48 protein-coding genes and 18 pseudogenes (2 of these 66 cut by a window edge) are annotated in these 56285 nt (G+C 75.0%); 41 read left to right on the forward strand and 25 right to left on the reverse strand.

Going from position 1 to position 56285, the window contains the following annotated elements; all coding sequences use genetic code 11:
• From REH70_RS10755 to REH70_RS10765, 3 genes and pseudogenes are all read left to right on the forward strand, one after another.
• Nucleotides 1-475, forward strand: a pseudogene (locus tag REH70_RS10755) (DNA ligase) (its annotated part extends 26 nt beyond the left edge of the window); the annotation flags it as partial.
• 98 nt (nt 476-573) lie between these two features.
• Nucleotides 574-909, forward strand: coding sequence for a hypothetical protein (locus REH70_RS10760; RefSeq protein WP_310747162.1), 336 nt, complete (start codon nt 574-576; stop codon nt 907-909).
• A gap of 125 nt (nt 910-1034) precedes the next feature.
• Nucleotides 1035-1807: pseudogene (locus tag REH70_RS10765) on the forward strand (ATP-dependent DNA ligase).
• Nucleotides 1808-1849: 42 nt separating this feature from the next.
• Here REH70_RS10765 and REH70_RS10770 read toward each other — a convergent pair.
• Nucleotides 1850-2251: an STAS domain-containing protein gene (locus REH70_RS10770; protein WP_310747164.1), complete on the reverse strand. Its 402-nt coding sequence runs from the start codon at nt 2249-2251 to the stop codon at nt 1850-1852.
• Nucleotides 2241-3452, reverse strand: a complete 1212-nt coding sequence (locus REH70_RS10775; RefSeq protein ID WP_310747166.1) for a zinc-dependent alcohol dehydrogenase — start codon at nt 3450-3452, stop codon at nt 2241-2243. Before REH70_RS10775 ends, REH70_RS10770 begins: the two co-directional genes overlap by 11 nt.
• Before the next feature lie 129 nt (nt 3453-3581).
• On the opposite strand from REH70_RS10775, the gene REH70_RS10780 reads away from it, so the two are divergent.
• Together REH70_RS10780 and REH70_RS10785 are read left to right on the forward strand one after the other, a co-directional pair.
• Nucleotides 3582-4115 carry a DUF6328 family protein gene (locus REH70_RS10780; RefSeq protein ID WP_310747167.1) on the forward strand — a complete coding sequence of 178 codons (534 nt, stop codon included), beginning with the start codon at nt 3582-3584 and terminating at the stop codon, nt 4113-4115.
• Nucleotides 4116-4306: 191 nt separating this feature from the next.
• A complete protein-coding gene (locus tag REH70_RS10785; protein ID WP_310747168.1) occupies nt 4307-5083 on the forward strand; it encodes a DUF2231 domain-containing protein in 777 nt (258 codons plus the stop codon).
• Here REH70_RS10785 and REH70_RS10790 read toward each other — a convergent pair.
• The 5 genes and pseudogenes from REH70_RS10790 to REH70_RS10810 form a co-directional block, all read right to left on the reverse strand.
• Nucleotides 4971-5851: pseudogene (locus tag REH70_RS10790) on the reverse strand (manganese catalase family protein). The gene REH70_RS10785 and the pseudogene REH70_RS10790 overlap by 113 nt on opposite strands.
• Nucleotides 5852-6014: 163 nt before the next feature.
• Nucleotides 6015-6779, reverse strand: coding sequence for an alpha/beta fold hydrolase (locus REH70_RS10795; protein ID WP_310747169.1), 765 nt, complete (start codon nt 6777-6779; stop codon nt 6015-6017).
• Nucleotides 6773-7513 carry an alpha/beta fold hydrolase gene (locus REH70_RS10800; protein ID WP_310747170.1) on the reverse strand — a complete coding sequence of 247 codons (741 nt, stop codon included), beginning with the start codon at nt 7511-7513 and terminating at the stop codon, nt 6773-6775. Before REH70_RS10800 ends, REH70_RS10795 begins: the two co-directional genes overlap by 7 nt.
• Nucleotides 7510-7941: an SRPBCC family protein gene (locus REH70_RS10805; protein ID WP_310747172.1), complete on the reverse strand. Its 432-nt coding sequence runs from the start codon at nt 7939-7941 to the stop codon at nt 7510-7512. Before REH70_RS10805 ends, REH70_RS10800 begins: the two co-directional genes overlap by 4 nt.
• Nucleotides 7942-8110: 169 nt before the next feature.
• Nucleotides 8111-8563 (reverse strand): DUF4383 domain-containing protein, encoded by a 453-nt coding sequence (locus tag REH70_RS10810; protein ID WP_310747173.1) that lies wholly within the window; start codon nt 8561-8563, stop codon nt 8111-8113.
• Nucleotides 8564-8749: 186 nt separating this feature from the next.
• On the opposite strand from REH70_RS10810, the gene REH70_RS10815 reads away from it, so the two are divergent.
• The gene (locus REH70_RS10815; protein ID WP_310747174.1) at nt 8750-9121 is read left to right on the forward strand and encodes a hypothetical protein; all 372 of its coding nucleotides are present in this window, start codon (nt 8750-8752) and stop codon (nt 9119-9121) included.
• Nucleotides 9122-9153: 32 nt separating this feature from the next.
• Nucleotides 9154-10746 (forward strand): PQQ-binding-like beta-propeller repeat protein, encoded by a 1593-nt coding sequence (locus tag REH70_RS10820; protein ID WP_310747175.1) that lies wholly within the window; start codon nt 9154-9156, stop codon nt 10744-10746.
• Between the two features lie 10 nt (nt 10747-10756).
• Here REH70_RS10820 and REH70_RS10825 read toward each other — a convergent pair whose 3' ends face one another.
• Nucleotides 10757-11998, reverse strand: a complete 1242-nt coding sequence (locus tag REH70_RS10825; protein ID WP_310747176.1) for an amidohydrolase — start codon at nt 11996-11998, stop codon at nt 10757-10759.
• A gap of 73 nt (nt 11999-12071) precedes the next feature.
• On the opposite strand from REH70_RS10825, the pseudogene REH70_RS10830 reads away from it, so the two are divergent.
• Nucleotides 12072-12406: pseudogene (locus tag REH70_RS10830) on the forward strand (RNA-binding S4 domain-containing protein).
• 49 nt (nt 12407-12455) lie between these two features.
• Here the strand turns inward: REH70_RS10830 and REH70_RS10835 are convergent.
• A complete protein-coding gene (locus tag REH70_RS10835) occupies nt 12456-13637 on the reverse strand; it encodes a DUF3553 domain-containing protein (RefSeq protein ID WP_310747177.1) in 1182 nt (393 codons plus the stop codon).
• Nucleotides 13592-14065 (reverse strand): annotated as a pseudogene (locus REH70_RS10840) (DEAD/DEAH box helicase); the annotation flags it as partial. The pseudogene REH70_RS10840 and the gene REH70_RS10835, both read right to left, overlap by 46 nt.
• A gap of 228 nt (nt 14066-14293) precedes the next feature.
• Between REH70_RS10840 and REH70_RS10845 the strand changes: the two are divergent.
• The 3 genes from REH70_RS10845 (at nt 14294) to REH70_RS10855 (ending at nt 16979) form a co-directional block, all read left to right on the forward strand.
• Complete coding sequence (locus tag REH70_RS10845; RefSeq protein WP_310747179.1) at nt 14294-15133, forward strand: SDR family oxidoreductase; 840 nt, start codon at nt 14294-14296, stop codon at nt 15131-15133.
• An 86-nt stretch (nt 15134-15219) separates the two neighbouring features.
• Nucleotides 15220-16005: a hypothetical protein gene (locus REH70_RS10850; protein WP_310747181.1), complete on the forward strand. Its 786-nt coding sequence runs from the start codon at nt 15220-15222 to the stop codon at nt 16003-16005.
• A 143-nt stretch (nt 16006-16148) separates the two neighbouring features.
• Nucleotides 16149-16979, forward strand: a complete 831-nt coding sequence (locus REH70_RS10855) for a GNAT family N-acetyltransferase (RefSeq protein ID WP_310747182.1) — start codon at nt 16149-16151, stop codon at nt 16977-16979.
• Between the two features lie 13 nt (nt 16980-16992).
• Here the strand turns inward: REH70_RS10855 and REH70_RS10860 are convergent, their stop codons facing one another.
• The 3 genes from REH70_RS10860 to REH70_RS10870 all read right to left on the reverse strand — a co-directional run bounded on the left by REH70_RS10860 (nt 16993) and on the right by REH70_RS10870 (nt 18657).
• Entirely contained in the window at nt 16993-17625 is a 633-nt protein-coding gene (locus REH70_RS10860) for a formate/nitrite transporter family protein (RefSeq protein ID WP_310747184.1), read from the reverse strand.
• Nucleotides 17547-17852: a hypothetical protein gene (locus REH70_RS10865; RefSeq protein ID WP_310747186.1), complete on the reverse strand. Its 306-nt coding sequence runs from the start codon at nt 17850-17852 to the stop codon at nt 17547-17549. The genes REH70_RS10860 and REH70_RS10865 overlap by 79 nt, the downstream gene beginning before the upstream one ends.
• Nucleotides 17853-17925: 73 nt before the next feature.
• Complete coding sequence (locus REH70_RS10870) at nt 17926-18657, reverse strand: AIM24 family protein (protein WP_310747187.1); 732 nt, start codon at nt 18655-18657, stop codon at nt 17926-17928.
• Nucleotides 18658-18797: 140 nt separating this feature from the next.
• Between REH70_RS10870 and REH70_RS10875 the strand changes: the two genes are divergently transcribed.
• From REH70_RS10875 to REH70_RS10930, 13 genes and pseudogenes are all read left to right on the forward strand, one after another.
• The gene (locus REH70_RS10875) at nt 18798-19586 is read left to right on the forward strand and encodes a DUF1206 domain-containing protein (protein ID WP_310747188.1); all 789 of its coding nucleotides are present in this window, start codon (nt 18798-18800) and stop codon (nt 19584-19586) included.
• A 199-nt stretch (nt 19587-19785) separates the two neighbouring features.
• Nucleotides 19786-20541 (forward strand): toxic anion resistance protein, encoded by a 756-nt coding sequence (locus REH70_RS10880; RefSeq protein ID WP_310747190.1) that lies wholly within the window; start codon nt 19786-19788, stop codon nt 20539-20541.
• Nucleotides 20514-20903: pseudogene (locus tag REH70_RS20655) on the forward strand (toxic anion resistance protein); the annotation flags it as partial. The gene REH70_RS10880 and the pseudogene REH70_RS20655, both read left to right, overlap by 28 nt.
• 109 nt (nt 20904-21012) lie before the next feature.
• Nucleotides 21013-21795: a hypothetical protein gene (locus tag REH70_RS10890; RefSeq protein ID WP_310747193.1), complete on the forward strand. Its 783-nt coding sequence runs from the start codon at nt 21013-21015 to the stop codon at nt 21793-21795.
• A 157-nt stretch (nt 21796-21952) separates the two neighbouring features.
• Nucleotides 21953-22381 (forward strand): annotated as a pseudogene (locus REH70_RS10895) (thioredoxin domain-containing protein); the annotation flags it as partial.
• A gap of 107 nt (nt 22382-22488) precedes the next feature.
• The gene (locus REH70_RS10900; protein WP_310747195.1) at nt 22489-24198 is read left to right on the forward strand and encodes an N-acylglucosamine 2-epimerase; all 1710 of its coding nucleotides are present in this window, start codon (nt 22489-22491) and stop codon (nt 24196-24198) included.
• A gap of 40 nt (nt 24199-24238) precedes the next feature.
• On the forward strand, nt 24239-24391 hold the full coding sequence (locus tag REH70_RS10905; RefSeq protein WP_310747197.1) for a hypothetical protein: 153 nt from the start codon (nt 24239-24241) through the stop codon (nt 24389-24391).
• A complete protein-coding gene (locus tag REH70_RS10910) occupies nt 24388-24555 on the forward strand; it encodes a hypothetical protein (protein ID WP_310747199.1) in 168 nt (55 codons plus the stop codon). The genes REH70_RS10905 and REH70_RS10910 overlap by 4 nt, the downstream gene beginning before the upstream one ends.
• 285 nt (nt 24556-24840) lie before the next feature.
• Nucleotides 24841-26237: pseudogene (locus REH70_RS10915) on the forward strand (MFS transporter).
• 244 nt (nt 26238-26481) lie between these two features.
• Nucleotides 26482-27171: pseudogene (locus tag REH70_RS10920) on the forward strand (D-hexose-6-phosphate mutarotase); the annotation flags it as partial.
• 65 nt (nt 27172-27236) lie between these two features.
• Entirely contained in the window at nt 27237-27371 is a 135-nt protein-coding gene (locus REH70_RS20660) for a hypothetical protein (protein ID WP_396134512.1), read from the forward strand.
• Between the two features lie 110 nt (nt 27372-27481).
• On the forward strand, nt 27482-28234 hold the full coding sequence (locus REH70_RS10925; RefSeq protein WP_310747202.1) for an MBL fold metallo-hydrolase: 753 nt from the start codon (nt 27482-27484) through the stop codon (nt 28232-28234).
• Nucleotides 28235-28466: 232 nt separating this feature from the next.
• Nucleotides 28467-29072, forward strand: a pseudogene (locus tag REH70_RS10930) (GAF and ANTAR domain-containing protein); the annotation flags it as partial.
• 153 nt (nt 29073-29225) lie between these two features.
• On the opposite strand, the gene REH70_RS10935 reads toward REH70_RS10930, so the two are convergent.
• A complete protein-coding gene (locus REH70_RS10935) occupies nt 29226-29747 on the reverse strand; it encodes an MOSC domain-containing protein (protein WP_310754235.1) in 522 nt (173 codons plus the stop codon).
• Between the two features lie 518 nt (nt 29748-30265).
• Nucleotides 30266-31291: a sigma-70 family RNA polymerase sigma factor gene (locus REH70_RS10940; protein WP_310747204.1), complete on the reverse strand. Its 1026-nt coding sequence runs from the start codon at nt 31289-31291 to the stop codon at nt 30266-30268.
• 218 nt (nt 31292-31509) lie between these two features.
• Here REH70_RS10940 and REH70_RS10945 point away from each other — a divergent pair, with 218 nt between their 5' ends.
• Nucleotides 31510-31788 (forward strand): hypothetical protein, encoded by a 279-nt coding sequence (locus tag REH70_RS10945; protein ID WP_310747206.1) that lies wholly within the window; start codon nt 31510-31512, stop codon nt 31786-31788.
• Nucleotides 31789-31830: 42 nt separating this feature from the next.
• Here REH70_RS10945 and REH70_RS10950 read toward each other — a convergent pair whose 3' ends face one another.
• Nucleotides 31831-32340 (reverse strand): mycothiol transferase, encoded by a 510-nt coding sequence (locus REH70_RS10950; RefSeq protein WP_310747208.1) that lies wholly within the window; start codon nt 32338-32340, stop codon nt 31831-31833.
• Nucleotides 32341-32577: 237 nt separating this feature from the next.
• On the opposite strand from REH70_RS10950, the pseudogene REH70_RS10955 reads away from it, so the two are divergent.
• Nucleotides 32578-33416 (forward strand): annotated as a pseudogene (locus REH70_RS10955) (LLM class flavin-dependent oxidoreductase).
• A gap of 226 nt (nt 33417-33642) precedes the next feature.
• Nucleotides 33643-35370 (forward strand): thiamine pyrophosphate-requiring protein, encoded by a 1728-nt coding sequence (locus REH70_RS10960; RefSeq protein ID WP_310747210.1) that lies wholly within the window; start codon nt 33643-33645, stop codon nt 35368-35370.
• Between the two features lie 19 nt (nt 35371-35389).
• Here REH70_RS10960 and REH70_RS10965 read toward each other — a convergent pair whose 3' ends face one another.
• Both REH70_RS10965 and REH70_RS10970 read right to left on the reverse strand, forming a co-directional pair.
• Nucleotides 35390-35899 carry a DUF1697 domain-containing protein gene (locus REH70_RS10965; protein ID WP_310747212.1) on the reverse strand — a complete coding sequence of 170 codons (510 nt, stop codon included), beginning with the start codon at nt 35897-35899 and terminating at the stop codon, nt 35390-35392.
• Nucleotides 35883-36398, reverse strand: a complete 516-nt coding sequence (locus REH70_RS10970) for a DUF5997 family protein (protein ID WP_310747214.1) — start codon at nt 36396-36398, stop codon at nt 35883-35885. Before REH70_RS10970 ends, REH70_RS10965 begins: the two co-directional genes overlap by 17 nt.
• Before the next feature lie 66 nt (nt 36399-36464).
• Here REH70_RS10970 and REH70_RS10975 point away from each other — a divergent pair.
• Nucleotides 36465-37013, forward strand: a pseudogene (locus REH70_RS10975) (LysR family transcriptional regulator substrate-binding protein); the annotation flags it as partial.
• A gap of 288 nt (nt 37014-37301) precedes the next feature.
• Here REH70_RS10975 and REH70_RS10980 read toward each other — a convergent pair.
• Complete coding sequence (locus tag REH70_RS10980; protein ID WP_310747215.1) at nt 37302-38627, reverse strand: DUF2254 domain-containing protein; 1326 nt, start codon at nt 38625-38627, stop codon at nt 37302-37304.
• Nucleotides 38624-39811, reverse strand: coding sequence for a TerC family protein (locus REH70_RS10985; protein ID WP_310747217.1), 1188 nt, complete (start codon nt 39809-39811; stop codon nt 38624-38626). The genes REH70_RS10980 and REH70_RS10985 overlap by 4 nt, the downstream gene beginning before the upstream one ends.
• A 341-nt stretch (nt 39812-40152) precedes the next feature.
• Here REH70_RS10985 and REH70_RS10990 point away from each other — a divergent pair, with 341 nt between their 5' ends.
• From REH70_RS10990 to REH70_RS11000, 4 genes and pseudogenes are all read left to right on the forward strand, one after another.
• The gene (locus REH70_RS10990; RefSeq protein WP_310747218.1) at nt 40153-40368 is read left to right on the forward strand and encodes a hypothetical protein; all 216 of its coding nucleotides are present in this window, start codon (nt 40153-40155) and stop codon (nt 40366-40368) included.
• A 36-nt stretch (nt 40369-40404) separates the two neighbouring features.
• Nucleotides 40405-40665 (forward strand): annotated as a pseudogene (locus REH70_RS20665) (erythromycin esterase family protein); the annotation flags it as partial.
• 274 nt (nt 40666-40939) lie between these two features.
• The gene (locus tag REH70_RS10995) at nt 40940-41365 is read left to right on the forward strand and encodes a ChaB family protein (protein WP_310747219.1); all 426 of its coding nucleotides are present in this window, start codon (nt 40940-40942) and stop codon (nt 41363-41365) included.
• Between the two features lie 157 nt (nt 41366-41522).
• Nucleotides 41523-42998 (forward strand): alanine/glycine:cation symporter family protein, encoded by a 1476-nt coding sequence (locus tag REH70_RS11000; RefSeq protein WP_310747221.1) that lies wholly within the window; start codon nt 41523-41525, stop codon nt 42996-42998.
• 4 nt (nt 42999-43002) lie between these two features.
• Here REH70_RS11000 and REH70_RS11005 read toward each other — a convergent pair whose 3' ends face one another.
• On the reverse strand, nt 43003-43839 hold the full coding sequence (locus REH70_RS11005) for a UbiA family prenyltransferase (RefSeq protein ID WP_310747222.1): 837 nt from the start codon (nt 43837-43839) through the stop codon (nt 43003-43005).
• Between the two features lie 170 nt (nt 43840-44009).
• Here REH70_RS11005 and REH70_RS11010 point away from each other — a divergent pair, with 170 nt between their 5' ends.
• The 9 genes and pseudogenes from REH70_RS11010 (at nt 44010) to REH70_RS11050 (ending at nt 54456) form a co-directional block, all read left to right on the forward strand.
• Complete coding sequence (locus tag REH70_RS11010) at nt 44010-45089, forward strand: 3-oxoacyl-[acyl-carrier-protein] synthase III C-terminal domain-containing protein (protein ID WP_310747223.1); 1080 nt, start codon at nt 44010-44012, stop codon at nt 45087-45089.
• A gap of 6 nt (nt 45090-45095) precedes the next feature.
• Nucleotides 45096-45602: pseudogene (locus REH70_RS11015) on the forward strand (isoprenylcysteine carboxyl methyltransferase family protein); the annotation flags it as partial.
• A gap of 16 nt (nt 45603-45618) precedes the next feature.
• The gene (locus REH70_RS11020; RefSeq protein WP_310747224.1) at nt 45619-46650 is read left to right on the forward strand and encodes an FAD-dependent monooxygenase; all 1032 of its coding nucleotides are present in this window, start codon (nt 45619-45621) and stop codon (nt 46648-46650) included.
• 127 nt (nt 46651-46777) lie between these two features.
• Complete coding sequence (locus REH70_RS11025) at nt 46778-47272, forward strand: metallophosphoesterase (RefSeq protein ID WP_310754236.1); 495 nt, start codon at nt 46778-46780, stop codon at nt 47270-47272.
• Between the two features lie 117 nt (nt 47273-47389).
• Nucleotides 47390-49605: pseudogene (gene glgX / locus REH70_RS11030) on the forward strand (glycogen debranching protein GlgX).
• Complete coding sequence (locus REH70_RS11035; protein WP_310747225.1) at nt 49602-50672, forward strand: alpha-amylase family glycosyl hydrolase; 1071 nt, start codon at nt 49602-49604, stop codon at nt 50670-50672. The pseudogene glgX and the gene REH70_RS11035 overlap by 4 nt, the downstream one beginning before the upstream one ends.
• Nucleotides 50673-51399: 727 nt before the next feature.
• A complete protein-coding gene (locus REH70_RS11040) occupies nt 51400-52134 on the forward strand; it encodes a hypothetical protein (RefSeq protein ID WP_310747227.1) in 735 nt (244 codons plus the stop codon).
• Nucleotides 52134-53792, forward strand: a pseudogene (gene treZ, locus REH70_RS11045) (malto-oligosyltrehalose trehalohydrolase); the annotation flags it as partial. The gene REH70_RS11040 and the pseudogene treZ, both read left to right, overlap by 1 nt.
• Before the next feature lie 265 nt (nt 53793-54057).
• Nucleotides 54058-54456, forward strand: a complete 399-nt coding sequence (locus REH70_RS11050; protein WP_310754237.1) for a GNAT family N-acetyltransferase — start codon at nt 54058-54060, stop codon at nt 54454-54456.
• Between the two features lie 3 nt (nt 54457-54459).
• Here REH70_RS11050 and REH70_RS20670 read toward each other — a convergent pair whose 3' ends face one another.
• The 4 genes and pseudogenes from REH70_RS20670 to REH70_RS20680 form a co-directional block, all read right to left on the reverse strand.
• Nucleotides 54460-55701, reverse strand: a complete 1242-nt coding sequence (locus REH70_RS20670; protein ID WP_396134513.1) for an FAD-dependent oxidoreductase — start codon at nt 55699-55701, stop codon at nt 54460-54462.
• 45 nt (nt 55702-55746) lie between these two features.
• The gene (locus REH70_RS20675; RefSeq protein WP_396134744.1) at nt 55747-56106 is read right to left on the reverse strand and encodes a DivIVA domain-containing protein; all 360 of its coding nucleotides are present in this window, start codon (nt 56104-56106) and stop codon (nt 55747-55749) included.
• A pseudogene (locus REH70_RS11070) lies at nt 56107-56199 on the reverse strand (DivIVA domain-containing protein); the annotation flags it as partial.
• Nucleotides 56196-56285: pseudogene (locus REH70_RS20680) on the reverse strand (DivIVA domain-containing protein); its annotated part runs 39 nt beyond the window's last position; the annotation flags it as partial. The pseudogenes REH70_RS20680 and REH70_RS11070, both read right to left, overlap by 4 nt.

Consider the following 56285-nt stretch of genomic DNA (forward strand, 5'->3'; position numbering starts at 1 on the left):
GGATGACCTGCCGCGCGGTGCCGACTGGGCGTACGAGGTGAAGTGGGACGGTGTCCGACTGCTCGCCGACACGACGTCCGGGCGCCTGCGGCTCCTCAGCCGCACCGGCCGGGACGTCACCGTCGCCTACCCCGAGCTCGCCGGCCTGGCCGGGGTGGGTGGGCCCGACGGCGCCGTGCTCGACGGCGAGGTGGTCGCGATGCACGGCGGGATCCCGTCCTTCGAGTCGCTCGCCGAGCGCATGCACGTGCGCGACGCCGCCCGGGCGCAGGCCCTGGCCGCGCGGGCCCCGGTGACCCTGCTCGTCTTCGACGTCCTCACCCTCGGCGGGGCGGACCTCACCCGGCGACCCTTCGACGACCGCCGGGCCGCGCTCGAGTCGCTCGACCTGCCCGATCACGTGCAGCTCTCCCCCGTCTACCCCGACGCGGACGAGCTGTGGGCGGTGACGCTCGAGCACGGGCTGGAGGGCGTGCTCGCCAAGCGGCGGTCCTCGCTCTACCACCCGGGCCGGCGCTCGGCGGACTGGGTCAAGGCCGCGCACCGGACGACGCGCACCGCGCTCGTAGGCGGGTGGCGGGTGGAGACCACGGCGCGGGACCGGATCGGGTCGCTCCTGCTCGGAGCACCGGATGCCGACGGCCGGCTGCGGTTCCTCGGCCGGGCGGGCAGCGGCCTCGGGGTGCGCTCGCGGTCCGGCTCGCGCCCCTGCTCGCCCCGCTCGAGCGGGCGACCAGCCCGTTCGACGAGCCGGTCCCGGCGGTGGACGCGCGCGGTGCGCACTGGTGCGAGCCGACCCTGCAGGTCGACATCACCTACCTGACCCGCATGCGCAGCGGCCGGATGCGCCAGCCCGTCGTCCGCGGGGTGCGGGACGACGCGGCGGTCGATCCCTGGGAGGACCTGTGAGCCCGACGCCGGCCGGCGACGCCCGGCCGATGGAGGTCGGCGGCCGGACGCTGCGGATCGGGCACCTGGACCGCGTCGTCTACCCCTCGACCGGCATGACCAAGGCGGAGGTCCTGCACTACTACATGCAGGTGGCGCCGGCGATCCTGCCCCAGCTGAAGGACCGCCCGGTGACCCGGATCCGGTACCCCGAGGGCGTGGCCGGGGAGAAGTTCTTCGAGAAGAACACCCCGCGCGGCGCTCCGGAGTGGCTGCGGCGGCAGACCATCCCGGCGTCGCCCGGCACCGGTGACTCCGACACGGTGCTCGACTTCCCGTTCCTCGACGACCTCGCGGCGCTCGTGTGGACCGCGAACGGAGGCGCGCTCGAGCTGCACACCCCGCAGTGGACGGTCGGCCCGCGCGGCGGGGTCCGCAACCCCGACCGGCTCGTCGTGGATCTCGACCCGGGGGCGCCGGCGGGCCTGGTCGAGTGCGCGCACGTGGCACTGCTGGTCGCGGACCGGCTGCGTGACGACGGCCTCGAGCCGTACCCGGTGACGTCCGGCAGCAAGGGCTGCAGCTGTACGCGCCGCTGGACGGCCGACGGACCGCGGTCGCCGTCCGGGAGTACGCGCGGACGCTCGCGCACGAGCTCGCCGCGGCGCACCCGGAGCAGGTCGTCGCCGTCATGCGCAAGGACCTGCGCGGCGGCAAGGTCCTGCTCGACTGGTCGCAGAACCACCCGGCGAAGACGACGATCACGCCGTACTCGCTGCGCGGGCGGGAGCGTCCGGCCGTCGCAGCCCCGCGCACGTGGGACGAGCTGGACGACCCGGACCTGCGCCACCTGACGCCCGACGAGGTGCTCGCGCGCCTGGACGACCAGGGCGACCTCCTGGCCGGCCGAGCCGGCTGAGCCAGCTGAGCCAGTTGAGCCGGCCGGCGACGAGCGCGGAGATCAGCCTTCGACCGGCACGCCCACGACGCCCAGCTCGGTCATCCACGCGTCGACTCCTGTCGTCCGCAGCAGCTGCAGGACCATGTCCGGCGCCCCGAGGAACGTCATGGGGCGCCCGTCCGCGGCGCCGTCGCGCACGAGGCGGACGAGCACGGACAGGCCGGTGGAGTCCATGAACTCCACGTCACGGCAGTCGATCGTCATCGGGGACGGGTCGCCCCGCAGCTCCCCCAGCGTCGCTGTGCCGGACGCCCGCACCGCGAGGTCGACCGATCCCCAGAGCCGCACGTGCGTCCCGGCATCGCCACGGCGGACCTCGACGCCGCCGTGCGGCGCACCGCGGCCGCCCGCGTCGACGACGAACGAGGCGGACGGCGGCTCCGCCCGGGTGTCAGCTGCCATCGCTGCTCGGCGCGAAGGGGTCGAGCACCACCTTGATGCACCCGTCCTCCTTCTTCTGGAACATCTCGTAGGCACCCGGGGCCTGCTCGAGGGGCACGCGGTGGGTCCGCAGGTCGAGCACGGACAGCGGGTCGGACGGGTCCGTGAGCAGCGGCAGGATCGTGTCGGTCCAGCGCTTCACGTGCGCCTGGCCCATGCGCAGGGTGAGCCCCTTGTCGAACATCTGCATCATCGGCATCGGGTCCGTCGCGCCGCCGTACACCCCGACGATCGACACGGTGCCACCGCGGCGCACCGCGGAGATCGCGGCCTCGAGCGCGGCGAGCCGGTCGACGGCGACCTTCTCGATCGCCTTGCGGGCCAGGGCGTCCGGCAGCAGGCCGGCGGCCTTCTGGGCGAGCTCGAAGCCGGGCGACCCGTGCGCCTCCATGCCCACCGCCTCGATCGTCGCGTCGGCACCGCGGCCGTCGGTCAGGTCCTGGACGGCCGCGGCGACGTCGTCCACCTCGCGCAGGTCGATGACGTCGACGCCGTGGCGGCGCGCCAGCTCGAGGCGCTCGGGGACGAGGTCGACCCCGATGACCTTGGAGGCGCCCTGGTGCGCGGCGATGCGGGCGGCCATCTGCCCGATCGGGCCGAGGCCGATGACGGCGACGGAGCCGCCGCGCGGGATGTCCGCGAACTCGACGGCCTGCCAGGCCGTCGGCAGGACGTCGGAGAGGTAGAGGTAGCGCTCGTCGGGCTGGCCGTCGTCGGGCACGACGACGGGACCGAAGTGGGCCTGCGGGACGCGCAGGTACTGCGCCTGCCCGCCGGGGACCTGGCCGTAGAGCTTGGTGTACCCGAACAGCGCCGCACCCTTGCTCTGCTCACGGACCTGCGTGGTCTCGCACTGCCCGTACAGCCCTCGGGTGCACATGAAGCACGAGCCGCACGCGATCCCGAACGGGATGACGACCCGGTCGCCGGCCTTGAGGTGGGTGACGCCCGGGCCGACCTCCTCGACGACACCCATCGACTCGTGGCCGAGCACGTCGCCCTTGTCGAGGAACATGCCGAGGGTCGAGTACAGGTGCAGGTCCGAGCCGCAGATGGCGGTCGACGTGACCCGGATGACGGCATCCGTCGGTTCCTGGATCCGCGGGTCCGGGACGTCCTCCACGGTGACCTTCTCGGTTCCCTGCCAGGTCAGTGCCCTCATCGCGCGTCCTCACGTCGTCATGTCCGCATGTTCGGTCGCGTCCCACGCTCGCACCCGGACGCACCGTCCGCATCCGCACGCGGGCGCGCGCGGGCCGCACGCGCGGCCAAGGCGCGACAGCATGGGGGCATGACCCACGGTGGACCGGTGCACGGCGACCGGCACGAGACCCCGACGGAGCGGCTGGACCGGAACTGGAACGAGCTGCTCCAGGAGCTGCGGGTCACGCAGACCGGCGTCCAGATCCTCACCGGCTTCCTGCTGACCCTGGCGTTCCAGGCCCGGTTCACCGACCTGGACGACTACCAGCAGGCGCTGTACCTGGTGCTCGTCGTGCTCGCCGTGGTCACCACCGGCCTCATCGTGGCGCCCGTGAGCCTGCACCGGATCATGTTCCGCAAGCACCTCAAGCGGGAGCTGGTGGACGCCGCCGACCGCCTCGCCCGGGCGGGGCTCGCGTTCCTCGCGCTGACCATCGCGGGCGCCGCGATGCTCGTGTTCGACGTCGTCCTGGACCGCACCGCCGGGCGGGTCGTCGGCGGCGCGGCGATCGCGGTCCTCGCCGTGCTGTGGGTCGCCGTCCCCCTGCGGCTGACGCGCACGGCGCGCGCGGACGCCGGGGACGGCGCGGACGGCGGGGACGCCGGCAACCCGGACGCCTGACCGCGTCCGTCGGGGTGGGCGTGCGGCCCCCGACGGGACGCTCCATGCTGGACCGACCGACGCCGCCCCCCGTCGCCCGGGGCCGGTCGACCCGCCCATCCCCTGGAGGACCGCATGGCTGTGCACGGCACCACGAACCCCCCACGTCCCGCCGCGGCGCCGAGCCCACACCCGTCCTGGTGGACGCCGCGATGCGCCTCGAGCATGCCGAGTCGCTCGACCCCTGGGTCGACCGGCTGGCCCCCGCGGCGGCCGCCCTCATCAAGGACCGGAAGGTCGCCGACCTGCTGCACGGCAAGGCCATGGGTCACGCGTTGCACCCGCTGCTCACCGACGTGCCGATCGGGACGTGGTCCAGCGCGTTCGTGCTCGACCTCGTCGGCGGCAAGCGGAGCCGCCCGGCCGCGCAGCGGCTCATCGCCACCGGCATCCTCGCCTCGCTGCCGACGATCGCCACCGGCATGGCCGAGTGGGCGGCGAGCGGTGACCAGCCCGCGCGCCGCGTCGGCGTCGTCCACGCGGCGGCCAACTCCGTGGGCCTGGGCCTGTACGTGATGTCCTACCGAGCCCGCCGCCGCGGTCGCCACGGTGTCGGCGTGCTCACGAGCTTCGCCGCGCTCTCCGTCGTGGGCGTGAGCGGGTTCCTCGGCGCGCACCTGTCGATCGCCCGGAAGGTCGGGACGCGCGACGAGACCTTCGTCGCCCAGGTGCCGCTCGGCGGCGACGGCGCCGCGAAGCCCGACGACTTCCGGGTGCCCGGCTCGGGCTCGGCCCCGGTCCTGACGCCTGACACCCTGGTGACACGCACGCGGGGCCGGCACGTCGCTCGACGTGCCGGCCCCGACGTGTGTCGTCCTACTCCCGGTGCAGCTTGTCCTGCAGCTTCCCGGACATCTTCTCCACCGTGTTCGGCAGGTCCGTCGTGCCGTAGAACCGCGCGTCGGGACGGGTGGGCGGCGGCATCGTGACGCCGGCCGGCGGCTCGGCGAGGTACGTGAACTCCCCCTTGCCGTCCGGCGTGGGGCCCGAGGCCCAGCTGCCCTCGGACGCGTGCTGGCCGTCGGAGAAGTTGATGTACTGGTAGGAGACGCTGCGGTCCTCCTTGTCCAGCGGGAAGTTGCTCGGCACCGGCAGCTCCTCCAGGCCCTCCTCGCGCAGCTCGGCGGCAGCGGCGATCCACTGGTTCTGGTGCATGGTGTCGCGGGCGAGGAGGAACCCGAGCAGGTCCCGCACCCCGGCGTCGTCGGTCATGTGGTAGAGCCGGGCGACCTGGACGCGGCCCTGCATCTCGGCGTTGGCGTTGGCCGTGAAGTCAGCCAGCAGGTTGCCGCTCGCGGTGATGTAGCTGCCGCTCCACGGGTTCCCCATGGAGTCGACCGGGCGGGCGCCGGCGCCCGCCACGATCGCGTGCTGCAGGTCGGTGCCGCCGATGACGGCGGCGACCGTCGGGTCGTTCTGGATGGCGTCCTCGGTGATGCCGAGGGGGCCTTCTCGAGGAGCTGGGCGATCATCGTCGCGAGCATCTCGACGTGGCCCATCTCCTCCGCGCCGATGCCGAAGAGCAGGTCGCGGTACTTGCCCGGGATGTGGGCGTTCCACGACTGGAACCCGTACTGCATGGCGACGGTGATCTCGCCGTACTGGCCGCCGAGCACCTCCTGCAGCTTGCGGGCGTAGACGGCGTCGGGCTTGTCCGGGCTGGCACGGTGCTGCAGCTCCTGGCGGTGGAAGAACATCGAGGGCCCCCGTCCGGGGCGCGGGGCCCCACGGTCGTCCGACGCGGCGGACTGCCGCATCGCTTCGCGTCAGAAGTACCTCAGGGCCAAGGGGGCGGCAACCGGGCGAGCGCGCGACCACGCGGGCCCGGATACCCGCTTCCGGGCGCGCTGATGCGCGGGTTCAGGCATCCTGGGACGCCGACCGCGGCGACCGCGAGGAACCGGCAGCACGACGCGCGTCGGCGAGCACACCGAGGATCGTCGGTTCGAGCTCGGGGTCGGCGAGGATGCGGAAGTGGCCGGGCGTACGCAGGTGCACGTTCGTCGCCCCCTCGAGGTCGCTGCCGCCCGGGATGTGCGGGTCCCACGGCCCCGAGATCGACGTGATCCGCGCGTTGGCGACCAGGTCGGCGGTGAGGGCGGCCAGGACGGCGTCGGTCGGCATGAAGGCCCGCAGGGTCGGGACAGGCATCCACCGCGCGTACGGCGACCCGCCGAACGGCGTGTTGATCGTCGCCATCGCGAGCACCCGGGTGCCCGGGTCGTGGTGGAGCATGACGTACTTGCCGATGAGGCCGCCCTTGCTGTGCCCGACCAGGACGACGTCGCGCAGGTCCCGCTCCTCGAGCAGGTCGGCGACCAGTCGCGCCATGTCCGGCACCGAGCCGCGGTTGTAGCCGAGCGCCGGCACGACGTGCACGGGATGACCGTGCCGGTGCAGCCGGGCGGCGAGCGGGCGCATGAACTGCCACGGCTCGTAGACGCCGGGGATGACCACGACGGCCGGCTCGCGCGGGTCCGGCGGGTCGGTGAAGTGGTCCGCGCCGCCGCGGCGCACCATGCCGGCGACCTGCCCCACCGTGACGTAGGCGTAGTCCTTCGCCCACCACACCGCCCGGCGCGCGAGGAGCGGCAGCCGGGCCAGCCGGTCCGCGATCCTCAGCACGTCACACCGTGGCACAGGCCGCTCACGGCCTCCGGGTGGCTGTACATCGCCACGTGACCGGCGTCGGGGACCTCGGTCGCGGTGCCGCGTGGGGCGGAGTCGGCCAGGCGCCGCACCCACGACGACGGCGCGATGGGGTCGTTCGCTCCGCGCACCACGAGCACGGGGTCGGTGACCTGCGCGATGCGCTCGTGGATGCGGTAGCCGAGCATGTGCGGCAGCGTCGCGAGGTACCGGCGGGGTCCGGCGCGCAGGTAGTCGGCGGTGATGAGCGCGTTGACGCGCATCGGCTCGTGCCGGGCGTCGCGCAGCAGCCGCAGCCCCTGCCGGACGGCGCTGCGGGCGTCGTCGTCGACGACGGGTCCGATGAGGACTCCGCCCGTCGCCACCCCGGGGTGCGCGGCGAGGACCTCGGTCACCACCTGGCATCCCATGGAGTGCCCGACGAGCACCGGGGCGGGGACGCCGTCGGCCGCCAGCCGGTCCAGGAGCGCCGCGACGACGTCGGCGAGGGCGGGCACGTCGAGCGCGGGTCCCGGCCGCCCGCTCGCGCCGAACCCGGGGAGGTCCACGGCGAGCACGTGGCTGCCCCTCGCCAGGACGTCCACCAGCGGGCGGAAGTACCGTCCGGACATCCCGATGCCGTGGACGAGCACGAACGGTGGCGCGCCGGGGTCACCGGCCCGGGTGACGGCGAGGTCGTAGCCGCCCGCCGGGACCGTCGACGTCCTCACGGGTGCGACGAGCCGGTGGCGTCCCCGCGGCCCTCCGCGAGGAGCGCGAGCCGGTCGAGCGTCTCGCGGTTGCGCGGGATGAGCAGCAGCTGACGCAGCGCCTGGGGGACGAGCGTCCCCGGCCCGCGGACGGCGTCCTCGGCCATCGACACCGTGCAGCCGTCGGCGTCGGGGACGACCTCGATCCGGATGCGCGCCTCACCGAGCGGCCAGCCCCGCGCCTGCAGCTCCAGCCGGCTCTCGCCGTCCCAGCGCCGCGAGACCGTCTTGTCGTTGATCACGAGCGGCCACGCGCCGGCCGAGTGGTGGATCGTCGAGCCGGCGGCCGGCCACGCCGGGTCGACCGAGCGGATCCGGGACGCCCCGACCACCCAGGCGGCGTACGACCACCCGTCCTCGAGGATCGCGAGGACGGACTCGGGGGACACCGCACGTGCTTGGAGACCACTGCCATGCGGAGCAAACTACGCGTCCACCACCGGGCGGCAACCGGGCGGCAACCGGAAGGCGTCGGCCCCGCGCCGGACGCACGACCGCCCGGGACCCGTGGACGGGTCCCGGGCGGTACGACCGCTCCGGCGCCTGCGGCGCGGGTCGTCAGCGCGTGGTGCGCGTGCGGTCCTTGCGCGGCCACAGCGCGATCGCGAGGCCGGCGAGGGCGCTGACGATGTGCAGGCCGTTGTCGGCGCCGTTGATGTTGAGGATGTTCGCGTCCGGGTCGTTGGCCACGATCAGGCCGTAGACGAACGTGGCGCCGTACACGACGAAGAGGATCCAGCCGAAGGTCCGGGCGCTGCCGTCCCTCTTCCACATGACCAGGCCGAGGATCCCGATGAGGATGTGCACGATGTTGTGCAGCGGGTTGACGGCGAACCCGAGCAGCGTCTGGTCGTGGTTGTGCTCGGTGAACCCGTCGAAGCCCGTGACGAGGAATCCGGCGAGCCCGACGAGCAGGTAGACGGCGCCGATGATGAGGGCGAGCCACTGGTGCGTGTTGCGGCCGCGGTCCGCGGTGCCGGCACCCGTGCCGACGTTGGTGGGGTGGGTCATGGTGTCCTCCGACGTGTGTGGGCGAGGCGCGGGTGGCGTCCTGCCCGTGCAGACGCGTGCACCCGGCCGCTCGTTGTCGCGGACAACGTTTCCGCAGGTCGGGTCGCGCCGCATCCCGAGACGCTGCCGCCCGGCGGCCGTCGTCGACGGGTCGCGCCGGGGCGTGCTGCGGCGTTGACTGTCCCCATGAACAGCACCCGACGCCTTCTCGCCGTGACCGCCGGTGCCCTGGCCGCCGGTCTCGTCGCCGGCTGCAGCCAGCCGTCCTTCGCCTTCCGCCAGGACGACCCCATCGGTTACACGGCCTGCCGTGACGCCGTCGCCGCGCAGGCGATGGACGACGGGGACGAGTTCGAGGAGCTGATGGGCACCATCGCCGCCGCCGCGGCCGCCTCGGAGACCGGCGACATCCGCGACACGGTCAGCCCGCCGGTCGACCCCGAGGAGCTCGAGCGCGTCGGCGCCGAGGACGACCAGGTGTACACCGTCGACGTCGACGAGCTCCTCGAGGCGTGCGAGGGCGTCGGCTTCGCGGCCGACGACGTCGAGGTCGAGTAGCCGGACCCGCGGCGACGCGCTGAGGAGAGGCCGTGCCCAGCCCGCGAGCGCGGATGCAGGACGTCGTCCTCGAGGAGGCCGGCGACGACGTCCCGGGCGCCCCCGCGGACGGCAACCCGGGGCCGGGCGGTCCGGCGACCCGCGGGTCGCGGGGAGGTCGGCGGCGCTGGTGGGTGGCGGTGGCGGTCCTCGCCGTCGTGGCCGTGGCGGGCACGGCCCAGGGTGACGAACCGGTCCCCGCCCTCCCGCCGGGGGTCGAAGGTGCGCTCGCGCCGGTGGACCGCCCTCTCACCGAGCTGTGGCGGATGCCCGCCCGGTCGGTCTCCGGCCTGGCCGTGGTCGACGGCCTGCTGGTGGGGGCGCTGGTCGACGCCGAGGGCTCCGCGGACGTGGTCGGCCTCGACCCCGTCTCCGGCGCCGAGGCGTGGCGCACCCGCGTGCTCGACGGCGGCCCGCTCACCGGCCGGGTGCGCTGCGTCACCCCCGGCGCCCCGGCCGACGACCCTGCCGGGCCGGACGCCGGGGACGGCGTCCCGGCCCCGCGGGTGACCGCGTGCGTCGTCGTCGACGAGCTGCGCCCGCTGGACGGCTTCACGCGCCCCGGGGAGCAGCGGCCGGCGAGCGTCCGGCTCGTGATCGTCGACGCCGCGGACGGGTCCGTCCTGCACGACGCCGCCGCGCCCCCGACGACGACCGTCGCCGCACTCGGCCCGGACCTCGTGCGCAGCGACGTGGACGACGAGGGGCTGCTGCGGGTCAGCCGCACCGACGCCACGGCACGCACCGTGCGGTGGTCGTTCACCGGGCCGGAGCCGCTCCCCGAGACGCGCTACGGCATGCGCGCGTGGGTGACGACCCGGGACGACCTGGTGCTCGCCGGCGGCGACACCGGGTGGGTCCTGACCGCCGATGGCGCCGTGGTGCACACCTGGCGGCCACGCACCGACGGGGCCGGGTGGGCCGAGGTGGTCGCTGACGGCCTGCTGGCCCAACCCGCACCGGCGCAGCGCGTCGGCCCGGGCGGGGACCAGGACGGCGACGAGGGTGGTGACCGGCGCGACGACCGGCGCGACGCGCAGCGCGTCGACCGGCCGGCCGGCGACCCGGACGCCGACCCCGAGTCCGCGGTCGTCGAGATCGTGGAGCTCGCGACCGGGCGCACGTCCGGCGTCCAGGGGCTGCCGGTGCTCACCTCGGTCGACGACGGCAGCACCCCCGGCCTCGTCCTGGTCCGGCAGCGTGGCGAGTCCGTGGCCGGCTACGACGGGACGACCGGCCGGGAGTCCTGGAGGATCCCCGACGAGGCCACCAGCGCCGCGCTCGTGGTCGACGGGCGGGTCGTCCTCGCGGGCGAGGACTCGCTGACGGCGCTCGACGCGGTCACCGGCGAGCGTCTGTGGTCCACCCCGGTCCGCCGGGTCTCCCGCGTGGGGCCGGTCACCGACGGGCGGCTCGTGCTCACCGGCCGCCCGCACCCGACCGACGGCATGGTGCTCGGCGCGTACGGGATCGACGACGGCCGGCTCCGGTGGGACACCGACGTGCCCAACGACGTCAACCGCCTGCGGGTCGCCGACGGGCGGCTGTTCGCGCTCACGCCGTACGAGCTCGTCGCCCTCGGCTGACGCGGGCGCGTCAGCCCGCGAACCGCTCCGCGCGCTCGACCACGCGACCGGCCGACGCGGCCGCGTCCCAGGAGTAGACCGGGACGCCGTCGATCAGCACGAGCTCGGCGCGCGAGTGGACGTCCAACGGGTCGCCGGACCACACGACGACGTCGCCGTCGCGGCCGGGCTGCAGCGAGCCCACGCGCTCGTCCAGGCCGAGGAAGGTCGCGGGGTTGACCGTCAACGCCTCGAGCGCGGTCTGCCGCGGCAGCCCCTCCTTGACCGCGAGCGTCGCCTGGTGGACGAGGAAGTTGATCGGCACGACCGGGTGGTCGGTCGTGATGGCGACCCGCACGCCGGCGGCGGCGAGGGTGGCGAGGTGACCGATGGCGCGGTCGCGCAGCTCGACCTTGGACCGGCTGGTGAACATGGGCCCGAAGATCACCGGGATGTCGCGCTCGGCGAGGACGTCGGCGATCTTGTGCGCCTCCGTGCCGTGGTTGATGACCAGCCGGTAGCCGAACTCGTCGGCGAGGCGCACCGCGGTCGCGATGTCGTCGTGCCGGTGCGTGTGCTGGTCCCACACGAGCTCGCCGTCCAGGACGCGGGCGAGGACCTCCATCGTGAGGTCGGGTGCGAAGGGCTCACCCTTGCGGATCCCGGCCGCTCGGGCCTCGCGGTAGTGCTGGGCCTTGGTGAACGCCTCGCGGATGATCAGCGCCGTCCCGAGGCGCGTGGACGGCAGCTGCTTCTTCTCGGCGTAGACGCGCTTGGGGTTCTCGCCGAGCGCCGACTTCACGCTCACCGCGTCGCTGATCACCTGCTCGTCGATGGTGCGCCCGCCCCACGACTTGATCGCCACGCTCTGACCGCCGATCGGGTTGCCCGAGCCCGGCTTGACCACGATGGACGTGACCCCGCCCTCGAGGGCGTCGCGGAAGCCCTCGTCGTCGATGTTGATCGCGTCGATCGCTCGCACCGCGGCGGTGTTCGGCGAGGTCATCTCGTTGGTGTCGTTGCCGGCGACGCCCTCGCCCTCCTCGTGGATGCCGACGTGGCCGTGCGCCTCGACGAAGCCGGGGAGGACCCAGCGTCCGGTCGCGTCCACGACCGTGGCGCCGTCGGGCACGGCGACGTCGGCGCCGACGGCGGTGATGCGGCCGTCGGTGATGAGCACGGTGCCGCCCTCGATGGCGGCGGAGGTGACGGGGACGACGTAGCCGCCGGTGATCGCGACGACGGGCGGGGCAGTGGTAGGGCGACGAGTCATCGGGCAACCGTACGACCGCCGTAGGGTCGAGGCGTGACGACCGAACCCCGCCTCGACGCGGGTCGACCGCTGGGTGTGGGCAGCGCGCCTGACCCGGACCCGCGCCCTCGCGGCGGCGGCCTGCCGTGCCGGCCACGTCCGGGTCAACGGTGACCGCGCGAAGGCCGCGACGCCGGTGCGGGTCGGCGACGAGGTGCGCGTCCGCGTCGAGGGCGTCGAGCGCATCGTCGAGGTGACGCGGGTGATCGAGAAGCGGGTCGGGGCGGCGGTCGCGGCCGAGTGCCTCGTGGACCGCACACCGCCGCCGCCACCGCCCGCGGAGGTCCCGGGGGCGCCGTCCGGGACCGCGGTGCCGGACGGCCGACCAAGCGCGAGCGCCGCGAGATCGTGCGGCTGCGCGGGCACTGACCGGTGTCCGGCGGAGCGGGACCCGAGGTCGGGAGGGCCGACGTCGGCCTCACTCCTCGACCGGCACCAGCAGCTCCGCGTCCAGCGCGATGGTGGTGTCGAGCGTGACGTAGCCGCGCTCGTCGAACAGCACGGTCACCCGCTCGGCCTCGACCACGGACACCGTCCCGGCACCCCATTCCCGGTGCTCGACCGCCTGCCCCGCCCGCAGCGGTGCCTCGTCCACGTCGACGCTCGTGCCGGCGTCGCACGCGTCGCACCGCCCGCACCGCTGCGGGTGGTCCTCACCGAGGAGCTCGAGCAGCATCCGCCGCCGGCAGTCGCTCGTGTCGGCGTAGGAGCGCACGAGCTCGACGCGGGACCGGTCCATCGCCTGCGCGTGCTCACGCTCCGCGGCGACGGCCTTCACCACCGCCTCGACCGACGGCGGGCGTCCGTCCGTCCTGGTCGGCGCCAGCACGCCGTCGTGCTCCTCGACCGCGCCCACCGCGACGAGCGCCCCCAGCGCGCGCGAGAGCGACCGCGCGGAGACCCCGGACCGCTCGGCGAGGTCCTCGCGCGTCCCGGGGCTCTTCCGGACGGCGGTCAGCACGGCGCGCAGGGTCGCGGGGCGCGATCCGCCACCGGACCGCAGATAGTGGTTCAGGCCGAAGTCGTCCGGCCGGTAGAACAGGACCGCGAGCGCGTCGTCCCCGTCCCGCCCGGCACGGCCCACCTCCTGGTAGAGGGCGTCGAGCGACGTCGGCGGTCCGGCGTGCAGCACGAACCGCACGTCGGGGCGGTCGACGCCCATGCCGAACGCGCTGGTCGCGACGACGAGGTCGGCGTCCCCGCGCAGGAAGCGGTCCTGGGCGTCCTCGCGCACCCGCCTCGCCAGACCGGCGTGGTAGACCAGCGGCGGCCGGCCGGCGTCGGTGAGCGCGTCCGCGAGCGCCTCGGCGTGCCGGTGGGTGCGCGCGTACACGATGCCCGCTCCCCGGTCGCGACCGCGGCCTCGACGACGGCGGCGTCGCGCTCGTCCTCGCCCGCCGAGGCCCGCGCGCCCAGCCAGATGTTGGGGCGGTCGGCGTCGTGCACGAGCACGCGGGCGTCGCGCATGGCGAGGCGCTCGACGACCTCCCGGCGCACCTGCGCGGACGCCGTCGCGGTGACGGCGAGCACGCGGGGTCCGCCCAGGCGCTCGACGGCGGCGCCGAGGTGCAGGTAGTCGGGCCGGAAGTCGTGCCCCCACTCGCTGACGCAGTGCGCCTCGTCGACGACGACGAGGCCCACGCGCGCCTGCGCGAGCGTCTCCACGACCGCGGGTCGCACGAGCTGCTCGGGACCGAGCAGGAGCACGTCCAGCCGGCCCTCGACCGCGTCCTCGAGCGCCTGCCGCTGCCGGCGCGGGGTCAGCGCCGAGCTCACCGCACCGGCCCGCAGACCGGCGTGCCCGAGGGCGTCGACCTGGTCGCGCTGGAGGGCGAGCAGCGGCGACACCACGACGGTCAGCCGGTCCGACATGAGGGTCGCGACCGCGTACACCGCCGTCTTCCCCGCCCCGGAGCGCGCGACCAGGAGCGTGTCGGCGTCGGCCAGGCCGCGCAGCGCGTCCGCCTGGGCCTCACGCAGCGTGTGCCCGTCCCCCAGGACGGTCCGGACGGCGTCGTCGAGCGTCATCGGCCGGCGGGCCGGGGCGGTCACCGCGCGTCCGGACGGTGGTCGGGTCCTGCCTGCGTCACTGCTCCTCCTGGGGTCACGCCGGCGGCGGGCACCGGCCGGCGGATCACGGTGCAACGCGACCTGCACCCCTGCAACCGCAGCCGCCGAGGTGGGACCGCCGCGGTCCGGTTGCGTGTGCGGGACGGCCGCCGCACGGTGAGACACATCACCGAGCAGGAGGACGCCGTGACCGACAGCACCGCCACCCCGGACCCCACCGAGCCGCCCGCAGCGCGCGAGCCGCGCCGCGTCGTGGTGACCGGCGCCGACTCCGGCATCGGCCGGGCGTGCGCCGTCGCCCTGGCCGCGCCGGGACGGCACATCGGCCTGACGTGGCACACCGACGAGGCCGGCGCCCAGGCGACCGCGCAGGAGGTCCGGGGCCGGGGCGCCGAGGCGCACGTCGCCCACCTGAACCTCACCGACCCGCCGTCGGGCAGCCGGGTGGTGGACGAGCTCGCCGGGGCGATGGGAGGCCTGGACACCCTCGTGATGTCGTCCGGCACGGGCTCGTCGACGCTCCTGCTGGACATGACGTACGAGCAGTGGCGTGAGGTCGTGTCCGTCGACCTCGACGGCGCGTTCTGCTGCCTGCAGGCCGCCGCCCGCCACATGGTCGACGGCGGCGGGGGGCGCGTGGTGGCGATCACGAGCGTCCACGAGCACGCGCCGCGCGTCGGCGCCGGACCGTACTGCGCCGCGAAGGGCGGGCTCGGCCTGCTGGTGAAGACCGCTGCGCTCGAGCTCGCCGAGCACGGCATCACCGTGAACGCCGTCGCGCCCGGGGAGATCGCGACGCCGATGACCGGTCAGACCGACGAGGGCGTGCTGTCCGGCAAGGACCGGCCCGGCATCCCCGTCGCCCGGCCCGGTGACGCCCGCGAGATCGCCGCGGTGGTGGAGTTCCTGTGCTCGGGCGCCGCGGGCTACGTGACCGGGGCGTCCTGGCCGGTCGACGGCGGGATGCTGACGATGGGTCCGATGGCGGGGTCGCACCTGCAGTCCCACGACTGGCGGCGCCCGTGACCCGAGCCGCGTGGCTCCACGGTGCGGTGGGCACGGCCGGTCCGGCCGGCGTGGCGCGGGGCGTCGACCCGGCCCGAGGGGGCGGCGTGGCCCGGGGCGTCGGCCTGGTCGCAGCGGGCGGCGTCGGCGTGGCGCTCGGTGCGGCCATCGGGATGGTCGCGGCGCTGCGGCGGGACCGGCCGATGCACGCCGTCGGGCGCACCCACCACGCCGTCGTCCACCGCACCGCGGACGCCGAGTCGTCCGGCGTCGCCTGGCTGGACCGGCCGGGCGAGCGGACGGGCCTCGTGCGCTTCTCCCGGGGCGCCGGCCTGCCGCCGTGGGCGCCGGACGTGCAGGGACTGGCCCTGCGGCTGGCCGAGCCGGACGGCGGCCACACCGACGTGCTGCTCAGCTCGACCGGGCTGACCGGGCTCGCTCGGTACACGCTGCTCCCCCGCCGGTCGCCGCTCGGCGGTCCGGCGAGCACGCTCATGCCGTTCCGCGGGCCGCACGGCCCGGTGGTGCTCGCGGCTCGGCCGCTGGCCCCGGACGACACCTCGCGCGCGGCCCGTCGCACCGCCCGTCGAGCCATCCGTCGCAGCGTCCGCCGGGACGCCGCACCTGCCCTCGCCGGCACCCGGTGGACGCTCCTGTGGTCGGGGGCCAGCGGCCCGTGGCGTCCGTTCGCGGTGCTCACCGTGGGCGCCGACGCCGGCCCCGGGGCCGACCACCGCACGCGGTTCGACCCGATCGGCGCGACCCCACCCGGGCTGCCGCCGTACCGGTGGGCCGCCGCGCTGCGCGACCCCGCCTACCGTGCCGCCCGGCACCTCGGTCGGCCGGGTCGGTCCCGGGGCCGACCCGGGGAGTCCCGCACCGGGCTCGGGTAGGTCGTCGGTCCGGCACCCCGGGCATCCCCCGGTGCTCCCCGTGGCCACGCGTCGGCGGGGGCGGGGCGCGGGCGGGTGCCCTAGCGTGACCGGTGCCGCGCGGGGACGGTCCCCGCAGCGACCTGCACCCTGCGGAGGTCCGCGTGCTGCCGTCGTCCGACGTCCGCGAGCTGGTCGACGACGCCCTGTGGTCGGCGCACCGGGACACCGCAGCCGAGGTCCTGCGTGACGACGAGCGGGCCCGATCGGCCATGACCGGTGTCGCCGACCCGGAGTGGAACGGCGTGCTGCGCGCCGTCCCGGACCCGGACGGCGACGTCGACGACCTCGTCCACGAGCTGCTCGCCCCGTACGTGACGACGGCGACGCCGATGCTGTGGCATCTCGGCGACGACGCCGACCCCCGCCTCGAACCGGCGCTGCTGCGGGCCGGACTGGTCCTCGTCGAGCGCGAGCCGACGATGGTGGCCGACCTCGAGCTGCCGCTCGTGCCGGTCCCGGACGCGCCGGTGGAGATCCACCCGGTCACCGACCTCGTGGGCCTGCGCGCCTGGGCGTGCGTGCTCCTCGGGGTGGACCCCCGCGCCGACGCCGTCGTGCCCGGTCCCGCGCTGCCGCTGCTCGGCGCGCTGGTGGCCGCGCGCGCCGGCGTCGCGCTGCCCGGCGGCGGACGCCACGCCCCGCACCTGGTCGCGACGTCCGACGGCCTGCCGGTGGGGTGCGTGGCGACGTTCGTGTCCGGGCCTGCGGCGGTCGTCGACCACGTGGTGACCGCGCGCCCGTGGCGCGGGCACGGGATCGGGACGGCGCTGACCTGTGCCGCCCTCGCGGCAGGTCGCGACGCGGGTCACCGCCGGGCCGTGCTCACCGCATCACCGGACGGTCGGGAGCTGTACCGGCGGCTCGGGTTCACCGAGGTGGGTGAGGTGCGCCGGTACCGCTGGACGCCGGGCACCCGGGCGCCGGTCGGCTGACGGCGCCCGCGTCTCAGCCCTCGGTGGGCGCCTGCGAGCGCGCGTACCGCGAGTCGTCGTTGACGTACGCGTAGTACAGGCCGATGAGCAGGCCGCCACCGAGGAAGTTGCCGACGAGCGCGATGGCCACGTTGCCCGCCGCGAGCGCGACGTCGATGCCCTCCCGCAGCCCCACGACGGTGAACAGCACGGTGTTCGCCACCGAGTGCTCGAAGCCCAGGAAGGCGAAGATGAACACCGAGACGATCATGACCAGGCTCTTGGTGACGTCGTCGTGGATGAGCCCGTTGTAGACGAGCAGCATCGCCAGGTTGATCATGAAGTTGCACAGGACGGCCCGCACCAGCAGGTCCGTCCAGCCGCCCGGACCGTCGGCCACGAACGCGAGCTTGACCGCGACCGCGCCCTGCATCTGCACCAGTGCCGGACCGTCGACGAGCGTGCTCACCCGGATCAGCAGCGCGACGAACAGGCCGCCGAGCGCGTTGCCGATGTAGCACAGACCGAGCAGCCGCAGTGCCTTCGACCAGGTCGTCCGGCGGTGGTAGGCACCGATCGAGACGATCATCATGTTCGACGTGAGCAGCTCGGACTTCGAGTAGTAGATGAAGACCAGCGCCCACCCGAACGCGAGCGCGCCCACCATGCGCCCGATCGGCCGCAGCGTGGTCCCCCCACCGCCACCTGCTCGAACGCCGCGAGGATCGCAAAGTTCGTGACGTAGAGCACACCGATGATGACGCCGGCCATCGCGGCCCGCTGCAGGTACCGGCGCGCGAGCCGGCCCGACATCGCGTGCTTGGTCTCGAGCGCCTCGAGGACCGTGCTGATGAAGGGCTTGCCCGGGAACAGGTGCAACGGGTCGGACGCCATGCGCACACCGTGCCATGCGGGCCGCTGCCCGGCCCGGGACCTTCGCCTCGGCGGACGGCCCCGGGCGCGGACGTCACCCGCCGAGCAGACCGCCCAGACCGCCGCCGCGGTTCTGGCTGCTCCCGGCCTGGTGGCCCCCGGCGACGACCGACTCGCTGGGCTGCACGACGACGTACCCCCGGCCGCGGAAGGCCATCTGGAACGTCTCGCCGGTCCCGCCGCGCACCATGGACCTGATCCCGCCGGTGTCGACGCGGATGTCCATGTCGACGCCGGACGTCCACAGGACGACCGCCTGCGGGTCGCCGAACGTGGGCGCCGAGGCGACGTCGAGCGCGACCGGTTCGCCCTTGGTGGTGATCGCGACGTACCCGGTCCCCCGCAGCGACACGTTGTACAGCCCGCCGGTCATCGCGGCACCGCGCGCCTGGATGCGGTTGATGTCCCAGTCGATCGAGGAGGAAAAGGCGAGCACGTTGCTGCCGTTGACCGAGATCTCGTCGTTCTCCAGGTACATGATCTGGACCTCGGCGGCCTGGTCGGCGACGAACAGCTCGCCCTGACCGGTGCACTGCATCATGTCGACGCCCTCACCGGTGACCGCGGCCTTGACCATCCTGCCGAGCCCGCCGGAGCCGCGGTTCTCGAACCGGATGTCCCCCTGGTAGGCGACCATCGAGCCGCTGCGCGCCCAGACCGGGCCGAACCCCATCTGGATCTTCAGCAGCTTCTTGCCCTGCAGCGAGAACGGGTCCGGGGAGGTGTTCTCCCGGAAGTCGGTGAACAGCGATCCGTGGATCGGCATGGCGGGTCGGCCCCTTCGTGCGTCGGTGCGGGCGTGGGTACGGCGCGTCCACCCGGTGCGGACGCCCCGCGCCGACCCTAGCGACGGCACACCCGGCTGCGGGAGGGGCGGGTGGGCCCGATCCCTGCCAGGGTGACGCCATGGACGGACGCACCCGCAGCACAGCCCGGCAGGCCGAGAGCCACCCCGTGGTGGAGAAGGGCGCGCGCCTCGGGTACGCGGCCAACGGCCTCATCAACGTCGTGATCGGCTGGATCGCGCTGCAGCTCGCCATCGGCGGGGGCGGTGGCGGTGGCGGCGAGGAGGCCAGCACGAGCGGGGCCCTGCGGACGCTGGCGGAGCAGCCGTTCGGGCAGGTCCTGCTGTGGGTCATCCTCGTCGGGTTCGTGCTGCTCGGGCTGTGGCAGGCGGCGACGGCCTTTCTCGGCGGCGAGACGAAGGACCGCGTCAAGGCGGCCGCGAAGGCGGTGACCTACCTCGTCCTCGCCGGGCTCACCGGCTCGATCGTGCTGGGCTCCGGCGGTGGTTCGGGCGGTTCGGCCGGTCTCACCGCGACGCTCATGCAGCAGCCGTTCGGCCGCGTCCTGGTCGCCCTGGTGGGCGCCGGTGTCATCGCGGTGGGGCTGTACCAGGCGCACAAGGGCTGGACCCGGAAGTTCGTCGGGGACCTCCAGGAGCGTCCGGCGTCGTGGGTCGTCACGGCGGGACGCATCGGGTACGTCGCCCGGGGGCTGGCGTTCGTGGTGGTCGGGGGCCTGTTCGTCACGGCGGCGTGGCGGAGCGACCCGCAGGAGGCCCAGGGGCTCGACGGCGCGCTGCAGACGATGCTCCAGGTCCCGTTCGGTCGTGTGCTGCTCGGCGTGGTCGCGGTGGGCTTCGTCGCGTACGGCGTCTACTCCTTCGCCCGGGCGAAGTACGCCGACATCTGACCGAGCACCCGCTCGGGCCGCCGCGCGCGGCCTCGTGGCGCCGGCAAGGGCGGCATGGTGCCCAGCAGTCCGCGGAGCTCGTGGCCGGACCTCGAGGACGAGATCGTCGACAGCCCGCTCGCCGCCCACCCGTCGCAGCACCTTCCCGGGTGGGGTCTGAGAGGATCGGGGTAGACCCCGAGTGCTGGAGGAGGGCCACATGCCGGACCCGCGCGACCTTGGCCGCAACGAGTCACCGCAGCTCGAGGACTCGTTCAGGCTCGAGCCGCCGTCGCCGACGACCGAGGTCAGCGTCCACCAGCCGGAGAAGGTCGGCGGCATGGTGCTGGTCGATGCCGAGGCGCAGCGCGAGCACGCGGAGAGGGCGCAGTCCTTCCTCGACGACCTGCTCGACACCCCGTTGCACAGCCCGGAGTTCCAGACCAAGCTCGCCCGTCTCACCCGGCTGGGGGAAGGGACGATGCAGGGGGCCGGCGAGTCGGTCAACCGGATGCTCCAGCGGCCGGCAGCGGCCCTGTCCGGCAGTGGCGCGGACCCTGCTGCGCGCACGGGCAGGACCCTGGCGGAGCTCCGGCAGATCGTCACCGAGCTGGACCCCAAGCGGCACGACCTCACCGGCGCCCGGCGGACCTTCAAGCTCCTGCCCGGCGGGAGCCGGGTGCAGCGGTACTTCCAGAGGTACGAGGCCGCGCAGGAGCAGCTCACCGCCATCACCAAGGCCCTCAAGGGCGGCCAGGACGAGCTGCGACAGGACAACGCCGCCATCCAGACCGAGCGTGACGCCCTGTGGCAGGCGCTGGGCCAGCTGGCCGACGCGGCCGTCCTCGTCCGCCACCTGGGCGACGGTCTCGAGCAGCGGATCGCGGCCCTGCGGACCCGGGGCAGGGCGACGACGCCGCCGCCCTCGAGTCCGACGCCCTGTTCTCCCTGCGCCAGCGTCACCAGGACCTCATGACCCAGATGGCGGTCGCGGTCCAGGGCTACCTCGCGCTGGACGTCGTGAGGAAGAACAACGTCGAGCTCATCAAGGGCGTGGACCGCGCCCTGGACACCACCATGGCCGCGCTGCGCGTCGCCGTCATCACCTCGCAGGCGCTGGGACAGCAGCGGATCGTGCTCGCGCAGGTCGACGCACTCAACGCGACGACGTCGGACATGATCGTGGCCACCTCCGAGCTGCTGCGGACGCAGGGCACCGCCATCCAGCAGGGGGCGTCCCGAGCCACCGTGGACCCGGAGAAGCTCCAGCAGGCGTTCGACAACGTGTTCGGCGCGATGGACGAGATCGACCGGTACAAGGCCGAGGCCACGCGGTCGATGAAGCAGACCGTGGCGGTGCTCGAGGGGCAGGTGAGCCGCGCCAGACTGCACCTGGACCGCAGCCGCTCCCTCGACGCCGCCGCGGCGGACCCCGGAGGCACTGACCATGTCGCGACTGACGCTGGGCAACGTCGTCAAGGTGACGACCGTGCTCCTCTTCCTGCCCCTGCTCGCGTACCTGGTGCTCGTCATCGGCGCGGTGCGCAAGAACCTCAGGGCGACGCTCGAGGGCCTGCTCTACGCCGGGGCCTTCTCCACGGCGGTGTTCGTGCTCGACTTCTGGGGGCTGCCCGCCCTGCTCGCGCTGACGGCCATGGGCGCCTCGGGCGTCCGCTCCTGGCACCTGCGGGACCTGTGGCTGCCGGCGCGCCGCCGGTGGTGGAAGCGCGACCCGGCCGGGACGTCCTCCGTCGTCGAGCCGGCCCGCGCGCACGGCGGCCTCGCCGTCGAGGGGTCGGATCACCTGCCCTCGGCGGTCGCGTGGGTCCGCATGCAGGCCGAGCGGAACAGGCATCGCCTGCCGGAGGACGCCCACCGGACCGTCCTGCAGACCTGTCAGGTGCTGGACGCCGTGCTCGCGGCCGAGCAGCGTGAGCCCACCGCCGACCCGCGGTTCGAGTACGAGCTGGACGCCATGGCCCGGCGGTACCTGCCCGCCGTCCTCAAGAGCTACCTCGCGATCGCGCCGAGCCGGGTGCACGAGCGTCAGCCCAACGGGCGCACGCCCGTCGAGGAGCTGACCGAGCAGCTGCGGATCCTCGCGGCCCAGGCAGCCGCCCTCGACGCGAGCCGCCACCGTCACCTGACGGCGGAGCTGAGCACCAGCGGCAACTTCCTGCGGGAGAAGTACGGATACCACCAGCCGGACGCCGCCGACCGCGTCCGCTGACCGCCGCCGGGACGGCGCCGGGCTGGGGCCGCACCGGCGGGTCATACCGGCGGGTCGCACCGGCGGGACGCTCCGGACCGGATGACGGCGAAGGCCCGCGGGGACCGGTCGGAGCGTGCCTGTCGCGCGCCACGCCTGCAGGATCCACAGTGGGTGGATGCCGAACCGCCTCGCCCGGAGCACCAGCCCGTACCTCCAGCAGCACGCCGACAACCCGGTCGACTGGTTCCCGTGGGGCGACGAGGCGTTCGCCGAGGCGCGCCGCCGCGACGTCCCGCTGCTGGTCTCGGTCGGCTACGCCGCCTGCCACTGGTGCCACGTCATGGCGCACGAGTCGTTCGAGGACGACACAGTGGCCGCCTTCATGAACGAGCACTTCGTCAATGTCAAGGTGGACCGCGAGGAACGCCCGGACGTCGACGCCGTCTACATGGAGGCCACCCAGGCCATGACCGGCGCGGGCGGCTGGCCGATGACCGTCTTCACGACGCCCGACGGCGACCCCTTCTACTGCGGGACGTACTTCCCGCCGCGCCCCGTGCAGGGCATGCCGTCCTTCCCCCAGGTGCTGGCCGCGATGGCCGCTGCCTGGACCGGGCAGCGCAGCGACGTCGAGTCCAGCGCGGAGGCGATCCGGTCCGCGCTCGGCGAGCGCGCTCCCTCGCCGCACCGCCACCCGCGGGCGACGGTGCGGTGGCCGGCGCCCCCGTGGGCGGCGCGCTGCCGGGTGGCGCCGCGACCGGGCTCGACCCGGGCGTCGTCGACGACGCGGTCGCCGGGATCGCCCAGGGGTACGACGCCGCCCACGGCGGGTTCGGCCGCGCGCCCAAGTTCCCGCCGTCCATGGTGCTCGAGTGGCTCCTGCGTCACCACGCCCGCACCGGGAGCGCGGACGCCCTCGCGATGGCCGAGGGGACGCTGGAGGCGATGGCCCGCGGAGGCATGTACGACCAGCTCGGCGGCGGGTTCGCGCGGTACTCCGTCGACGCGACGTGGACCGTCCCGCACTTCGAGAAGATGCTGTACGACAACGCGCTGCTGCTGCGCGTCTACGCGCACTGGTGGCGGGCCACCGGCTCCCCGCTCGCGCACCGCGTGGTCACCGAGACGGCCGGCTGGATGCTGCGCGAGCTGCGTACCGACGCCGCCGGTTTCGCCTCCGCGCTCGACGCCGACAGCGAGGGGCGCGAGGGCGCGTTCTACGCGTGGACGCCCGCCCAGCTGCGCGCCGTCCTGGGCGACGACGACGGCGCCTGGGTGGCCGACCTGCTGGGCGTCACCGCGGCGGGCACGTTCGAGCACGGCAGCTCCGTGCTGCAGCTGCGCGCCGACCCGCCGGCCGGAGACGCCCCGCGCTGGGCCGACCTCCGCGCCCGCCTGCTGGCGGCCCGCGAGACCCGACCGCGGCCCGGCCGGGACGACAAGGTCGTGTCCGGCTGGAACGGCCTCGCGATCGCCGCGCTCGCCGACGCCGGCAGCCTGCTGGGTCGCCCCGAGTGGGTGGGTGCCGCGACCGACGCCGCCCGCCTGCTGGTCGACGTGCACGTGCGGCCGGGCACCGGCGGGGCGCCCGGGTCCCGCCTCGTGCGGACCTCGCGTGACGGCGTCGCCGGCTCGGCCGCCGGCGTGCTCGAGGACTACGCCGACGTCGCCGAGGGGCTCCTGGCGCTGTGGTCGGCGACCGGCGACCCGCGGTGGTGCGACCACGCGGGGTCGCTGCTGCGGACGGTGCTCGACCACTTCGGGGACGGCTCCGGGGGCTTCTTCGACACCTCCGACGACGAGACGGACACCGTGCTGGCCCGCATCCGCCGCCCGCAGGACCCCGCCGACGGGCCGGTCCCAGCCGGCGGTGCCGCGGCCGCCGGTGCGCTGCTGACGTTCGCGGCGCTCACCGGCTCGCTCGAGCACCGGGAGGCCGCCGAGGCCGCGCTGCGCGAGCCGCTGCGGATCTCCGAGCGGTACCCGCGCGCCGCCGGCTGGGCGCTCGCGGTGGCCGAGGCGGTCCTCGACGGGCCACGCGAGGTCGCCGTCGTCGGCCCGCCCGGCGACGACGCGACCCGCGCCCTGCTCGCGACGGCACGTGCCGCCACCGCACCCGGGCTCGTGGTCGCCATGGCCGACGCCACGAGCGGGGCGGGCGACGACCTGCCCGCGCTGCTGCGTGACCGCCCGCTCGTCGACGGCCGCCCGGCCGCCTACGTGTGCCGCGGGTTCGTCTGCGACCGGCCCACGACCGATCCCGCGGAGCTCGCCCGCCAGCTCGCGACCCCGGCGCCGCGCGCCGGGACCGCGGGCGCCGGGACCGCGGGCGCCGGGGTTGCGAGCGCCGGGACCGCGGGCGCGACCCTGCCGGTCCGGCTGCCGCGTTCCCCGGGTGGCGGTGCGGGCGGTCCGGCGTAGCGTCGGGCGCGCCCGAGAACCCGACGCGCGAGGAGACAACATGAGCGAGGACACGTCCGTCCCGGTCCCCGAGACCCCAGCCGAGGACCCTGACGCCGCCTACGCCGAGCCCGCGAACGACGACCTCGGTCTGACCGACCGCCAGGACTCGATCGACGGTGCCGGCTTCGAGCTCGAGGAGGAGCGCCCATGAGCACCGACACCCCCGACGACGCCGGCACGACGCGGGAGCAGGATCTCCCCGCCGACGCCGCCTCCCGCGGCGAGCTGCCCGCGGACCCGGAGAACACCGACCCGACACCGGGGTCGGACAACGACGGCATCGAGCCGGGCTACACGCCGCCGTCCGGCACCTGACCCGGGCACCGGGGCGGACGGCGCAGAGCCGCCGAACGGGGGCAGGGCCGCCGAACGGGGGCAGGGCCGCCGAACGGGGGCAGGGCCGCCGGACGGACGCCGGGCCGCCGGACGCACGGCGCTCGCGAGCGCGCCGACCACCCGCGGGCGGTCGGCGCGTGGCCGTCCCGGCCACCGGTAGGGTGCGGCCGCGGCGCGTCCTACGCGCTGCTCCACCCCCGCCACCGGGCCCCAACCCGCACCGGCGCCCCGGGACCGCGTGCGGCTCCCCGGTACGACGTGCGCATGACGCGGCCCGCGAGGAGAGAGAGACCCGTGACCAGCACGCCCACGCGCACGCGGACCGAACGCCTGGACGCCCTGCCCTTCACGCGCCAGCACCGCAAGCTCCTGGCGGGGTCCGGCCTCGGCTGGGCGTTCGACGCCATGGACGTCGGCCTCATCTCGTTCGTCATCGCCGCGCTCGGCGTGCAGTGGGGCCTCAGCGACGGCGAGCGGTCCTGGATCGCGTCCGCCGGGTTCATCGGGATGGCCGTCGGCGCGAGCCTCGGCGGCCTGCTGGCCGACCGCATCGGCCGGCGCCAGGTGTTCGCCCTCACGCTGCTGGTCTACGGCCTGGCGACCGGCGCGTCCGCGCTCGCGGCCTCGGTCGGCGTCCTCATCGCGCTGCGGTTCGTCGTCGGGCTGGGCCTCGGCGCGGAGCTGCCGGTCGCGTCCACGCTGGTCAGCGAGTTCGCCCCGCCGCGCATCCGCGGCCGGGTCGTCGTCGCGCTGGAGGCGTTCTGGGCGGTCGGCTGGACCCTCTCCGCGCTCATCGGCTACCTCGTCGTCCCGGGCAGCGACGACGGCTGGCGCTGGGCGCTGGCGATCGGCGCCCTGCCTGCCCTGTACGCCGTCGTCATCCGCCGCGGCCTGCCCGAGTCGGTCCGCTTCCTCGAGTCGCGCGGCCGGCACGCCGAGGCCGAGGCCGTCGTCGAGCAGTTCGAGGCCTCCGCCGCCGGCCGGTCGGCCCCGCCGGCCACCGGCACCGGCACCGGCACCGGCACCACCGTGATCGACGAGCGCACCGACGACGCCCCCACCGCTCCCCGCGCCTCGGCGAGATCTGGTCGGCCCGGCTGCGCCGTCGCACCGCGATGCTGTGGATCGTGTGGTTCGCCGTGAACTTCTCCTACTACGGCGCGTTCATCTGGCTGCCCAGCCTCCTCGTCGAGTCCGGGTTCTCCCTCGTGCGCTCCTTCGAGTACACGCTGATCATCACGCTGGCCCAGCTACCGGGGTACTTCGCATCCGCGGTCCTCATCGAGAAGTGGGGGCGCCGACCCACGCTGGTGACCTTCCTGCTCGGCTCCGCGGTCTCCGCCGGGCTGTTCGCGCAGGCCGACGGCGTCACCCAGGTGATCGTCGCCGGGATGCTGCTGTCCTTCTTCAACCTCGGCGCCTGGGGCGCGCTCTACGCGGTCACCCCCGAGCTGTACCCCACCCGGCTGCGCGGGACCGGCGCGGGCTCGGCGGCGGCGTTCGGTCGCATCGCCTCCATCCTCGCGCCGCTCGCCGTGCCGCTGCTGCGCGACCAGGGCGGCACCGGGCTGGTGTTCGGGGTGTTCGCGGGCGTGTTCGTCGTCGCGGCGGCCGGCTCGCTCGGGCTGCCCGAGCGGCGTGGAACGGTCCTCGAGGACTGACCGCACCGCCTCGTCTTGCCGGTCCACCCGGCGCGGGGCACGCTGGCACCGGAACCCCGTCACTACCCGAGAGGCCGACATGACCAGCCAGGACGAGTCCACCCCCGACACCCCCCGCCCCAGCGACGTGCCCGAGGGGAGGTCCCGAACACCGAGTCGGGCGCCGGCATGGGCGCCGGCGAGCCGTCGTCGTTCGAGCCCGAGGAGGACCCGGAGTCGGTCCCCGACCCGGAGTGACCGGCCGATGAGCGACGCACCCGTGCTGCCGTCCTCCGTACGCCTCGAGGACGGCAGCGGCGGACTGCCGCGCGTCGTCGTCCAGGGCCCCGCCGCCACCGCGGAGGTCTACCTCCAGGGCGGCCACGTCACCGCCTGGCGACCGTCCGGGCACGACGACGTCCTGTGGACCAGTGCGCGCAGCCGGTTCGCCGAGGGAACCGCCATCCGGGGTGGCGTCCCGGTCTGCTTCCCGTGGTTCGGGCCGCTGGAGGGGCACCCGGACGCACCCGCGCACGGCTTCGCCCGCACGCTGCCGTGGACGCTGGACGCGGTCGAGGAGTCGGGCGACGACGTCGTCGTGGCGTTGAGCCTCACCGACTCCCCCGCCACGCACTCCACCCCGTGGCCGCACCCCTTCCGGGCCGAGCTGCGGGTCACCGTCGGTGCACGGCTCACCCTCGCCCTGACGGTGCACAACACCGGGGAGCACCCGGTGACCTTCGCCGAGGCGCTGCACACCTACCTCGGCGTCGGGGACGTCCGGCAGGTCGAGGTCGGCGGGCTCGAGGGCAGGCGGTACATCGACAAGCTCGGCGGACCGGAGCCCGTGGACGGTTCGGCGGAGCCGGCCCGGATCACCGGTGAGACCGACCGCATCTACCTCGACACCCGCGGGACCACGACCGTCGACGACCCGGCCGCCGGACGCCGGCTCGACGTCACCGGCGAGGAGCGGGCACGACCGTGCTGTGGAACCCGTGGACGACCAAGGCCGCCGCCATGCCGGACTTCGGCGACGACGAGTGGACCGGCATGGTCTGCGTCGAGACGTGCAACGTCGGCCCGGCCACGGTCACGCTCACGCCGGGCGCGAGCCACACGATGACCGCCACGATGGGGGTCACCGCGCGCTGACGGACCCGTCCGGCAGCCGGCCGCGCCACGGGCTGCCGGTCGGCGCGCGACGCGGCGAGGACGCGGTTAGCGTGCGGACGAGCCACCGTCGTCCAGCCCCGGAGCGCGCCATGCCCACCCCGCTCACGACCGAGGTCGCCGACCGCGTCCACCGCCTCGAGCACGCGTACGTCAACGTCTACCTCGTCGAGGACGAGGGCCGCGTCCTCCTCGTCGACACCGGGCTGCCCCGCGCGTGGGAGCACATCGGTCTCGCCCTGCGGCACCTCGGGCACCGGCCCGACGACGTCGCCGCGATCGCCCTGACGCACGCGCACTTCGACCACACCGGGACCGCCGCCCGGGCGCAGGAGCGGCTCGGGGTGCCCATCTGGGCACACCGCGAGGACTTCTTCATCGCGGCGCACCCCTACCGGTACGCGCACGAGAACCTGCGCTCGGTCTACCCCGTGCGCTACCCGGGGTCGCTGGGGATCCTCGCCGCGATCGCACGGGCCGGCGCCCTGCGGGTCCGCGGCGTCCAGGGGCTCACGCCGTACACCACCGAGGGCGAGCTCGACCTGCCCGGCAGCCCGCGGGTCGTGTTCACGCCCGGGCACACGTTCGGGCACGTCGCGCTGCACCTGCCCGGACGTGACGCGGTCATCAGCGGGGACGCGCTCGTCACGCTCGACCCGTACACCGGCCACACCGGCCCGCAGATCGTCGCCGGCGCCGCCACCGCCGACAGCACGCAGGCGCTCGCGTCCCTGGGGCGACTGGCGGCGACCGGTGCCTCCGTCGTCCTGCCGGGGCACGGCGAGCCGTGGACGGCCGGCGTCGCCTCGGCCGTCGAGCTCGCCCGCGAGCGCGGGGCGCACTGAGCGGGCGCCGTCGCCCCCGGCATCCACGGGCGGGCCGACGGGCGTCGACCGCGCCCGTCCACCGGTGCCCGCCCGGCCGTCGGGCGCCGTTGCGCCCCGCGGGCCCGGTGGGAGGATGGGCAGGTCACCGGTCGCGGGACCCGCGGCCGCGCTGACGACCACACCGCAACGACGCGGCCCGAGGGAGACGACGATGACCGACCTCCACACCTTCACGTCCCGGCCCGTGCCCATGGCCGACGACGCCCTGCTCGACTCGATCGCCGCACAGGCCGGCGACCTCGTCCGTCCGGGCCTGCAGTGCGCCATCACGCTGCGCGAGTTCCGCAGCACGCGCATCGCGGGGAGCAGCGACGTCACCGCACGTCGGTGCGAGGCCACCGCCCAGGCGGAGCGGTCCGGTCCTGCCCAGACCGCGCTGGAGGAGAGCCGCGTCGTCGTGGTCGCGCACACCGGCCGGACGCGACGCTGGCCGGCCTGGCGCGACACGGCCGTGCGCGAGGGCTTCCGGACCGCCGTCGCCCTGCCGGCGCCGGTCGGCCGTGGCGTCGACGTCGCGGTCGTGCTCCTCGACCCTGCGCCGGCTCCGTGGGAGCGCGACGAGCTGCGCCGCGCGACGACGTTCGCCCGGCAGGTCGCGCGGGTGGTCGCGCTCGAGCTCGAGGTGGGCCGGCTGCGGTGCCTCGCCGAGGAGCTGTTCGCGGGGGTGTCGGCCCGGGACACCATCGGTCAGGCGACCGGCATCGTCATGGCGCAGCGCAGCTGCGGCCCCGAGGAGGCGCTGGGCGTCCTGCGCGGTGCGGCCGAGCACCGCGGCCTCCAGCTGCGCGACCTCGCGGCGATGATCGTGGCGGAGATGGCGCGGGCCGACCAGATCCCGCCGTCGCTGTACACCGAGTCCCCGCACCCCGCGACGTCGTCGGCACGCGGGCCCACCGGCTCCCTGACCGGGTGGGTTCCGCACCCACCGTCGGGTGAGCGGGCGGGCCGGTCAGACTGGCTGGAGCGGCGTGTGCGGGCCGTCGGGCAGCCTGAGGGAGATCGGGTCACCCGCGCGCACCACGCCGCCGCGCAGCACGACCGCCATGACACCGGCCCGACGCAGCACGTTCCCCGCCGCGTCGCGCGTGATCATCTCCTTCATCAGCCCGGGTGCGAAGCGGTCGATCTGCACGCACGGGTTGCGCAGACCGGTGAGCACGACGGCGGCCTCGGCCCCGAGCCCCAGGACGGTGCCGGTGGGCAGCCACAGCAGCGCGATCCCGCGGGTCGTGATGTTCTCGCCCATCTCGCCGGGCGCGACGACGAAGCCGCGGGCGGCGACGTCGTCGAGCACCTCCTCGTGCAGCAGGTGCACCTGGCGCAGGTTGGGGGCCTCGGGCTCCCGCGCGGCCCGGGAGCGGTGCTTGACGGTCGCTCCGGCGTGCGCGTCGCCCTCGACACCCAAGCCCTCGACCAGGGTGATCGCGTCCACCACGGGCTTGGTGAACCGGTGGCGGTCGTCGCGGCTCACCGCGACGACGCTGCCGTTCGCGGGTCCCGGATCCGCCTCGTGGGCGCGACGGACGGGATCGGTCGGCGGCACGGTGGCGGGCACGCGGGTGGGCACACCGCCATCCTCCCCGGTCGTGGCCCGGTCTCGCGATGACTCGCCCGACCGGACGCGGTCTACCCGCCATGAGCGACTCCGGGCCCGGCGTGGTCCACGTCGACGGCGGCACGCTGCGGGTCGACGTGGGCGGCACCTGCCGGGCCGTCGGCGTCCGGGCGCGGGCGACGGGCGCGCACGTCGTCGTGTGTCACGTCGCCGACCTGCCGGCGTCGGACCTCGCGACCGTCGAGGCGCTCGCCCGGCTGCACCTCGCGGTCCAGCCGGGCGCCCGGGTCGTGCTCGACGGGACCGCGCCGGCACTCCGGGCGCTGATCGACCTCGCCGGGCTGTCCGACGTCCTCGAGGACGTCCGTGCCGTCCCGACCACGGAAGGTCTGCCGACCGGCGGGTCCGCCACCACCGGCGCCGGGCCGGCGGCGTCAGGCGTCGAGGTGCAGCGGCAGCCCGAAGACGCGGAAGTGGTCGGGCCCCACGAAGTTGGTGATGCTGCTGATCCGACCGTCCCGGATCTCGAGCAGGTGAACGGCCCACGGGTCCCACCGCCCGGGCGTGCCGCCGGGCTTGTACTGCGCGAAGGCGGGTGACCCGTTGGCGGACACCGCGACGAGCCGGGACCCGCGGCAGCCCGCCCCCGGACCCAGGTGCCACCGGCCGATGTCCACCGGCCCGCTGATCCACAGGGCCCACGGCGGCATCGACTGCGTCGCGTCCTCGTGCAGCAGCGCGACCAGGGCCTCGATGTCGTACGCCTCGAACGCCTCGACGTAGCGCGCGAGCAGGGCGGCGTGCTCGTCGTCGAGCGGGTCCGGTGCCGCGCCGGCGTCGGCGAGGCGCGTGCCGGCGATCGTGACGCGCGCACGCTGCAGGGCGCTGTTGACGGAGGCGACCGTGGTCCCGAGCAGGTCGGCGACCTCGTCGGCGCGCCACCGCAGCACCTCGCGCAGGATGAGCACGGCGCGCTGCCGGGCCGGCAGGTGCTGCAGCGCCACGACGAACGCCAGCCGGACCGACTCCCGGGCGACCGCGAGCTCGGCCGGGTCGGAGGTCTCCGGCATGATGCGGTCGTCCGCTGCGGGGCCGACCCAGGTCCGCTCCGGCAGCGGGGCGCCGAGCGACGACGCCACCGGCGGGGACGCACCCGGCGACAGGTCCATCGGCATCGCGCGGCGGCGGGTCGCGCCGGTGACGTCGAAGCACACGTTCGTGGCGATGCGGTACAGCCAGGTGCGCAGCGACGCGCGGCCGTCGAACCGGTCGATCCCGCGCCACGCCCGGACCATGACCTCCTGGACGGCGTCGTCGGCGTCGAACGCGGAGCCCAGCATGCGGTAGCAGTAGCCGGTCAGCTCGCGACGGTGCGCCTCGAGCTGCCGCTCGACCTCCTCCGACACCCGCGGGGGCGCCTCCACGGGCGCGTCGACTGTCGGGGACACGGGACCGGCCATGCCGGCCTCCCTTCACGACGAAGCGGTGGTGCGGCCCCCGGTGCCCCCGCCCGCTCACGGGCCGGCGCGCACACCGGTGTGGCCGCGGTCACGATCCTGGCAGCCGCCTCCCACACGCGACAACCACCCCGGGGCAACCGTCCGGCGACGCACCGGACCACCGGACCGGGCGACCGCTCGACCACCACGCGCACCGCCATGCTCGTACACTTGTTCGAATGCAGGAGGTCGACTGGTCGCGCTGGCGGCGCACCGCGCGGGGGTACGAGCTCATCCCGCCGGACGGCTGCCCACGCGGGCACCGCTGGACGCGCGACGGCCCCGGTCGCCCGGCGCAGCGCTCGGTGACGTGCGGGTGCACCCCGGACCGTCGCCACCTCGTGTGGGTGTGCCCGACCTGCGCGACCTACTGCGCCCAGGGCTGCGTCGACGTCGGCGCGTGGGCGTCGTCGACGGTCCCGGTGGGCGTGTCGCCCGACCGACGGGCCGCGCTGTGACGCGCAGGCCGCCCGGTCGGGACCGACCGGGCGGCGGTGACGTCAGCCCGCCGCCGCGAGCAGCCCGCGCACGTACGCGGCCTGCCCCGCGTGCTGCAGGTCGTCGCCGATGACGCTGACCAGGCGCACCCCGAGCGTGACCGGCGGGTCGTAGGAGCTGTCCACGACGCGGTCGAGGTCGGCGTCGGTGACCGCGGACAGGTGCTCGGTCGTCCGGGCGTGCACCGCCTCGAGGTACCCCAGCAGCAGGTCGGCCGGCGCCTGCACGGCAGCAACCTGCTCGGGCGTGTGACCGTAGCCGGTGTCGGCCGGGTCCAGCGCCAGCCCGAAGCGGTCGGCCCAGCCCTCGGCGACCCACACCTGGTCGGCGTCGAAGGCGTCGGCCAGGTGGTCGTCCTGCACGCGGGCCAGGTGCCACACGAGCCAGGCCACGGTGTTCGTGCCCTCCGCCGGCGGTCGGGCCAGGTCGTCCGGGTCGATCCCGTCCAGCGTGGACCGCACCACCTCCCGCACCCGCCCGAACCCGTCCGCGAGCGCCTCCGCAGCCAGCATCACCGTCTCCTCTCCGCCGTGCTCCGTGCTCCGTCGCGACCATGGTGGGGCCGCCAGGCCCGTGCGGCGCGCCGAGCCGACGACCCGCCACCTGCCCGACGACGGCGTCGGCGTGCCACGGTGGTCGACGGCACGGGCGCGGCCGGGCACGGGCGCGGCCCGGGCACGGGCGCCGAGGAGGGTGCGATGCGGTTCGCGGTCAGCACGCCGAACTTCGGCGTGGGCCTGGGCGCCGCGATGGTCGGGGACCTGGCCGCCGCGGCCGAGGACGCCGGCTGGGACGGCTTCTTCCTGTGGGACCACGCGCTCGCCTTCAGGCCTCGGCCGGTCGACCTCGTCGACCCGTGGATCGCCCTCACGGTCGCGGCGCTGCGCACGAGCCGCATCCGGCTCGGCACGCTGGTGACGCCGCTCCCCGGCGCCGCCCGGTCACGCTCGCCCGCCAGGTCGCGACGCTGGACCACCTCTCCGGCGGCCGCGTGACGCTCGGCGTCGGGACGGGCGCGATGCCGTTCGAGTGGGAGTACAGCGGTGAGGAGGCCGACCCGGTCGTCCGGGGCGACATGCTCGACGAGGGGCTCGACGTGCTGACCGCGCTGTGGTCGGCGACGCCGGTCCGGCACCGGGGGACGCACTACCGGCTCGGTGGCCCCGGTGACTGGGGTGCGCTGCACCACCCGCCGCCGGTGCAGCGCCCGCGGGTGCCGGTGTGGGTCGCGGCCACCTGGGTCGACGGCGGCGCGGGGCGACCCCTGCGTCGAGCGGCCCGGTGGGACGGCGTGGTGCCGATGCGCCTCGACGGCCGGTGGGAGCCCGCCGACACCGCGGGCGTGGTGGCGGCCGTGCGACGCCGGCGCGGTTCGGTGGACGGCTTCGACGTCGCGGTCCCGGGCGAGAGCGAGCCCGGCACCACCCACGACACCGCCGCGCACGACGCCGCCGCGGCGCAGGCCGCCGCCGGGGCGACCTGGTGGGTCGAGGCGGTGCATCCCTGGCGCTACGGCGTCGACGACGACGACCCGTGGCCGTGGACCGCGATGCGCGCCCGGATCGCCGCGGGGCCACCGCGCGCCTGACCTCCCCGCGCGTCGCGTCAGGCCACGCGGCCCGTGCGGGCGTGGGCCGGAGCGGCCGCCGGGGTCCCGTGCGGATGCGGCACCCCCGCGCCGCGCCGACGATGGGCGGACCATCCGGACCGAGCCGAGGAGCACCCCATGGCCAGCACGACGCCCCGCCCGGTCGCCCGATGAGGACGGTCGCCGACGGTCTGGTCGACCGGCTCCGCGCGTGGGGGTGCGCCGGGTGTTCGGGTACGCCGGGGACGGCATCGACCCGATCCTCGCCGCGCTGGCGCGGGCCACCGACCACATCGAGCTCGTCACCGCCCGGCACGAGGAGATGGCCGCGTTCATGGCCACCGGGCACGCCAAGTACTCCGGCGAGGTCGGCGTGTGCCTGGCGACGCAGGGTCCGGGCGCCGTGCACCTACTCACCGGGCTCTACGACGCGAAGCTGGACCGCAAGCCCGTGGTCGCCGTCGTCGGGCAGGTCGTGTCGACCGCGCTGGGCAGCGGGTACCTGCAGGAGGTCGACCTGCCGACGCTGTTCAAGGACGTGTGCGGCCAGTACGTGCAGACCGTCACGGCGCCCGAGCAGCTGCCGCTCGTGCTGGACAACGCGATCCGCACCGCGATCGCGACGTCCAGCCCCACCTGCGTGATCGTCACGCACGACGTCCAGCGGGCCGACCTGCCGGACGACCTGCCCGCGGCGCACGGCGTCGTGCACACCGGCGACGTCGTGCCGCGGTCGCGCGTGCTCCCGGCGGAGACCGACCTCGCGCGGGCTGCCGAGGTCCTCGACGCCGGGTCGCGGGTCGCGCTGCTGGTCGGGCAGGGCGCCGCCGGCGCGACGCGCGAGGTGCTCGAGGTCGCCGAGCGCCTCGGCGCCGGGATCACGACGTCGCTGCTCGGCAAGCCGCTGCTCGACGAGTCGCTGCCGTACCACTGCGGCGTCATGGGGCACCTGGGCACGACGGCGTCGGCGGACCTCATGGCCGGGTGCGACACGCTGCTCATCGTGGGCAGCAGCGACCCGTGGACGGAGTTCTACCCGACGCCGGGGCAGGCCCGCACGGTGCAGATCGACGTCGCCGCGCGCAACATCGGGGCGAAGTACCCGGTCGAGGTCGGCCTGGCCGGCGACTCGGCGCACACGCTCGCCGCGCTCACGCCGATGCTCGCGCCGAAGGACGGCGCGTGGCGCGCGCGGGTCGAGGCCGACGTCCGGTCCTGGCACGACATCGCCGCGCAGCGGGCGCAGGACCCCGCGGAGCCCCTGAACCCCCAGCTCGTCGTCCGGACGCTGTCCGACCACCTCCCGCCGGACGCGCAGGTGTCGGTCGACGTCGGCTCGGTCGTGTACTGGTACGCCCGACACCTGCGCCTGCCCGCCGGGGTGCCCGCGCACCTGTCCAGCACCCTGGCGTCGATGGGGTCGGCGATGCCGTACGGCATCGCGGCGAAGCTGCTGCACCCGGACCGCCCGGTGGTCGCGCTGGCCGGCGACGGCGCGATGCAGATGAACGGGCTCGCCGAGCTCATCACGGTCGGCGCGCGGTGGCGGGACTGGGCCGACCCCCGGTTCGTGGTGCTCGTGCTGCACAACGGGGACCTCGCCGAGGTGTCCTGGGAGCAGCGCGAGATGGAGGGCGACCCCCGGTTCCCCGTCTCGCAGGACGTCCCCGCGTTCCCGTACGCCGGCTACGCCGAGCTGCTGGGCCTGCGCGGCATCCGGGTCGACGACCCGGCCGGGGTCGACGCTGCCTGGCGCGAGGCGATGGCCGCGGACCGGCCGTGCGTCGTCGAGGCCGTCGTCGACCCGCGCACCCCGCTGCTCGCGCCGCGGCGTCCGGAGGAGACGGTGGAGCCCATGTGGCGGGGTCTGGAGCAGGAGCCCGACGGCGGCCCGGCCGCGGCGCAGCTGCGACGGCAACGTGCGCAGGAGGACGCAGCGCCGCCCGCAGGGTGACCGTCCGGGTCGCGTGGGGTCAGTCCGCGTCGAGCAGCTCCAGGAGCCGGGTGACGGTGCGCCAGTTGCGCGTCGTCGCCGGCCCGCCGGATGCGTCCACGACGGCGCGGCGGGTGAGCTGGGCGGCCAGCTCGCTGCGTCCCAGTCCGTCCGGGGTGTGCAGGTAGAGGACGCCGTCGACCACGCGGGCGTCGTCCGGGCTGCCCTTGGCCCGGGCCCGCGCCACCGCGTCGGCGACGGCGGCCGGTCCGCCCGGTCCGAGACCTCCCTGCACGAGCACGACGTGCAGGCGCGTGCCGTCGTCCTCGTCCGGGAAGGGGTTCCGGACGACCACCTGCGCGAGGTCCGCGCGGGTCAGGGCGACGACGTCCGGCGACAGCGCCGTCCGGTCGGCCAGCGCCCGGGCGACCCCGGCGGCGACGACGGCGGGGTCGTCGACGTCGCTGGTGAGGACCACGTTGCCGCTCTGCACGTACGTCGCGACGTCCCGGTGGCCCAGCGAGCGGACGGCCTCACGCAGGTCGGCCATGGGCAGCCGACTCCGCCCGCCGACGTTGACCGCCCGCAGCAGCGCGACGTGGGTGCGCACCGGAGGACCGCCGGACCGCTACGCCGGGGGCGGACGCGGCGCGACGCTGGGCGTCGCGCTCCTTGAGCCGCTGCTCCTCGCGCTTGACCTCGGCGAGGCTCGCGCGCTCCTGGGACAGCCACTCGGGCGGGTTCGCGATGAGGTCGTCGATCTGCTCGGTCGTCAGCGGGTCGGTCAGGCCGTGCCGGGCGAGCCCGCTGGTCGAGATCCGCAGGCGGGCCGCGACCACCGAGCGCGGGTGCGGCCCGGTGCGACGCAGCTCGACGAGCCACGGCGGCGGCGTGCGCTGCAGCGCGTTGAGCTCCTCGCGCGTGACCACACCCTCCTGGAACTCCGGGGGCGTCGCCGGGAGGAGGACCCCGAGCTTCGCGGCGGCCGTCGCCGGCTTCATGGTCTGGGTCTGCTTCGACCGTGGGGGCGTGCTGTCCGGTTCCGTCACGCGGGTCAGGATACGGGGCGCCGGTAGCCTGGCCGCTGACCACCCCGGGCGCACGAAGGGCAACCGATGCCGCACGACCGGCCCGACGACGCGCGCGGCGTCGCCCCCGGCGCCTTCCGCCTCCTCGTCGTCCCGGGCGTCAACCCGGCCAAGTGGCTCACGGTGTGGCAGCAGCGCCTGCCCCACGTGCCGGTCACCCTGGTGCACGCGACCGCGGCCGAGCAGGAGGACGCCCTGCGCCGCGGCGACGCGGACGCGGGGCTCGTGCGGCTCCCGGTGGACCGCTCGGACCTGTCCGCGATCCCGCTCTACACCGAGACGACCGTCGTCGTCGTCCCCCGCGACCACCTGGTGACCGCGGCCGACGAGGTCTCCGCGGCCGACCTGACGGAGGAGACCCTCCTCGTCCCCGAGGACGACGTCGTGCCGTGGCCGAGTCGCCCCGGTGAGCCGAGCGCGCTGCCCACCCTGCCGACGACGGCCGCGGCCGTCGAGCTCGTCGCCGCGGGCGTCGGGGTGCTGGTCGTGCCGCAGTCCCTCGCCCGGCTGCACCACCGCCGGGACGTGACCTTCCGGCCGGTGACGGACGCCCCGACGTCGTCGGTCGGGCTGGCGTGGGTGACCGACGCGCACACCGACCTGGTCGAGGAGCTCATCGGGATCGTCCGGGGGCGGACGGCCAACAGCTCGCGGGGGCGCAGCACGGGCGCGGCGGTGACCCGGACCCCCGAGGCGGGCCCGGGGGCACCGCGGACCGCGGACGCGCCGAGCGCGCCGGGACGGATCGGGGCCGGGGTCGCACGGAACGGGGCCGCACCGAGCAGGGCCGGACGGAGCGGGGCCGGCGCGGCCCCGGCAAGCGCGGCGGGGCCGGCGGCACCCGCTGACCGTGCCGGACCGTTCTCAGACCGGCCGTGTCTCCCCGCTGCGGTCGCCGTAGGCCCGGTCGACGTCCCCGCGCAGGGCGGCGTGCACCCGGTCGGCGAGGTCGCCGATGTCCGCGACGTCGCTCTCCCCCACCGATGCGTCGACCTCCGCGCTGACCAGGGCGACCTGGCGCTCGATCTCCGCGCGCTGCCCCTCGTCGCGAGCCGCGGACGCGACGTCCCGGAGCATGCGCAGCAGCGCCATGAGGACCGTGGGCTCCGTCCGCCCGAACCGGCGCACCGGGCCGCACACGAGGTCGAGGTAGTACCGCAGGTCGCGGTCCCCCACGACGGCCCGGCCGACGCCGTCGTCGTCGGTGTGCAGGATGCCGCCCAGACGCTTCTCGGTCAGCTGCACGAGCAGGTCGGCGGTGTGCCCGACCGCGTGCGCCGCGGTGACCGGGTCGTTCACGGACGGCGAGATCGCCTTGACCGCGATGTCGGTCAGCTGGCGGAACCCGAACGCCGAGTCCTGCTCGATCGTGCGCTCGTAGCCCATCGTCACGGCGTCGGAGATCTCCTCGCCGAGCTCGGCCCGCTCCGCCGGCGCGCAGCCCACCCGGGCGAGCGGCGTCCCGCGGACCGCCTGGTCACCGGGCCGGACGACGACCTCGACGACGGCGTCACGCCGCTGCGCGGCGCTCACCACCGCCTCGACGTCGATCGCTCGCACGAAGCCGCTGCGCCGGACCGGGACGACGCCGACCGGGCGGTCGCCGAAGTCCAGCTCCTCCTGGGAGCGGGGCCGGGAGTCGTCGTACGCGGGGTAGAAGCTCTGGATCGCCGCGCTCGTCTGCTCGTGGACCGACCGCATCATGGTCTCGACCCGCAGCTGACGCGTGATGTGACCGAGGAACGCCAGGAACGCGAAGACGGTCGCCAGGCCGAGCCCGTACGCCACGACCATCGAGTACGCCGGCACGTCCTGGTCCGCGCGCAGCCCCCGCAGGGAGGTGAGCGCGAACACGAACGCCGCCACCATGACCGCCAGCACCGTCTTGGTGTGGCGGTCCTGCACGAAGTCCCGCAGGAGCCGCGGCGAGAACTGCTGGGACGCCAGCTGCAGCGCGACGACCGTGAGCGAGAACGTCATGGTGACGGCGGAGATGGACGCCGTCGCGATGACCTGCAGCACGGTCGACGCCGAGTCGACGTCCCCGGGCCACGCCAGCCGGGACGCCGTCGACGACGGGTCCGGGCGTACCGGCGCGAGGGCGAGTCCGGCGGCCCACGCGGCCGCGCCGGCGACGGCCGGCCAGCGCCACAGCTCGGCGCTGGACCGTTCCGCGCCGGTCCCGCTCACCGCGTCGGCTGCCCCGCGTGCTCGGCGTGCGCGCGCCGGGCGACGTCGACGAGCTCGCGGTCACGCTCGAACTTCGCGCGGTGCTTGGGCTCCATCGCCTGCAGCCGCTGCTCCTCGGTCACGAAGCGCTCGAAGGTGCGCTCGCGCTCCGCCGGAGTCGTCCCGTCGGCCGGGTCGAGGTAGTCCGAGGCGAGGTGCCGGACGCGGGTCGCGGTCGCCTGCGCCTTGCCCGCCGGGCTCAACAGAGACGCGACGACCGTCACGAGCAGGACGCCGAGGATCACCGACAGCGACTGGTTGGTCGTGACCTCGTACACGCTCACGTGCTCGCCGTCGTTGATGAACGGGAGGGTGTTCTCGTGCAGCGCGTGCAGGATCAGCTTGACGCCGATGAAGGCCAGGATCGCCGCGAGGCCGTACGACAGGTAGATGAGCCGGTCCAGCAGCCCGTCGATGAGGAAGTACAGCTGGCGCAGACCGAGCAGCGAGAACGCCGTCGCGGTGAACACGATGAACACGTTCTGCGTGAGCCCGAAGATGGCCGGGATCGAGTCCAGCGCGAAGAGCAGGTCCGTGCCGCCGATGGCGACCATGACCAGCAGCATGGGCGTCATCGCCCGACGACCGTCGTGCACCGTGAACAGCTTGTCGCCGTCGTAGTAGTCGGTCGTGTGGAACAGCCTGCGGGCGATGCGGATGATGAAGTTGTCCGCCGAGTGGCTGTCCTCGCCCTCGGGCTTGAGCAGGTTGCCCGCGGTGATGAGCAGGATGAGGCCGAAGAAGTAGAACACCCAGGCGAACGAGTTGATGAGCGCGGCGCCGAGGAAGATGAAGCCGGTCCGGGCGATGAGCGAGAACACGATGCCGAACAGCAGCACCTTCTGCTGGTCCTCGCGCGGCACCTTGAAGCTGCTCATGATGATGAGGAAGACGAACAGGTTGTCGACCGACAGCGCCTTCTCGGTGATGTAGCCCGCGAAGTACTCGGTGCCCATGTCGTTCCCGCCGAACAGCCACACCCCGACACCGAAGAGCACGGCGATGCCGATGTAGAGCGCGGACCAGATCGACGCCTCACGCAGGGTCGGCGTGTGGGCCTTGCGGACGTGGAAGACGAAGTCGAACAGCAGCAGGCCGACGATGCCCGCGACCGTTCCGATCCACACCCCGGTGGGTACGTCCACTGACAGCTCCGTTTCGCGTGAGCGGGTGGCGCGGCCGGTCGGCCGGGTCCCCGGTGAGGGTCGGCCGGCGTCTGCCGGCCGGGCCGACGACGTCGTGCCGTGGTGCCCCGAGGCGCAAGAGTAACGACGGTCCCGGCTGCCGCGCGCCCGGTGGGTCCCCGTGCCCGCCCGCGCTCCCCAGCCCCCGCCTCGGCACGCGCCCGGCGTGCTGAGCGCCACGTCCCCGCGCCGCGCGGCGAGCTTGCGAAGGTGGGTCGCCGCTGGGAGCGTGACCCCAGAGGTCATCGGGCCGCCGCCCTGAGCGCCCGGACCAGCCGATCACCGCACGCGGAGGAACCACCATGGCGAACCACCAGGACGACGAGCTGCAGGACGTGCCGCCGGGCAAGGCCGGCAGCGCCGCGCTGTACGTCGTCTGCCTCGTCGTCTTCCTCGCCGGCTTCTACGCGATGGCGCTGGGCTTCGAGACCGGGTCGCCGTGGCTGTTCACCGGTGGTCTGCTCGCCTCGAGCGCCTCGTTCTTCGTCCCGCTGCAGATGCTGGCCCGACCGAGCTGACCGGCTCAGCCGGCGAGACCACCCACCGGTGCCGCGATGACCGACGACGACGTCGTGCGTCTCGCCCTCCCGCTCGACGGTCCGGGCGACCTCGACCCGCTGCTGCGGCGGGTCGGTGACGCTCGGGTCGTGCTGCTCGGCGAGGCCTCGCACGGGACGCACGAGTTCTTCGCGTGGCGCGCCGCCGTCACCCGCCGGCTGATCACCGAACGCGGCTTCTCCTTCGTCGCCGTCGAGGGCGACTGGCCCGACTGCCACGCCGTGCACCGCTCGGCGACCGCCGCACCTGGCGGCTCCTGGACCACGACGCGCGCCGCGCCGATGGGAACGGGCCGGCGCGGGCCTGCGTCCGGGAGCTCCACACGCACGTCGGCGGCTCCCGCTGGACCGACGTGGACGGCGCGGGGATGGTCAACGTCGGCCGGCTCGTGCGCGAGCGCCACACGCTGGAGCCCGTCGCCGACAACCCACCGCACGGCGAGCTGGAGACCTGGCCCGCTGGCCAGTAGGACGCACACCCGGTCGGTGCCGCACCGGCACGATCGTCCACGACGAGCACCCGGAGGTCCCGATGCCCAAGACGACAGGGGACGGCACGCCCCGCGACGAGGAGCTGCCCAGCACGCTCCAGCGCTCGGGCGACAAGGCCCAGCGGACGTTCGCCAAGGCGCACGACTCCGCGGCCGACGAGTACGGCGACGAGGAGCGCGCCCACCGGGTCGCCTACTCCGCGCTCAAGCACACGCACGAGAAGGTCGGCGACCACTGGGAGCCCAAGGACAGCCCCGGGCCGTCCGACGCCCGCGCCGAGGGCGGCCGGGACACCCCCGCGCCGACGGCCGGCGGGGTGGACGCGAACGCGTCGAAGGAGCACCTGTACGACGTCGCCCAGCGGCTCGACATCTCCGGCCGGTCGTCGATGACCAAGGACGAGCTCGTCGAGGCCATCGGCAAAGAGAACGACCGGCGCACGCGCCAGGCCCGCGACGCCGGGTGAGGCCCGCGCCGCTCGGTGAGGCCCGTGCCGGCGGCTCGCCGGGTGTCGCCGCGGGCACGGGCACGGCCCCTCCTCTCGCGCGGCGGGCCCGGCGGGAGCAGCATGTCCCGCAGCCCGCAGCGTGGGCGCACCCGTTCAGGCCGCCGGCGCGGAGGACATGACCATGGGCTTCATCCAGCAGTACCTCATCGACCCGGTGTCGAACTTCCTGTGGACCTACGTGCTGGTGTACGTGCTCCTGGGCGTGGGCCTGTACTTCGGCGTCCGTACGCGGTTCGCGCAGGTGCGCCACTTCGCGCGGATGATCCGGCAGATCGGCTCGTCCCGCGGCGGCTCCGAGGGCGGCATCTCGTCGTTCCAGGCGTTCTGCGTCGGCCTGGCGTCCCGGGTCGGCACCGGCAACATCGCGGGCGTGGCGATCGCGCTGACCCTCGGCGGCCCGGGGGCCATCTTCTGGATGTGGATCGTGGCCCTGGTCGGGATGGCCACCGCGCTCATCGAGGCGACGCTCGCGCAGATCTTCAAGCGCCCCGCGGCTGACGGCAGCTTCCGCGGCGGGCCGGCCTTCTACATCGAGCAGGGGCTCGGCTCCCGACGCGGCGGCATCGTGTTCGCGGTCCTGCTCATCTTCACGTTCGGCATCGCGTTCAACATGGTGCAGGCCAACACGATCGCGGACGTGCTCTCGTCGGGCCACGGGGTCGGGGCCGGCTGGACGGCGCTGGTGCTCATGGCGTTGACCGCGCCGGTCGTGTTCGGCGGCGTCCGCCGGATCGCGCGGGTCGCGGAGTTCGTGCTCCCGATCATGGCGCTCCTCTACATCGGGCTCGCGTTCGTGATCATCGCGTTGAACGCCGGTCAGATCGGCACCGTCGTGGGGCAGATCGTCACCTCGGCCTTCGGCGTCGGGGAGGCGGCCGCGGGGCTCACCGGCGGGCTCGCGGCCGCGCTGCTCAACGGCGCCAAGCGCGGCCTGTTCTCGAACGAGGCCGGCATGGGGAGCGCCCCGAACGCCGCCGCCACCGCGACGACGAGCCACCCGGTCAAGCAGGGCCTCATCCAGTCCCTCGGCGTCTTCGTCGACACGATCATCGTGTGCTCGGCGACGGCCTTCATCATCCTGTTCGCCGGCCCGGAGGTGTACGTGCCGGGCGAGACCTCGGAGGCCTCGGGCGCCGCGCTGACGCAGACCGCCGTCGCGCACGAGCTCGGGTCGGGGACCACCTGGCTGATGACGGTCCTGGTCTTCGTCTTCGCGTTCTCCTCGGTGCTGGGCAACTACTCCTACGCCGAGGTCAACATGACCTTCCTGCGTGCCCGGCCCGCGGCGCTGCTGGCGTTCCGGACGCTCGTCGTCCTCGTCGTGGGCGCGGGCAGCGTGCTCGAGCTGGTCGCGGTCTGGGCGCTGGCCGACGTCGCGATGGGGTTCATGGCGCTGGTCAACCTCGTGGCGCTCGTGCTGCTCGGGCGGTGGGCGCTGGGTGCCCTGCGCGACTTCGAGGAGCAGAGCCGCGCCGGCGTCGACCCGGTGTTCCGCACGGTGGGCAACCGTCACCTGCCCCGCGAGCTGCCCGACAGCGTGTGGGTGGGTGACCACAGCGTCACCCCGACGCCCTCCCCGACGACGCCCTGACGCCTCAGACCAGCGCGCCCGCGGCGGCCACGAGCAGGACGACGTCCACCGCGGCGACCCCGATCGCCGCGGTGAAGGGCACCCGGCTGCTGGTCCGGCGCGCCGCGACGGTGACCGCGGCGAGCGCCAGGCCGGTCGCCGCGGCGCCGCCGGCCCACGCCAGCGGCGTCGGCGGGCCGGGCGGGCCGGTGACCACCAGGACGGTGGCCGCGACCAGCACGACCGGGGCCACCAGGCTCGTGCCGGTCCGCCCGAGCCGGTGCGGCAGCCCGCGCACGCCGGTGGCGGCGTCGTCCTCCAGGTCGGGGAGCACGTTCGCGAGGTGCGCGCCCACACCCAGCAGGGCGGCGGCCGCGATCGCCCAGCCGGGCGGGACCACGGGGTCGGGCAGCGCGAGCGTCACCACGCACGCGAGGAGCCCGAACGACACCGCGTAGGGCAGCCACGACCACACGGTGCTCTTGAGGCGCGCGTTGTAGGCCCATGCGACGGCGACCGCGGCGACGTGCGTCACCCCGGCCCGCGGCCCCAGCGCGAACGACAGCACGACGCACAGGACCGCGGCGACGGCTGCGGCGTGCCCGACGACGGCTGCCGACACCGCGCCGGCGACGACGGGCTTGTCCGTGCGCCCGACCGCGACGTCCCGGGCCGCGTCGATCCAGTCGTTGGACCAGCCCACCGACAGCTGCCCGGCGAGCACCGCCGCCCCGACGCCGACGGTGCGCACCGGGCCCGCGCCGACGCCGGCCGCGAGCGCCGTCGCGAAGAGCGTGACGGCCACGGCGGGCGCCGGGTGGCACGAGGACGCGAGCGCCCGAGCCGTCCGCAGCACCGTCACGCTCGACCTCCGCCGTCCCTGCCGTCCTGCCGTCCCCGCCGTGCGCCGGGTCGGTCCCGCGAGCCCTACGGTCGGGCCGCCAGGTCCGGCGCCGGCGGCCCTCGCCGCGAGGACCGTAGCCGACGGCCCGCCCGCCGGTGCGGCGCCGACCGCCGTGGCACGATGCCGGGATGTCGCGCATCGCAGCGGTCGCCCCCGCTCTGCCCCCGTACGCGTACACCCAGGAGGAGATCACCGCCGAGCTCGGTCCGGTGGTGACCCCCGACCCTGGGTCGCCGCGCCGCGCCGTCATGGAGCGGGTGCACGCCAACAGCGGGGTCAGCACGCGGCACCTCGCGGTCCCGCTCGAGCGCTACCGCACCCTGACGTCGTTCGACCAGACCAACGACCTGTTCATCTCGGTCGGCCTGGACCTCGCCGAGGCCGCGGTGCGGGACGGCCTGAAGACCGCCGGCCTCGTCCCGGAGGACGTCGACCACATCCTGTTCACCTCCGTGACCGGCGTCTCCGCCCCGTCCCTGGACGCGCTGCTCGTCGGACGGCTCGGGATGCGCCCGGACGTGCGCCGCGTCCCGGTGTTCGGGCTGGGGTGCGTCGCGGGTGCCGCCGGGATCGCCCGCGTGCACGACTACCTCGTGGGCCACCCGGACGACGTCGCCGTCCTGCTCTCGGTCGAGCTGTGCTCGCTGACCCTGCAGCACGGGGACGACTCCATGGCCAACCTCGTCTCGAGCGGGCTGTTCGGCGACGGCGCGGCCGCCGTCGTCATGCTCGGCGACGCGCGCGCCGCCACGCTCGGGGCGACCGGACCGGACGTCGTCGGCACCCTCAGCCGCCTCTACCCCGACACCGAGGACCTCCTCGGGTGGGACGTGGGCGGCAGCGGGTTCCGGATCGTGCTCTCCGCCAGCCTGGCCGACGTGGTCGAGCGCAACCTCGGCGACGACGTCGCGGGGCTCCTCGACACGCACGGCCTGACCCTGGCCGACGTCGGCACCTGGGTCGCGCACACCGGCGGCCCCCGCGTGCTCGAGGCCGTCGCACGCACCCTCGAGCTCGACCGCAGCGCGCTCGAGCTGAGCTGGCGCTCGCTGGACCGCGTGGGCAACCTCTCCTCCGCGGCGGTCCTGCACGTGCTCGCCGACACCCTCGAGGCCGGCACGGCGCCACCGGGGGACGTCGGCGTGCTGTTCGCGATGGGGCCCGGCATCTGCGCCGAGCTCGTGCTGCTGCGCTGGCCGGAGGACTGACCCGTGCTGCTGCTCTTCGACATCGTCATCGCGCTCGTCGCGCTCGAGCGCCTCGCCGAGCTCGTGGTCGCCACCCGCAACGCCCGGTGGGCGTTCGACCGGGGCGGGGTCGAGCTCGGCCGACGCCACTACCCGCCGATGGTCCTGCTGCACACCGCGCTGCTGGTCGCGTGCGTGGTCGAGGCGCACGCGGCCGACCGCCCCTTCATCCCGTGGCTGGGGTGGACGGCGCTCGCGCTCGCGGTGGGCAGCCAGGCGCTGCGGTGGTGGTGCATCACGACCCTCGGGCCGCAGTGGAACACCCGGGTCATCGTCGTGCCGGGCGCGCCGCTGGTGTCCCGCGGCCCGTACCGGTGGCTGAGCCACCCCAACTACGTCGCGGTCGTCGTCGAGGGCTTCGCCCTGCCGCTCATCCACACCTCGTGGGTGACCGCCCTGGTGTTCACCGTGCTCAACGCCGTGCTCCTGTTCGGCTTCCGCATCCCCACCGAGGTGCGGGCGCTCGAGACGCTGGCCGGCGGCCCCGGCCGTGACCACGGCGGCGTACGACACGGACGTGCTCGTCGTCGGCGGCGGGCCGGTGGGTCTCGCCGCCGCGATCGAGGCGCGACTGGCCGGGTACGACGTCGTCGTGGTGGAGCCCCGGCAGGTCCCGGTCGACAAGGCGTGCGGCGAGGGCCTCATGCCGGGCGCCGTCCGCGCGCTCGAGCGCCTCGGGGTGCGCCCGGACGGGCACCCGCTGGCGGGCATCCGCTACCTCGACCCGACCCGGCGCGTGACCCACGTGTTCCGCGGGCGCGCGGGGCTCGGGGTGCGGCGGACCACCCTGCACGCCGCGCTCGCGGAGCGCGCCGGCGACCTCGGGATCGAGCGCCGCGACGCCCGGGTGACGACCCTCGAGCAGGACGCCGACGCGGTGACCGCGGCCGGCGTCCGGGCCCGGTGGCTGCTCGGGTGCGACGGCCTGCACTCCACGGTGCGCCGGCTCGCGCGGCTCGAGGCACCGGCCCGCGGGCCGCGCCGGTACGGCACCCGCCGGCACTTCCGCGTCGAGCCGTGGGCCGACGTCGTGGAGGTGCACTGGGGCGACCGTGCCGAGGCGTACGTGACTCCGGTCGCCGCCCACCTGGTCGGCGTCGCACTGCTCGGCCCGCCCCGGACCGACTTCACCAGCACGCTCGCCGCCTTCCCCGCGCTCGCGGCGCGCCTCGCCGGCGCCGAGCCCGACGGGCCGGTGCGGGGCGCCGGGCCGCTGCTGCAGCGCACCTCCCGGCGCACCCGCGGCCGCGTCCGGCTGGTCGGTGACGCCTCCGGCTACGTCGACGCCCTCACCGGCGAGGGCCTGCGGGTCGGCTTCGCCCAGGCCGCGGCCGCCGTCGCCACGCTGCGCGACGACCCCGACCGCTACGAGCGGGCGTGGTCCGCGTCGACCCGTGACTACCGCTACCTGACCAGCGGGCTGGTGACCGCCGCGACGTCGCCCGCCCGGCGCGGGATCGTCCCGCTCGCCACGCGGGTGCCGGCGCTGTTCGGGACGATCGTGGAACGGCTCGCTACGTGAGCCGGGGAGGCGCTCCGAGCGCAGCGAGGAGGGCACCCCGGCGAACCACAGGCACAGGGCCGGGGAGGCGCTCCGAGCGCAGCGAGGAGGGCACCCTGGCGAACCGACAACGCCCACGCCCACCACGCTGCTCCTCCTCGCCGACACGCACGTGCCGCGGCGGGCGCGCGACCTCCCCGCCGCCGTGTGGGACGAGGTGGAGCGCGCCGACGTCGTCGTGCACGCCGGGGACTGGGTCGACGTCGCGCTGCTCGACGCGCTGGAGGCCCGGTCGCGGCGGCTGGTGGCGTGCTACGGCAACAACGACGGCCCGGCGCTGCGCGAGCGGCTGCCGCTGGTCGCGCACGCCGACGTCGGCGGGCTGCGGCTGGGCGTCGTGCACGAGACCGGGCAGGCCGCCGGCCGCGAGGCGCGGTGCGACGCCGCGCACCCCGGGATCGACGTGCTGGTGTTCGGCCACAGCCACATCCCGTGGGACTCGGTCACGCCCGCCGGGATGCGCCTGCTCAACCCCGGCTCCCCCACCGACCGTCGCCGCCAGCCCGCCTGCACCTACGCGACCGCCACGGTGCACGACGGCGCACTGGCCGACGTCGTCCGGCACCGGCTCCCACCGCGCTGAGGCGACCACGGCGCGAGACGACGCGTCCCACGCCTCGGCGACCGCCCGCACTGTGCCGTGCGTCCCGTTCCCCCGGTTCGCCGCGCGCGGAGTGGGGGTGCCTGGCACCCTGTGCACATGCAGATCTGGCCTGGACGTCCCTACCCCCTCGGCGCGACGTATGACGGAACGGGGACCAACTTCGCGATCTTCTCGGAGGTGGCCGAGCGCATCGAGTTGTGCCTGATCGACGAGCTGGGCATGGAGACCCGCATCGACCTCCCCGAGGTCGACGCGTTCGTCTGGCACGGGTACCTGCCCGCCGCCCAGCCCGGTCAGCGCTACGGCTACCGCGTGCACGGCCCGTACGACCCCGCGAACGGGCACCGGTGCAACCCCAACAAGCTCCTGCTCGACCCGTACGCCAAGGCCATCGACGGCCAGATCGACGGCCACCAGTCGCTGTTCTCCTACGAGTTCGGCAGCCCCGGGACGCGCAACGACGACGACTCCGCCCCGCACACGATGACGTCCGTCGTCGTCAACCCCTACTTCGACTGGGGCCACGACCGCCCGCCGCAGCACGAGTACCACCAGAGCGTCATCTACGAGGCCCACGTCAAGGGCCTGACCATGCAGCACCCGGACGTGCCGGAGGAGCTGCGCGGCACCTACTCGGGCATGGCGCACCCGGCGATCATCGAGCACCTGTCCTCGCTCGGGGTCACCGCAATCGAGCTCATGCCGGTGCACCAGTTCGTCAACGACCCGCACCTGGTCGAGAAGGGGCTGTCGAACTACTGGGGCTACAACACCATCGGCTTCTTCGCCCCGCACAACGCCTTCGCCGCCTACAGCGGCCCGGGGCAGCAGGTGCAGGAGTTCAAGTCGATGGTCAAGGCCCTGCACGAGGCGAACATCGAGGTCATCCTCGACGTGGTCTACAACCACACCGCCGAGGGCAACCACATGGGCCCGACGCTGTCCTTCCGCGGGATCGACAACGCCGCGTACTACCGGCTCGTCGACGACGACCAGGCGCACTACTTCGACACCACCGGCACCGGGAACTCGCTGCTCATGCGACACCCGCACGTGCTGCAGCTCATCATGGACTCGCTGCGGTACTGGGTCACCGAGATGCACGTCGACGGGTTCCGCTTCGACCTCGCCGCGACCCTCGCCCGCCAGTTCCACGAGGTCGACCGCCTCTCGGCGTTCTTCGACATCGTCCAGCAGGACCCGGTCATCTCCCAGGTCAAGCTCATCGCCGAGCCGTGGGACATCGGTGAGGGGGCTACCAGGTCGGCGGGTTCCCGCCCCTGTGGAGCGAGTGGAACGGCAAGTACCGCGACACCGTGCGCGACTTCTGGCGTGGCGAGCCGTCCACCCTGGCGGAGTTCGCGAGCCGCGTCGCCGGCTCCTCCGACCTGTACGAGCACACCGGCCGCAAGCCGATCGCGTCGATCAACTTCGTCACCGCCCACGACGGCTTCACGCTGCACGACCTCGTCTCGTACAACGAGAAGCACAACGAGGCCAACGGCGAGGACAACATGGACGGGGAGAGCCACAACCGGTCCTGGAACTGTGGGGCCGAAGGCCCCACGGACGACCCCGAGATCCTCGAGCTGCGGGCCCGCCAGCACCGCAACTTCCTCGTCACGCTGCTGCTCTCCCAGGGCGTGCCGATGCTGCTGCACGGCGACGAGATCGCCCGCACGCAGAGCGGCAACAACAACGTCTACTGCCAGGACGACGAGATCTCCTGGGTCGACTGGGACCTGGACGCCCGGCGCTCGGAGCTGCTCGAGTTCACCCGGCGCGTGATCCACCTGCGCCGCGACCACCCCGTGCTGCGCCGTCGCCGCTTCTTCGCCGGCGCGGCGGACCACGGCGGCGAGTCCGACCTGCACGACATCGCCTGGTTCGACCCGTCCGGCGAGCACATGGCGGCCGAGGCCTGGCACCAGGACTACGCCCGCGCCGTCATGGTGTTCCTCAACGGGGAGGCGATCGGCGAGCCCGGCGCCCGCGGTGAGCCGGTCGTCGACGACAGCTTCCTCATCCTGTTCAACGCCCACCACGAGGACCTCGACTTCACGATGCCGGAGGCCGAGTTCGGCACGACGTGGACGTGCGTGCTGGACACCGACCACAACCTCGACCCCGTGCAGGAGGTCAAGGCCGGGGAGACCATCGCGGTCACCGGCCGGAGCACCGTCGTCCTCACGCGCCCCGCGGGCGGCGTCGACCGTCCCGCCGTCACCGAGCCCGCGACCCCCGCCGCTGCGCACGAGGCTGCCGCGCAGACCCGTGGCCGCACCAAGACCGGAGAGACCCACACCCGATGAGTGTCCCCACCGACGCCGGCCACATGGGGTCCTCCCGCCGCCGGCCCGCTCCGGGGCGCCCCGTCCCGGTGTCCACGTACCGCCTGCAGCTCGGTGCCGACCTCACCCTCGACGACGTCGCGGAGCGGGTCGGGTACTACGCCGACCTCGGGGTCACGCACCTCTACCTGTCCCCGATCCTCACCGCCGCACCGGGCTCCACGCACGGGTACGACGTCGTCGACCACCACGAGATCTCCCCCGTGCTGGGCGGCCGCGAGGCCCTGACCCGGCTGCGGGAGGCCGCCGACGCGCGCGGGCTCGGGATGATCGTCGACATCGTCCCGAACCACATGGCCGTCCCGACCCCGGCCTGGCACAACCGCGAGCTGTGGTCCGTGCTCGCCGAGGGCCCCGACTCGCCGTACGCGGCGTGGTTCGACGTCGACTGGTCCGCCGGGGACGGCGCGCTGCTCATGCCGGTGCTCGGGGACCGGATCGGCGCGGTGCTCGGCAACGGCGAGCTCACGCTGGACCGCATGGTCGTCCCCGGGCACTCCGGCGACGGCGAGGTCGACGTGCTGCGCTACTACGACCACGTCTTCCCGGTCCGGGCCGGCACGGCGGCGCTCCCGCTCGCCGAGCTGGTCAACCGTCAGCACTACCGCCTCGCGTTCTGGCGGGTCGCCGACGAGGAGCTCAACTACCGGCGGTTCTTCGACGTCGGCACGCTCGCGGCGATCCGGGTCGAGGACCCGGAGGTCTTCGACGCGAGCCACGAGCTGATCCTCGAGCTCGTCGAGGACGGCACGTTCGACGGTCTGCGGATCGACCACCCGGACGGTCTCGCCGACCCGACCGGCTACCTGGCCCGGCTCCACGAGAAGTCGGGGGCGCGTGGGTCGCCGTCGAGAAGATCCTCGCCGGCGAGGAGGAGCTGCCGGCCGACTGGGACACCGTGGGCACGACGGGCTACGAGGCGCTGTGGCGCCTGCAGTCGACATTCGTCGACCCGGGCGGGTCCGCGGGGATGGGCGCCGTCATGCACCGCATCGCGGGCGACAGCCCGGACGAGCTGCCCGCGCTGATCGACGGCGCCAAGCGGGAGATCGTCGACGGCGCGCTGTACGCCGAGGTGCACCGGCTCACCGAGCTCGCGGCGAGCATCTGCCGCGACGACCTGCGGCTGCGCGACCACACCTGGCGGGCGCTCGAGGAGTGCCTCATCGAGCTGCTGGTCGCGTTCGACCGCTACCGCGCCTACGTGGTGCCCGGTGAGGAGGTCCACCGCGACAGCCTCGAGGCGATGCACGCAGCCGCCGAGATCGCCCGCCGCCGGCTCAGCCCGGACCGCGCCGAGACCCTCGACGTGCTGGTCGACCTGCTCCTGGGCCGCGAGGCCGGCAGCGCCGGCCTGACCCGCGGCCGCCGCCGGGACGAGCTCGTGGTCCGCTTCCAGCAGACCTGCGGCGCCGTCATGGCCAAGGGCGTCGAGGACACCGCGTTCTACCGCTGGACCCACGACATCGGTCTGTGCGAGGTCGGCGGCGAGCCGGCCAAGTTCGCCGTGAGCCCCGACGAGTTCCACCACTGGGCGGCCCGCGCGCAGTGGCAGACGCCGGTCGGCATGACGACCCTCAGCACCCACGACACGAAGCGCGGCGAGGACACCCGCTCCCGCCTCGGGGTGCTGTCCGAGCTCCCTACGGACTGGTCGCGCCTCGTGGACGCGCTGCGGGCGGTCACCGCCCCGTACCGCACCACCCTCGTGGACGGCCGCACGGAGAACATCGTGTGGCAGACCCTCGCGGGCACGTGGTCCGAGGACGGCCCCTCTCGGCCGAGCGCCTCGAGCAGTACCTGCTCAAGGCGATGCGGGAGGCGAAGAGCCACACCCGCTGGACGGCCCCCGACGAGGCGTACGAGTCGGCGGTGGTCGACCTGGCCACCCGGGCGGTCGCCGACCCCAAGGTCGCCGCGCTGTTCGAGGACTGGGTGTCCCGGGCGTCGTCGGGCGTGCGCGCCGCGACCCTCGGCACCAAGCTCGTGCAGCTCACGCTGCCCGGTGTCGCGGACGTCTACCAGGGCACCGAGGTGCCGTCGCTCAGCCTGGTCGACCCGGACAACCGGCGGCCCGTGGACCACGGCGCCCTCGTCGAGCGCCTCGAGCGGCTCGACGCGGGAGCCAACCCGCACGACCTGGCCGACGAGAAGCTGCTGGTCACGTCCCGCGCGCTGCGGGTCCGGCGCGACCTCCCGGGCGCGTTCGTCGAGGCCGGTGCGGGGTACACCCCGCTGGCCGCGTCCACCGCGCACCTCTTCGCCTTCGCTCGCACCGACGGCGGCACGCCCGAGGTGCTCACACTGGCCACGCGCCTGGCCATCCGCCTGGACCGCCTCGGCGGCTGGGCGGGTCACACCGTGGCGCTGCCCGAGGGGCGCTGGCGTGACGTGTTCTGCGACCGGGCCGTGGACGGCGGCGTGCAGCCCATCGCCCCGCTGCTCGACAAGCTGCCGGTCGCCCTCTTCGTCCGTGAAAAGGAAGCCTGATGAGACCGACCGTGTGGGCCCCCGACGCCGGGGCCGTGGACCTCGTCCTGCCGACCGCGGGGCGGTCCGTGCCGCTCGAGCGCGGCGACGACGGCTGGTGGGCGCCGCCGGCCGGTGAGGCGGAGCTCGCCCACGGCGAGGACTACGCCTTCGCCGTCGACGGCTCCGACCCGCGCCCCGACCCGCGCAGCGCCTGGCAGCCGGCCGGCGTCCACGGGCCGAGCCGCGTCTTCGACACCGGCGCGCACGCCTGGTCGGACGCCGGGTGGGCCGGACGCGACGTGCGGGAGAGCGTCGTCTACGAGCTGCACATCGGCACGTTCACCGCCCAGGGCACGCTCGACGCGGCGATCGAGCGCCTGGACCACCTCGTCGACCTCGGCATCGGCATGGTCGAGCTCATGCCGGTCGCCGCCTTCGACGGGCAGCACGGCTGGGGCTACGACGGCGTCGACCTGTACGCGGTCCACGAGGCGTACGGCGGGCCCGCCGCGCTGCAGCGGTTCGTCGACGCGGCGCACGCCCGCGGCCTGGCCGTGTGCCTGGACGTCGTCTACAACCACCTCGGCCCGGCCGGGAACTACCTCGACACCTTCGGGCCGTACTTCACCGAGGCGCACGAGACGCCGTGGGGCCGGGCGGTCAACCTCGACGGCCCCGGCGCCCACGAGGTCCGCCGGTGGGTCTGCGACAACGCGCTGCGGTGGCTGCGGGACTTCCACCTCGACGCGCTGCGCCTGGACGCGGTGCACGCGCTGGTCGACGACTCGACGCCGCACCTGCTCGCCCAGCTCGCCGACGAGGTCGCCGCGCTCGCCGAGGAGGTCGGGCGGCCGCTGTCCCTCATCGCCGAGTCCGACCTCAACGACGCCGCGATGGTCACCCCGACCGCCGACGGCGGCCTGGGGATGACCGCGCAGTGGGCGGACGACGTCCACCACGCCATCCACACGTTCCTCACCGGGGAGCGGCAGGGCTACTACGCCGACTTCGGCTCCCCCGAGGTGCTCGCCAAGACCCTCACCCGGGTCTTCCTGCACGACGGCGGGTACTCCGCGTTCCGCGGCGAGGTGTGGGGCGCGCCCGTGCCTGCCGGCACCGACGCCCGCCGGTTCGTGACCTTCGACCAGGACCACGACCAGGTCGGCAACCGCGCGCTGGGCGACCGCCCGTCGGCTCGCCTGGACGACGGGATGCTCGCGGTCTCCGCCGCGCTGCTGCTCACGTCACCGTTCACGCCGATGCTGTTCATGGGCGAGGAGTGGGGCGCGCGCACGCCGTTCCTGTACTTCACCGACCACCAGGACCCCGAGCTCGCCGAGGCCGTGCGCAACGGTCGCCGCCGCGAGTTCTCCGGGCACGGCTGGGCCGAGATGTACCCCGACCAGGCCGTCGACGGCGAGCTGGAGGTGCCGGACCCGCAGGACCCGGCGACGGTCGAGGCCAGCCGGCTCGCGTGGGACGAGCCGCACGCGGAGCGGCACGCGCGCCTGCTCGCCTGGTACCGCGACCTCATCGCGCTGCGCGCCGCCGTCCCGGACCTGCACTCCGGGGACCTCGCGGCGACGTCGGTCGAGTGGGACCGCGCCGCCGACGCCGAGCCCGACGGCGGCTTCGCGTCGTGGTTCGTCGTCTCCCGCGGCGCGGTCCGCGTCGTGCTCAACCTCGGCGCCGAGCCGGTCACCGTGCCGGTCCCGGGGGCGAGGGGCTCACGGTCCTGGCCGCGTGGGAGCCGGCGACCGTGCAGGGTGACCGGGTCGAGGTGCCCGGGCACTGCGCGGTCGTGCTCGGCCCCGACGGGGCGGCGTCCGCGGGCTGAGCCGGGTGATCGTCCGCGAGATCGCCGAGCCCGACTGGCCGGGCGTCGTCGGCATCATCCGCGCCGTCGTGGCGGCCGGGGAGTCCTACACGTACCCCGACGGGATGTCGTCCGACGAGTCGCGTGCGGTGTGGACGGCCGAGCCGCCGGGGCGCACGGTGGTCGCGGTGGACGGCGGCACGCTCCTGGGGACCGCCCGGATGGGCCCGAACCGGCCCGGCCGGGGGTCCCACGTGGCCACCGCGTCGTTCATGGTGCACCCGGACCACCACGGCCGGGGCGTCGGGCGCCGTCTCGGCACCGACGCCCTGGCGTGGGCACGGTCCGCGGGGTACCGGAGCATGCAGTTCAACGCCGTCGTCGAGACCAACCGGGCCGCCGTGCACCTGTGGCAGAGCCTCGGCTTCACGATCCTGGCGACGGTCCCGGAGGCGTTCGACCACCCCGAGCACGGGCTCGTGGGGCTGCACGTCATGCACCGGCGGCTCGACGACGCGTTGTGACCGTCACGGGCGCCGCACCCACGGTGGGCGCCGCACGGGCGCCGCGGCGGCCGTGGTGCGGTCAGGCGAAGCGCTCCGGACCGAACCCGGCCAGCAGCGGGTCCCGCCGGCCGGTGAGCACCTCCTGCGCCAGCAGGTCGCCCGCGACGAGCCCGAGGGTCGCACCGCTGTGGGTGAACGCGATGTGCAGACCCCGCACGCCGGGCACCGCTCCGACGACGGGCTCGCCGTCACCGGGGATGGGCTTGGCCCCGGCGCCGTGGCCGACGGACCGCAGGGCGGGGTTGCCGGCGAGCACGGCGGACGCCTCGCGGAGCAGCCCGTCCACCGTCGACGCCCCGACCCGGTACGTCCCGTCCGGCCGCCGCTCGACCTCGCGCTCCGCCCAGCCGGCGTCGACCACGAGACCACCGCCGGGTGCCGGCCGGACCGCGACCCGCGGGGTGTTGAGGACAGCCCGCAGCCCCGTCGCCACCGGCGCGGCCCGGACGAGCAGGGCCGAGGACGTCGCGTCCGGCATCCGCAGCCCGAGCGGCTCGACGGCGCCCGGCACGGCGGCGCCCGTCGCGAGCACGACGGCGTCCCCGCCGATCGTCTCCCCGCCGCCGTCCGGACGCCCGACACCCGGTCGCCGTCGAGCAAGGGCCGGCACGGCCTCGCGTCGGTCACGACGGTGCCGCCGTCGGCGACCAGCTGGGTCACGAGGTGCTCCACGAGCGACGGCAGGTCCACCCACCCCTCGTCGGGGGCGAGCACCGCGCCGTCGTCGGGCACGGCGCGGGCGTCCACGCCGGGGACCCGCTCGCGGACCTCGTCAGGCGTGAGCCGCTCGACCGCGTACCCGATGCGACGCAGGTGGTCGACGACGTCCCGCTGCTCGGCGGCGTCGTCGGGCGCCGCCCACGCCAGGCCACCGTCGAACCGCAGCCACCCGGCGCAGTCGGTGGTCCGCGTCAGGTCCCGGTAGCGCGCGAGCCCGGCCCTCCGCAGGCGGTGGTAGGCGTCGGACCGACGCCCGAAGGAGTTCAGCCACGACAGCGAGCGCCCCGACGCGCCGCCGGCGAGCGGTCCGTCGGTCACCAGGGTGACGTGCGCCCCGCGACGGGCGAGGTTCGCCGCCGTCGACACCCCGAGGATCCCCCCGCCGACCACCGCGACGTGCACCCGTCCGGCACTGCGCACGACCCCACCGCCCGTCCTCGACCACCTCGTCCGGTGGCCACGCTGCCATCCGGGCCGGCCCACCGCACACGAGCGCGCTCCGACCGCGCCCGCTCGCAGCGGCGCGGGTCAGTCGCCGAGCGCCAGGGCGACCCGGGCCAGGAGGGCGTCGACGTCGGCCTGCGGGTAGCCCGTGCGCCACCGGGTCACGGTGAAGCGCGCGTCGCGCACGTCGCGCGCCGTCATGCGCCGTGCGTCACCCCGTCCGCGGGCGTCGAGCTCACGCGCCGCCCGGTCGAGCACCGGGTCGACCTCGCGACGCACGTACCCCGCCCTGAGCCGCACCGGGACCAGCTCTGCCCGCGCATCGCGGACCCACGCACCGCTCCCGGCCACCGCCGCGGCCGCCAGCGCGCCGGTGGTGACCGGTCGGGTGGCCGGCGCCTCGGGCGGTGCACCGGCGGGGTGCGCCCGCAGGGCCACGACCACCGTGTCGAGGAAGTCGTCGACCTGGTCCTGGTCGTACCCGTCACGGAACCGGGTCGCGCTGAACGTCGCGCCCAGGACGTCGTCGGCGGTCAGCCCCCGGGGTCCTCGCGTCCGGCGGCCAGGGCGTCGAGGGTCACCGCGACGCGGTCGAGCAGGCCGTCGACCTCGGTCGGGTCGTA

This window comes from Cellulomonas sp. ATA003 (assembly GCF_031582905.1).
In the GTDB taxonomy this organism is placed as follows: domain Bacteria; phylum Actinomycetota; class Actinomycetes; order Actinomycetales; family Cellulomonadaceae; genus Pengzhenrongella.

Bases quoted from the DNA above. Each gene is read 5' to 3' on its own strand.
- REH70_RS10905 (WP_310747197.1), top strand. From the start codon at position 24,239: ATGAGCGAGGACACGTCCGTCCCGGTCCCCGAGACCCCAGCCGAGGAC.
- REH70_RS10865 (WP_310747186.1), bottom strand. From the start codon at position 17,852: ATGGCGTCCGACCCGTTGCACCTGTTCCCGGGCAAGCCCTTCATCAGC.
- REH70_RS10950 (WP_310747208.1), bottom strand. From the start codon at position 32,340: ATGCTGGCTGCGGAGGCGCTCGCGGACGGGTTCGGGCGGGTGCGGGAG.
- REH70_RS10775 (WP_310747166.1), bottom strand. From the start codon at position 3,452: ATGAGGGCACTGACCTGGCAGGGAACCGAGAAGGTCACCGTGGAGGAC.
- REH70_RS11035 (WP_310747225.1), top strand. From the start codon at position 49,602: ATGAGTGTCCCCACCGACGCCGGCCACATGGGGTCCTCCCGCCGCCGG.
- REH70_RS10940 (WP_310747204.1), bottom strand. From the start codon at position 31,291: ATGGCCGGTCCCGTGTCCCCGACAGTCGACGCGCCCGTGGAGGCGCCC.
- REH70_RS10945 (WP_310747206.1), top strand. From the start codon at position 31,510: ATGCAGGAGGTCGACTGGTCGCGCTGGCGGCGCACCGCGCGGGGGTAC.
- REH70_RS10780 (WP_310747167.1), top strand. From the start codon at position 3,582: ATGACCCACGGTGGACCGGTGCACGGCGACCGGCACGAGACCCCGACG.
- REH70_RS10870 (WP_310747187.1), bottom strand. From the start codon at position 18,657: ATGCCGATCCACGGATCGCTGTTCACCGACTTCCGGGAGAACACCTCC.
- REH70_RS11050 (WP_310754237.1), top strand. From the start codon at position 54,058: ATGTCGTCCGACGAGTCGCGTGCGGTGTGGACGGCCGAGCCGCCGGGG.
- REH70_RS10825 (WP_310747176.1), bottom strand. From the start codon at position 11,998: ATGACTCGTCGCCCTACCACTGCCCCGCCCGTCGTCGCGATCACCGGC.
- REH70_RS11000 (WP_310747221.1), top strand. From the start codon at position 41,523: ATGACCATGGGCTTCATCCAGCAGTACCTCATCGACCCGGTGTCGAAC.
- REH70_RS10890 (WP_310747193.1), top strand. From the start codon at position 21,013: ATGTCGCGACTGACGCTGGGCAACGTCGTCAAGGTGACGACCGTGCTC.
- REH70_RS10770 (WP_310747164.1), bottom strand. From the start codon at position 2,251: ATGGCAGCTGACACCCGGGCGGAGCCGCCGTCCGCCTCGTTCGTCGTC.
- REH70_RS10785 (WP_310747168.1), top strand. From the start codon at position 4,307: ATGCGCCTCGAGCATGCCGAGTCGCTCGACCCCTGGGTCGACCGGCTG.
- REH70_RS10815 (WP_310747174.1), top strand. From the start codon at position 8,750: ATGAACAGCACCCGACGCCTTCTCGCCGTGACCGCCGGTGCCCTGGCC.
- REH70_RS10875 (WP_310747188.1), top strand. From the start codon at position 18,798: ATGGACGGACGCACCCGCAGCACAGCCCGGCAGGCCGAGAGCCACCCC.
- REH70_RS10990 (WP_310747218.1), top strand. From the start codon at position 40,153: ATGGCGAACCACCAGGACGACGAGCTGCAGGACGTGCCGCCGGGCAAG.
- REH70_RS10880 (WP_310747190.1), top strand. From the start codon at position 19,786: ATGCCGGACCCGCGCGACCTTGGCCGCAACGAGTCACCGCAGCTCGAG.
- REH70_RS10910 (WP_310747199.1), top strand. From the start codon at position 24,388: ATGAGCACCGACACCCCCGACGACGCCGGCACGACGCGGGAGCAGGAT.
- REH70_RS20660 (WP_396134512.1), top strand. From the start codon at position 27,237: ATGCCGGACTTCGGCGACGACGAGTGGACCGGCATGGTCTGCGTCGAG.
- REH70_RS10995 (WP_310747219.1), top strand. From the start codon at position 40,940: ATGCCCAAGACGACAGGGGACGGCACGCCCCGCGACGAGGAGCTGCCC.
- REH70_RS10925 (WP_310747202.1), top strand. From the start codon at position 27,482: ATGCCCACCCCGCTCACGACCGAGGTCGCCGACCGCGTCCACCGCCTC.
- REH70_RS10965 (WP_310747212.1), bottom strand. From the start codon at position 35,899: ATGGCCGACCTGCGTGAGGCCGTCCGCTCGCTGGGCCACCGGGACGTC.
- REH70_RS10810 (WP_310747173.1), bottom strand. From the start codon at position 8,563: ATGACCCACCCCACCAACGTCGGCACGGGTGCCGGCACCGCGGACCGC.
- REH70_RS11010 (WP_310747223.1), top strand. From the start codon at position 44,010: ATGTCGCGCATCGCAGCGGTCGCCCCCGCTCTGCCCCCGTACGCGTAC.
- REH70_RS10860 (WP_310747184.1), bottom strand. From the start codon at position 17,625: ATGGTGGGCGCGCTCGCGTTCGGGTGGGCGCTGGTCTTCATCTACTAC.